We start from the raw sequence: 56,592 nt of genomic DNA, 5'->3' as shown, positions 1-56,592 counted from the left end.
GCAAGGGCCGGGTGATCTTCATCGGCGCCGATTCGGTGCGCAACGGCCTCGAGGACCATGCGATGTACAACGCGGCCAAGGGTGGCGTGCATGCGGTGGCGGGCAGCCTTTCCCGCGAATTCGGCAAGCACGGTGTCACTTTCAACGTGGTGGCGCCTCCGGCTGTCCGCTCGCCCGAATTCGAGCGGTTCCTGCGGGAGCAGCCCGAACTGACCCAGCGCTTCGTTTCCCAGATCCCGATGGGCCGGCCTGCGGAGATGAGTGAGGTCGCGGCTCTCGTCGAGTTTCTCGCCGGCGACGAGGCGGGATTCATCAACGGCCAGGTGGTCGGTGTGAATGGGGGGTCGACGCTCGCATGACTGGCAACGGATACAAGGATCTGGTCGTCGAAACCCCGGGTGTAGATTTCCGGGTACATCGGTCGGTCTTCACCGACGAGGAACATCTGAAACGCGAACAGAAGACCATCTTCACCAATAAGTGGCTGTACGTGGGTCACGCCACCGAGGTGGCTCGCCCGGGTGACTTCGTCGCGCGGACGGTGGTCGGAGAACGGCTGATCATGTGCCGGGACAACAGCGGTGAGCTTCGGGTCTTCTTCAACACCTGCCGTCACCGTGGTGCGCTGGTCTGTCGCGAGCCCAAGGGAAATGCCGAGCGATTCCGCTGCCTGTATCACGCATGGACGTATAAGAACTCGGGAGAGTTGATCGGTGTCGCCGAGCGCGCATCGTTCCCACCCAGTTTCGATCCCGCGAACTTCAGCCTGGATTCGCCCAGATTCGAGGTGTACCGGGACTTTGTCTTTGCCACGTTCAACCGTGACGCCCAGCCGCTGCGCGACTACCTCGCTCCGGTGCTGCCATACCTGGATGCCGTCATCGACCAATCACTGACCGGACAGATGGAAGTGGTTGAGGGAACACATATCTACCGGATGGGCGGCAACTGGAAGCTCATCGTCGAAAACAGTCTCGACGGCTACCACGGCATGGCCGTGCACAAGACGTATTTCGCCTACCTCAACAGCCGGGGTTACGATCTCGGCGGAGGCTTGGACGGAGTGGGTCTGAGCCTTGGCAACGGACACGTAATGATGCGCTACAAGGCGCCTTTCGGCCGGTCGGTCGCCAAACCTGTTGCGGTGATGAGCGACCAGGCCAAGCAGCGGGTCCGCACCATCGCCGCGGAGCTGGTGGACAAGTTCGGCGACGAGACCGCCGAACTCGTGGGGCAGACCTCCAAGAACATTCTGATCTATCCCAACCTTTTGATCATCGACGCCGCATCGCTGCAGTTGCGGGTGCTCGATCCGGTCGCCGTCGACCACACCGATGTCACGGCGTGGTGCTTGGCCCCCGTCGGCGAGGACCCAGAACTGCGCAAACACCGCATCCAAGGGTATCTCGAATTCCTGGGGCCAGGCGGTTTCGCGACTCCGGACGACAACGAAGTCATCGAAGCCTGCCAGGAAGCCTACGGACGCGTGCGCGGCACGGAGTGGAACATCGTCTCCAAGGGAATAGGGAAGGACGTTCCGAGTCTGACCGACGAGGAGCAGATGCGCGGATTCTGGCGCCAGTGGCAGACGGACGTTGCGGCGACGGACGAGGTCGCCATGGCCGGGGCCGAGCAGTCATGACCAAGATGCTGTCTTCCCATCCGGCGACCGTTGACCGCGACACCGTATACGAAGTCGAATCGTTCCTCTATCACGAGGCTGAGTTACTGGACGCATGGAAGCTACCTGAATGGCTGCAGCTGCTGACCGAAGACTGTTCCTACCTCGTTCCGTCTACGGACGCAATCGATTCCACCACTCCCGACAAGACCGTCTTCATCATCGCCGACTCCTACCCACAGATCGTGGGAAGGGTGGAACGCCTGGAAAGTGAGATGGCGTTCGTCGAGCGACCACGCTCACGGACCCGCCGGTTGATCACCAACGTGCGCGTCCACGACAACGGCGCGAACGGTTTCGAGGTGTTGTCGAACTTCGCCGTCTACCGGTACCGGCGCAGCGCGTCACACCTGTTCACCGGTGAGTACCGCCATGTGCTGGTACGGGGCGCGGACGGCGGCTTCCGCATCCGGGAGCGTCGGGCCACGCTGGACTGCGAGGAACTCCGGCCGCAGGGAAAGGTCAGTTTCATTCTGTGAAGACCGAAATCGATCGGCCATTCGGCCGCGGAGGTGAATCCTGGTGCGTGTAGCCAATGTTGGTGGCGGGTTGACGTTGGTGGTCGAGGGCGGTGGCATCGATGTCGAGAAGGCCAGCAACGGTCTGTTTTCGGCCGATCCGGCGGCCGTCTACGACCGGTGGCCGGAGTTTCGGCGCTGGGCGGGCTCGGGGGTTGACTTTCCCGCCGACCCGATCGACGAGCAGAGCCTGGGAGCGCCGTCACCAAGGCCGCGCCAGGTTTTCTCGATCGGTGCGAACTATCCCGACCACGCCGAGGAAGCCGACTTCACCCTGCCCGAGGTGATGGAGGTGTTCTCGAAGTTCCCCTCCTCGATCGCTGGGCCGAACGTCGACGTCCCGCTGCCCAAGAACACGGTGGACTGGGAAGCCGAACTGGTCGTCGTCATGGGGACAGTGGCACATCGCGTGGCGAAGACCGAGGTCTGGGACCACGTCGCCGGAGTGATGGGCGGCCAGGACTATTCCGAGCGGGAGCGGCAGATGGCCGCCAGTCAGTGGGGTTTGGCCAAGTCCTACCCGGCCTTCGGCCCGACCGGGCCGTGGTTAGTGACGCCGGATGAATTTCCCAACCCCGACGACATCGGCATCACCTGTTGGGTCAATGGTGAGCAAGTCCAGCACGCCCGCACGTCAAGGATGATCTATTCGGTGCCCGACATCGTGGCCGAATTGTCCACGTATTGCACGCTTTATCCCGGCGACCTGATCTTCACCGGGACCATGTCCGGCGTCGGCTTCATCCGCAAGCCGCCTCGCTACCTCGCGGTCGGAGACATCGTTGAGACCGAAGTCGAGGGCGTGGGACGACTGCGAAACACGATGGTCGTACCGGGATTTACCCGATGAAGAACAAGGTCATCCACCGCTGGCACGACGAGGAGCAGGCGCGCAGGTACCGCCAAGCCGGCATCTGGGGCGACCAAACACTGCCTGAGATGTTCGACGAGCATGTGGCCCGCGACCCGCATCGACTAGCGCTGATCGACGACCATGTGCGCTGGACCTACGGAGAGCTCGCGGATCTGACCCGGCGGGCGGCCAATCTGCTGCTGCACCTCGGCGTCAAACCGGGTGACCGGGTTGCTGTGCAGCTGCCGACCTGCGGCCTAATACCGCTGGTCCACCTGGCGGCCAACCGCATCGGCGCTTACATCGTGGCCATGCCCACCCGATGGCGCCGCGCGGAGGTCGGCGCGCTGCTCGACACGATCGGTGCGCAGGTATTGATCGGCGTGGAATCCGATGGTGATATCGACGTCCGGGCGCTGCACGACGACTTGCGGTCGACGCTGCCGGATCTACGCGAGGTGCTCTACGCCCGGACGGGAGCCGCCGACGGGTTCGAAGCGCTGATCCGTGCCACCGAACCGCTGGACGCAGCCACCGCGCACCGACTGCGTGCCGATCCGGATGAGCCGGCGCACGTGATGTGCTCGTCGGGTACCACCGGTGTGCCGAAGGCGTCATTGTGGAGCGGCAACGACATGATCACGCTGCTGGTGCACCAGACCGCCCCGGCGTTGAGCCTTACCCGCGAGGACGTGGCGGCCGCGATCGCACCGGCCGGGCAGGGATCCACCGGTTACATCTTCGCGATCCTGATGCCGCTGCTGATCGGTGCGACGAGCGTGATGCTCGAGCACTGGCGCCCGCAGCCCGCGCTGGAACTGATCGCACGCGAGCGGTGCACCTTCGCAACCGCGATACCGACCCAGATGGTGATGATGCTCGACCTCGATCTGGAGTCGGCCGACCTCTCGGCATTCACGCGGTTCAACAATGCCGGTGCACCCTTGCCGCCCCGCGTCGCCGAGGAGGTCGAACGGCGGATGGGCTGCAAAGTCCAGAACGTCTACGGAACCACCGATGGCGGTGTGCCGACCATGACAACCCTCGACGATCCCGAGTGGGCGCGATGGACCACCGTCGGCCGAGTCTGCGAGGGCGAGGAAGTCCAGTTGCGGGGACCCGACGGCTCCGTGGTGCCTCAGGGCCAGACCGGTGAGGTGTTCTGGCGCGGCGCCAACAACACGTATGGATATTTGAACCAGCCGGATTACGACTTGGCCAACTGGGATCCCGACGGCTGGTACCGCTCAGGAGATCTCGGCGAGTTCGACGATGCCGGATACCTCAGAATCGTCGGACGAGCCAAGGACATGATCCTGCGCGGGGGAATGAACATCTTTCCGCTCGAGGTGGAAACGGTTCTGATCAAGCACCATGCCGTGGCGGCGGTAGCGATTGTCTCCGTGCCCGACGCGCGACTGGGCGAACGTGCCTGCGCTGTCGTGGTCGCCAGCGGCCAACCGCCCACGCTGTCGGATCTCACCGAGTTTCTCGACCACCACGGTCTTGCGAAATTCAAGTTCCCCGAACGCCTGCTGATCGTCGACGAACTTCCCATCAATCCCGGCGGGAAGGTCGACAAGATCCGCCTGCAGGCGCTGGCCGCCGACCTTGTACTGCCCTCCCACTGATCCACGACCGAAAGCGAATGCCAATGGCCGACTACGACGACATCACCTACTCGGTGGAAAACGCCACCGCCGTCATCACCATCAATCGACCCGAGCGTTACAACGCCTTTCGTGGCCAGACGGTCGAGGAACTGATCAAAGCCTTTCGTTCGGCCTGGGCCGATAACTCCGTGCGCGCAGTCATCCTGACCGGCGCCGGTGATAAGGCATTCTGCGCGGGTGGTGACGTCAAACAGCGCGCGGAGACCGGTGATTACGGCCCTACCGAGAGCGGGCTGTTCGAAATCGGCTATCTGCACAAGCTGATTCGCGACATCCCGAAACCGGTGATCGCCGCCGTGAACGGGGCCGCAATCGGAGGCGGTCATGTGCTGCATGTCTTGTGTGATCTCAGCATCGCCTCCGGCAACGCCACGTTCGGTCAAGCGGGGCCACGGGTCGGGTCTTTCGACGCGGGTTTCGGCTCAGCCTTCCTGGCACGAGTGGTCGGCGAGAAGCGGGCTCGCGAGATCTGGTTCTTGTGCCGGCAGTACGACGCCGAAACGGCCGAGCGTTGGGGTCTGGTCAACGCGGTGGTCCCAGCCGATCGGCTGCTCGAGGAAGCCAAGTCCTGGGCGGCCGAGATCGCCGCGCTGAGCCCCACGGCCATCCGCTTCCTTAAGCAGTCGTTCAACGCCGACACCGATCATCAGGCGGGGCTGAGCAACCTCGGGTTGTCCGCGGTCGACCTCTTCTACGAGTCGCCCGAAGGGCAGGAAGGTGCCCGGGCGTTCGCCGAGAAACGCAAGCCGGACTTCGCGGCGTACGCCACGAAGGCGCCGGTCGGCGTCGAGGCATGAGGTTGAAGTGGGCGACGCGTCGCGATGGCGGACGTGGCAACAGTGACCGCGCTGCGCGCAGAGCGGTCGGTCTCCGATTTCACCGCCGCACAGTCCCCGGGAATTACGGGAGGAGTTGACATAAGCGTCGGTTATTGTCGGTTACCGTTTGAACTGGACAAATATGGTTTATCAGGACCTCTCCAGGGACGGGCTAGCTCAGTACTTGACAAGGGCGTCAAGTAAGGAGCTAGGATTCCCAAAGACCGTGCCGGCGGGCGCTCGTGCCGATTGCCGATGGCGCCATAAGTGGGGAGCACATGCACAATCCATTCGAGCCTGAGTTGCTGATCGAGGAGCGCGATGCCATTCGCGTGGTCACCCTCAACCGCCCGGAAGCGTTGAACGCGACCAACGAACCTCTGCACATCGCGCTGCAGTCGGTATGGCGCCACCTCGCCGGCGACGCGGACGCGCGCGCGGTGGTGTTGACCGGCGCGGGTCGGGCGTTTAGCGCCGGCGGCGACTTCCAGCACTTCGTCGAACTCTGGGACGACCGGCCCCGGCGCCGTCGTGAGATCGAGGGCGCCAAGCGGCTGTTGACCGAAATGGTCGACTTCCCGCTGCCCGTCGTGGCCGCGGTCAACGGTCCCGCCGTGGGCCTGGGCTGCAACCTGGCCGTGCTCAGCGATGTGGTGCTGATCGCCGAGAGCGCCTACATGGCCGACCCGCACGTGAGCGTCGGTCTGACCGCCGCCGACGGCGGCGCACCGACCTGGCCGCTGCTGATGAGCATGTTACGGGCCAAGGAGTACCTGCTCACCAGTGAGCCCATCCCGGCCGAACAGGCCGTGGCGCTGGGGCTGGCCAACCGGGTGGTGCCCGACGCGGACCTGCTCGATCAGGCGCTGGCCGTGGCGCAACGCATCGCCAAACTGCCTCCGCAAGCGGTGCAAAGCACCAAGCGGGCGCTGAACATGCACATCAAGCGCGCGGTTGCCGGGGTGCTGGAGTACGCGCTGTCTGAGGAGTACGACTCGTTCGAGACCCCCGAGCACCAGGCGTTGGTCAACCGCTTCCTGGAACGGTCCGCGGCCAGGGCGGCGGAAGCGAAGTCGTCATAGTGACCTCGAGCAGCGTTGCAATGCGGACGGAGCTGACCGCCGACGTCTCCGCCTATCGGCGCGCCGTGCGTGAGTACGTCGGGCAGGACCCGAGTCTGCAGCGGTGGCGCAATTCCTGCTACCCCTCGACCGAGACGCACATGGCCGAGCATGCGGCGCTGATGGCGCGGCTGTTCGAGGGTGGATGGAATCGGTACGGCTGGCCCGTCGATGCGGGCGGCTGCGGCGGCGACGAGCGGCATCGCGCCGTGCTGTATGACGAACTGAGCGCGGCGGGTGTGGATGTACCCGAGCAGCAGATGCTGCTGGAGACCCTGGGGCCGGCGGTACTCCGGTTCGCGCCGGCGCTGGGCGCGCAGTTCCTGCCCGCCTATCTCGCCGGTGAGGAATGGTGGGCCCAGTCGTTCTCTGAGCCCGACGCCGGTAGCGATCTGGCCGGGCTGCGGTGCCGGGCCCGCCGGCAGGGTGATCATTATGTGCTGTCCGGCCAGAAGATCTGGACCAGCCATGGGGCTACCGCCCGGCGTCTGATCTGCCTGGTGCGTACCGGGTCGTTGGAGAGCCGGCACCGCGGGCTGACGATGGTGATGGTCGATACCGACACTCCCGGCGTCGAGATCCGTCCGATCGCGATGGCCAGTGGACAGAACGAACTGTCGGAGGTGTTCTTCGATGACGCCGAGGTGCCCGCATCTCGCCTGCTGGGCGATGAGGGACAAGGCTGGCAGGTCGCGATGTTTCTGCTGCAGTTCGAACGGGCGATGTATGCCTGGTTGAGTGCCACTGTCGCTGGTCGCAAGCTGCGAGAGTTGCGTGACGCTGTCGACGGACTGCCCGATGGCGGCGTGCGCCGGCTCGGTGAGTGCTACACCGACATCGCCACGCTCAAAGCGCGCAGCGCCAACACGGTGCGCCGGCTCGCCGCCGGGGAAAGCGTCGGTCCGGAGGCCAGCGTGGACAAGATTCTGCTGGCAACGGTTGAGACCGGCCTGCACGACGCCGCCCGCGACCTTTTGCCCAGTGAATTCCTCTTCGGCGAGGGTCCTCTGGCGGCGCGATGGCGGGACGACTGGTGGTATAGCCGGGCCTCGACGATCATGGGCGGGTCCGCCGAAGTGCAACGCGGCATCATCGCCGACCGAGTGTTGAACCTGCCCAAGGAACGAACCACGTGAGCGCCGTACAGACATCGGGATTCGACGCCGCCACCCGCGAGGAGATTGCCGCGTCGCTGCGTGAGCTCTTCGAAAAGCGGACCGGGGCCCAGGACATCGCGCCGCTGCTCGCCGAGCTGGGCTGGGCCGAGGTTCTGGCCGAGGATCCCGCCACCGCCGTCACGCTGCTTTTCACCGAACACGGTCGGGCACTGGCATCCTCGCGCGCGTTGGACGACGTCATGCTGGCAGAGCTGTCCGAGGTATTGCCGACCGGCCGGCGTCGGGCGGTCATTTATCCGCATCCACCGCAGGGATCGGTGGCGCTGCGCTGCGACGAGCCGATCGTCGGGCTGAGCCTCGGGTCGCTCACCGACATCGACGAGGCCGTGATCGCCGCGACGCTGCCCGGTGGAGCAGTGGGACTCATTGCGCTGACAGCCGCCGACTTGTGCGTGTCGGCCGAGTCCCTGGGGGGCTTCGACTTCGACAGCGGCTGGCGTATCGTGACCGCCGTCGTGCCGAAGGACGTTGAGGCCATCTGCGCGGCAGCGCAGTGGGATCGCGCCGTGGCGGCAGGACGGCGCGCCTTGGCGGCTGAGATCCTCGGGGTTTGTGACACCGCACTTAACCTGGTGACCTCGCACGCCGCGGCCCGGGTCCAGTTCGGACGTCCGATCGGCTCCTTTCAGGCTGTCCGCCACCGGCTTTCGGAGGCCTACGTAGCCATGGCCGGTGCCCGAGCGGTGCTCGACAACGCCTACGCGGTCGCGGGAAGCGACGCAGAGGTGTGGGCGGCGCTGATCGCCAAGATCCGCGCCGGGCACGCGCAAGCGGTGCTGATGCGCCACGCGGTGCAGGTGTTCGGTGCGATCGGCCTGACAAGGGAAAGCGACATTCACCGATACGTCGAGCGCGCCGCCGCGTTGGACGCACTTCTCGGTGGTCACCAAGCGCTCACCGAAGTCGTCGGCAGCGCATTTTTGGATGGCGATGAGGTGGACGCCGCATTCGAGATGCTGTGACCGGCGCCGGTACGCGCCGCCGCTACTGACCGGTGAATACCGCCTTTTCGCGGGCCAGGTTGGCGGCGATGCCGATCTTGCTGTCGTTGGTGGCCCACAGCTTCTGCTGTTGACCGAGCTCACGCTCCAGCACCACGCGAACACGGTTCGCTAGTGGGGCCCGCAGCGTTTCCCGGATCGACTGCACGGCAAGGGGAGCGGCCGCCGCGATCTCGGCTGCCCAGTTCAGCGCTTCGGTCCGCAGTTCCGCGTCCGGCACCAGCCGGTCGACCAGTCCGATCTCAAAGGCATGCTGACCATCGATGCGTCGACTGGTGTAGAGCAGGTCCATCGCATGTTGGGCGCCCACGATGGTGGGCAACGTCTCGGAGAGCCCGAAACCCTGGTGGAAGCCCAACATCGAGAAGTTCGCGTGGAACCGGCTCGATGGGGTGGCCACCCTGAAGTCGGCTGCGCAGGCCAACCCCAAGCCTCCGCCGACGGCGGAGCCCTGCACCGCCGCGATGATTGGCACCTTCGCGTCGAACAACCGAATCGCCTCGCGGTAGAGCAGCCCCGAAGAACGGGACCGATCGCCCTCCATCTCGCCATCGGCGAAGTTCGCCCCGGCGCAGAAATGCTTGCCTTCTGAGCACAGGACGATCGCCCGTGTGCCATGGGCGTGCAGTTCGCCTGTCGCATCTACGATCTCGCAGATGAGCTGACGGTCGAAATAGTTGGCCGGAGGCCGGTTGATCTCGATCACCGCGACATGGTCGTCGGTACTCACAGTGATGTTGCGGGTCATTTTAAACTCCGATCGTGGAACCGGCGGATGTCACGGCAGAGGTCAATCCGCCCCGTTCAGTTATGGCCGCGCCAAGGCGCAGGTTCATCGTCGTCTCGTCGCCGAAGTCACCACGCCAGGTGTGCAGGCGCCGTGAAAACAGTTGTAGGGAGTACTCCTGCGTCATCCCGATCGCGCCGTGCGCCTGGTGGGCGGCCCTTGTCACCAGGCCGGCATGGCGGTTGGCCAGCGACTTCGTCGCGACGATCTCAAACGACCCTGGCCCCCGAAGGGCGGCGGCCCCGGCCCGGTCGACAGACAGTGCTGTCAGCGCCGACGCCTGGGCAAGTTCCACGACGTGCGCCTGGACGGCTTGGAAGATACCGATCGGTTTGCCGAACTGGACCCGCTGTCCAACGTAGGTTTTGGTCAGTTCGAACACCGCAGTGATCGCACCGGCCATCTGTGCTGCGCGCAGCAGCGCTCCGCGCAGCAGGACATCGTCGACACCCGTCTCGGCGGGGTAGCAGTTGACCGCGACGTCGAGGGCCCGGATCGTGTCGCGCGGCATCCCGGCCAGGTCGGCTCCCGCGGTGACATCGAGGTGCTCGGGGTTGATCGAGACCACCTGTACCCGGGCCGATTCATCGGGCACCACCGCCACGATGCGGGTGGCGCCACGCACCCAGGGAACATGGGCTGCTGTTCCGGTCAGTCGCCCGCCGGCAAGGGCGAGTTCACCCGGATCGGGTACGACGGCAAGCGGTCCGGCAGGTAACTCGGCCCCCGCCCGCGCCAACAGGTAGGCAGCGAGGCTGGTTTCGGCCAGCGGCAGGGGCACCGCATAGCGACCGGCACCCTCCATCACCGCGAGCAGGTCTAGCAGTGATCCACCAGAGCCGCCGCTGTCCTCGTCGATGCCGACGAGGGGCAAACCGAGTTCTTCGACGGAGCGCCAAAGCTGTGGTGAGGGACCGTCACGTTCGACGCCGGCGATGACCTCGGGGGTGAAGGTCTTGGAGAAATAATCCCGGACCAGCCCAACGAGGTCGGAATCGCGATGGACGGTTTGGCTCATGGTTTGACCAACGCTTTCGCAATGATGTTGCGCAGGATCTCGGTGGTGCCGCCTCGGATGGTGAACGCCGGCCCGGTGAGGACAGCCCTGGCGAGCAGCGACTCATACGGGTCGGAGGACGTCAGTTCGGGTGTGCGCCCGAAATGCCGCAGCACGATCTCGATGCATTCCTGCTCGAATCGGGTGGCCATCTCCTTGGCCAGGGCAGCCTCCACGGTGGGAGACTCGCCTCGGTCCACCGCCCGGGCGATCGACAGCGACAATCCGTGAAATCCCCAGCAGCGTGCGGTAACCGAACCCAATTCGGCCCGTGCCCACCCGGGCACCGCGCCGTACAGGTTTTCCGCCCAGTGCTGCAGCACCGGCATCACCGACATCCACCGGTCGACGCCGCCGCGTTCCAGCACGAGCTCGGCGGTGTTCTGGCCCCAGCCGGCGCCCACCTCGCCCAATCGCATTGAATCGGGAACGAACACGTCCTCGAAGGACACCTCACAGAAGTGGCGGGTGCCATCGATGAACGGGATCGGCGAGGCGGTCAGGCCCTCGGCGTTGCGATCGACGATGAGCTGAGTCAGCCCGCGGTAGCGGTCCTCGGATGTGCGGAACAACCCCAATAGATGGGTGGCCTCGGCGGCGCCCGAGGTCCAGATCTTCGTCCCGTTGAGCATCCACCCACCGCCGACCTGGACGGCCTTGGTGCGCACCGAAGCGAGATCCGATCCCGCGTCGGGTTCGCTCATCCCGATCGCGAAGGAGAAGTCACCACTGGCAATGCGCGGCAGGAAGTAGCGCTTCTGCTCATCGGTGCCGTTGGCGGCGATGTTGGGTCCCGATTGGCGGTCCGCGACCCAGTGCCAGCCGACGGGCGCTCCCACCGCGAGTAACTCCTCGACCACGATGAGCCGCTCGACGGCGGTGCGCCCACCGCCGCCGTACTCGCGGGGCAGCGCCATGCCCAGCCATCCCCGCGAACCCAGGTCAGCCGAGAATGCCGGGTCGCTGGCGGCGGCGAAGCCGAGGCCGATGTCGTAGCTGCCGGCGGGAAGTCGCTGCGCCAGAAAGGCGCGGACTTCGTCGCGAAGCCGTAGTTCCTCGACGCTGAGGTCGGTTGCTTCCAGCCTCATTGCCCGCTCACCGGACCATCACCAGGCCGCCATCGATGGCGAGCACCTGACCGGTCATGTAATCGGTCTCGTCGGAGGCGAGGAATACGTAGGTGCCGGCGATCTCTTCGGGATCGGCCCACCGCTTCAACGGAATCCGTTGCAGGTAATTGTCATTGAGTTTCTCGTTGCTCCGCAGATTCTCGGTCATCGGAGTCGCCGCCGCGGGAGCCACCGCGTTGACGACGATGTTGTAGGCGGCGAGCTCGCGGGCGGCCGACCGCGTCATGCCCAGCAGTGCGGCTTTGGCCGAGGCGTAGTTGATCTGCCCGATTGTCCCGTTGATGCCCGCCGAGGAGGTCGTGAAGATGATGTGGCCCTTCTTGGCTTCCTGCATGCCCGGGACGACGGCCTGCAGCCAGTAGAACGAACCGTTGAGGTGGATGTCGAGCACCGTGGACCACTGCTCGTCGGTCATTTTCCACAACATCGCCGGGCGCGTCAGCCCTGCATTGCTGACCAGCACTGTGATCGTTCCCAGCTCGGCGGCGATGCGCGCCGCGGCGTCGTTGACGACGCGGCGCTGCGACACATCACAGGGTATGGCGATCGCCGTACCGCCGCTGGCGGTGATCTCGTCGGCTACACCCTGCGCCGTCGACTCGTTGATGTCAACGACGGCCACCCGGGCGCCCTCGGCGGCGTAACGGATCGCGATCGCGCGGCCCAACCCTTGACCCGCACCGGTTACCACGGCGACTCGGTCAGCGAGCCGCACAGGGTTTGACATGTATTCCTCCTTGATGGCTTCGGTGTCGGTGGTGCAGGAGCACTCAGAAGTACAGGCGGGTGATCGACTCTGCGACGCAGACCGGTTTGTCACCACCCTGACGTTCCACGGTGGCCTGCCACACGACCTGAACACCGTCGGGCACGTCCTCGACAGCGGCGATGCCGAGCCGAACCCGGACCAGGGAATCAACGGGCAGCGGGGCCGGGAATCGGACTTTATTGAGTCCGTAGTTCACGCCCATCCGTTTGTTGGTCACCTCGAAGATGTTGTTCATCAACGGGGGAAGCAATGCCAGAGTCAGGTAACCGTGGGCGATCGTTGTGCCGAACGGCCCTTCGGCGGCCTTCGCCGGATCGACGTGGATCCACTGGTGGTCGTCGGTGGCGTCGGCGAACAGGTTGATCCGGTCTTGATCGACGGCCAACCAGTCACTGACGCCGAGCTCTTGGCCCACCAGGGACCGCAGTTCGTCGGGGCCTTCTATTGTGCGCACGGCACACCTTTCGTCGAATTGCGTTGATCGGTCATAGCTGTCGCCCTTGCAGGTCGGTCCAGCGCCCGCGGGCACTCATCCGATGAGTCCTTGCACCACGTCGTAGTCTGCGGCGAGCACCAGGTCGGTTAGGCGCGCGAGTTCCTGGTCGGGGTTGCCCAATAGGTGCTGCGACGCGGTGGCCCGCTTCACGTAGAGCCCTATCTCATGTTCCCAGGTCAGGGCGAGGCCGCCGTGTATCTGCATGGCGGTACGCACCGCCTGCCAGTACGCCTCGAGCGCGGTGATCTCGGCAACGGCTGCCGGCACCGGCACCGACGACCGCGGCTGGTCGAGCCCCTCGAAGGCCGCTTCCACGGCCGCGGTGGCGGCCTGCACCGCCACGTATAGATCGGCGCAGCGGTGCTTGATGGCCTGGAACGCGCCGATCGGACGGCCGAACTGGATCCGAGTCTTGGCGTAGTCGACCGATATGTCGAGCAGGTGCTGGGCGCCACCGACGGCGTCGGCCGCCACGGCCAAGCGTGTGAGGTCCTGCAGCCGGTTCAGCAGTGGCCCCGCCGGCGCGCTATTGCCCATCGGCCCCAGCGGAACGGCGAGCGCCTGTCGCCAGCTCACGGCCGCCACCGGCCGGGTCACATCGAGGGAGCCGAGATTGGTGACCTCAACCCCGGAGTCGGCGCGGTCGACGACGAAGATCCCGACACCGGTGTCGGTGTGGGCGGCAACGATGAACCAGTCGGCCACGTCGGCCTCGAGCACTGTCGGCTCGTCCCCGGTCAGCCGCCACACATCGCCCTCCCGGGTGACCCGCGGCGATGCGTCATCAAGCGGCCCTACCCTGAGTGCCACCCGCACCGCACCCTCGGCGATGCCGGCCAGCAACTCGGCGAACTGTGTCTCGGCCTGGGCCCATCGGATCGCAGCGGGAGCGAGCACGGCACTGCTTAGATACGGCACCGGCAACAGGCAGCGCCCCGCCTCGATCAGAAACGCGGCCAACCCCGACGCCCCGGCATCGACGCCGCCGTACTGTTCGGGAACTGCGAATCCGAAGATGCCCAGCTCCGCGAGGCTCTTGACCAGGTCAGGGTCGGCACGTCGCCCGCACTCGGCAAGACTGCGGGTCTGCGGCAGCGGAGCCAGTCGCTGCAGGCCATCGCGAACCCAGAGCCGGAACTCGATCCGGTCGTCGTCGGTAAGCACGGCCACCGGTTCCTCCTCGTGCGACGTCGGCCCGCGATAGGGCGAATATAGTCTAATGTATAGATGATTATTGGACGGGATGCTTTGGGGTATCGATGACTCAGGAACGGCCGGGCGAAACCGCTGGCTTCCGTAATGAGGTCCGCGCCTTTCTCCACGACAACCTGCCAGCGGATTGGGCCGGGGTCGGCGCCCTCCCGGCACCGCAGCGGCGCGAGTTCGTCAGCCGCTGGCGGCGGCTCATCGGGCAAGCCAGACTGATCGGCGTCACCTGGCCGGTCGAATACGGCGGGCGCGGCCTGACCAAAATCGACCACCTCGTGGTTGTCGAGGAGTTCTCCCGGGCAGGGGTCCCTGTCGGGACGCCGGGGGATACCGTGTCGGTCAAGCTCATCGGAAACACGCTGGCCGCGTGGGGAACTCACGATCAGAAGTCCCGCTTCCTGCCACGAATCATCAGCGGCGAGGATGTGTGGTGCCAAGGGTACTCCGAGCCCGAGGCGGGTTCGGATCTCGCCAGCCTGCGCACCCGCGCCACGCTGGACGGGGACGAATGGCACATCGATGGCCAGAAGATCTGGACGTCAAACGCGAGCAATGCAAACTGGATGTTCCTGCTGGCGCGCACCCAGCCGGATGCGCCGAAGACCAAAGGCATCTCCATGTTGCTCATGCCGATGGATCAGCCGGGTGTCGATGTTCGACCGATCACCATGCTCAACGGCGCCAAGGAGTTCTGCGAGGTCTTCTTCAACGACGCGCGCACCGCGGCGGATCTGGTTGTGGGCGAAGTCAACGACGGTTGGCGGGTGGCCAATTCCCTCCTGAGCCACGAGCGGGGCGAGGAAGCGGCGGTCAACCCGATCCTGTTCGCCCACGAGCTGGGGCGGGTATTTGAGATGGCCAAGCAGCGCGGCGCCGACCAACAGCCCGGTACCCGCGAGCGCCTCGGGCGCGCCTATCTCGGGGTTGCGGTGATGAAGGCGATGGGGGACAAGATCCTTGCCTCCTACATGCGCGACGGAACCCTGGGCCCCGAGGCATCGGTATCGAAACTGTATTGGAGCGAATACCACCAGACCACGACGCGGTTGGCGGTCGACATACTCGGCCGTGACGCTCTGTATTGGGAGGGTGACATTCCGATGCGCTTCTACCGCGCCGACGACGCCGGTGCGCCTAACGATTCCAGCTCGTGGCTATCTGTTCACCTGTGCAATGCGATGGCGGGCACCATCTATGCCGGAACTTCAGAGATCCAGCGCAACATCATCGCGGAGCGCATTCTCGGGCTGCCGCGCGAGACACGTGCGACGTAGCACCACCCCCCTAGGGGCGCAACGCCTCAGCCAGCACAATGGGATTGTGGAACTCAGTCCACGACCGGATCATGCCATCATCGAATTCGAACACGGCGATGTAAGAGTTCCGGTACGGCTTCCCGGTCTTCCGCGCCACGAAATCGCCGTGATATCTGGCGATCACGGTCTTGCCGTCTGTTGCCGAAAGGAGTTCGTCGATGTACAGCGGATGGGGGTCGAACAGACCGCCCACCCCGGCGAAAAGCTGCCGAACCTTGTCTTTACCACCGGCATGTGACCAAAACCCGGTGCGTTCATCCTGGAATGGCAGCCGCACTTCGATGTCCTCGCAGAACAGGGCGATGGCTTGGTCGAAGTCGCCCGCCGAGAAGTGGCTCAACAGCCGCCTCACCATGTCGGTGTGTTGCGAATCAGCGGTGATGTCAACCACTTCCAGCTCCCTTCAGGGTCCTCGGATTCACACCGCGACTTGCGGCGACGCGGGGGTCGGGAAACCGTCGAGCAGCCAGCACGCTACAAGCAACATGGCGCAAACGCCAGCTGCATTCCGCCGAATGTGCCGACCTCCATCCGATGTGCTCGCACGCGATATATCTCACGGCAGTAGGAACTGTGGACCAACAACACGGCGATAGCGAACCGGGTGCGCGGGATCACCGCACAGCGCACAACATTCCCGCGGGCACCAGTCCCGCCCGGCCTGCAACCCCACGGGTGAGACCGCGTCGTCTCGTAGCTGAGGCGGGGATGACGATGGGCGACATCGTCGCCGACAACGCCGAGCGGTTCCCCGATGTTGCCGCCTACCGGCTCGGCTCGCGTGCGGTCACCCACCGCGAGTTACGCCAACGAAGTCTTCAACTGATATCGGCGATGGTGGACCTTGGTGTTCGACGCCAGGACCGGATTGCCGTGCTTGGACGCAACAGTATCGAATTCGGCGAGTTGCTGGCCGCGACTCAGCTCAGCGGTATCACGCTGGCAACGGTCAGCTTTCGGTTCTCCAAGTCAGAAGTACTCGATGCCCTGCGCCGGGTGACGCCGTCGATCGTGTTCTGCGATGAGGAATTCGCCCCGCTTGTCAACGACTGCGCTGCCCAATTGAGCGGACTTCGCCAGGTCGTTTCCATCGGTGGGCAGCCCGCGTCGGGAATGGTGGGGTACGAGGATTTCATCGCCCAAGGTGTCGCATCGGATCCGCCGTTGGTGGCGGGGCCCGACGACATCGCGTGCCTGCTTTTCACCAGTGGGACCACCGGACCGTCGAAGTGTTGCATGCTCGGGCAGAAGGAGCTGTGCCGAATCGCCTTCGCGGCCAACGCTGAGATGCGCACCGGCTGCGACGACCGCGCGCTCATCAACATGCCGATGTTTCACTTCGGCGCGATCGCGATCATCGGTGCGCTGCACGCCCGCGGGGGATCGGTGGTGCTGCAACGGCAGTTTGATCCGCGTGAAGCGATCGGGTTGGCCAAGACCGAACGCATCACCCTGCTGCACCTGGCCCCGGTCATGCTGCAGACGCTGTTGGACGAACGCGGCGCCCAGGCCGGACTCGAAAACGTGCGCACGGTGCTCTATTCGGCCGCGCCGATGCCTGCGCCAACGCTGCGTCAAGCGATACAGACCATGCCAGACGCCGGATTTCTCAACCTCTACGGCCAAACCGAATGCATCGTGTCGAGTCTGCCGCGTGAATTACATTCGCCGGACACGCCGGCAGGCGTACGCCGGTTGGGATCGGTCGGGTTTCCGTTTCCGGGTATCTCGGTGCGCATCCTCGGTGAGGACGGATCCGACGTGACGCAGGGTGAGCCCGGGGAAATCGTCGTGCGGGCCGATACGGTGTTTCGTGGTTACTGGAATGATCAACCGGCCACCCTCGCGACGCTGCGGGACGGGTGGTGCCACACCGGTGATATCGGACGGTTCGACGAGCACGGACTGCTGTACTTGGTTGACCGGAAAAAGGATGTCATCATCACCGGCGGTGAGAACGTCTACTCGCCCGAGGTCGAGGACGTATTGTCTGGCCTCGACGAGGTGGTGAGCTGCGCCGTGGTCGGAACGCCGGATCCGCGCTGGGGAGAAGCGGTCACCGCTGTCGTCGTGCTCCGGCCCGGCGCTGGGCTCAGCCTCGTCCGGGCCCAGGAAGTCGTCCGCGAGAACCTGGCGTCCTACAAGGTGCCGCGCCGGCTCGTCATCGTCGACGAACTGCCCGTGCTACCTAGCGGCAAGATTGACAAGAAGCGCATCCGTACCGAGGTCAGCGACGGTTAGCCGATCGGCGGGCGCGGTCAGGCCGAGCGGACCGGACCGCGTGTCGGCCTCAGCGCACGGCGAAACCGGCATCGAGTGGCCAGGCTGTACCCGTAATGAACTTGGCCTCATCGGAGACCAGGAATGCCACCGCATTTGCGATGTCCTCGGGCGCAAGCACCGGAATGGGCAGCACGTTCTGCATGGCGGCCAGACCGGGATCGCCAGACTCGAACATCTTCTGCATCGTCTCGTTCATCACCATCCCGGTGGCCACGCCGGTGGGGTGAATGGTGTTGACGCGGATGGAATGCTTGCCCAGGTCGTTTGCCCACACCTGCATCATGCCGACAAGGCCACGTTTTGCGGCGGTATAGGCAAGCGCGCCGGTCACGTCCGTTCCGGTGCCTTTTAGGCCGGCACTGGAACTGGTGATGACGATGGAACCCCCACGGCCACCGTCGATTAGCGCCGGAATCGCCGCGTGCACCGTGTTCCACGCGCCGATCAGGTCGACATCGATGACGTCCCGGAACACCTGGCGGTCGTCTCCCCCCGACGTTAGGCGGATGATGCCGGCATTGGCGATCACGATGTCAAGGCGACCGAATTCCGCGAGTCCGGCGGCGATAACGGCATTGACGGCATCATGATCGCGCACGTCGCCCTGATGAGCGACGATCCTGCGGCCGGTGTTCTCGACGAGTTTGACTGTCTCCTCCAGATCCGACGGCCGAGCGTTCGGGTAGTCGATCGTGTCGATGTCGGCACAGATGTCCAGCGCGATGATGTCGCAACCGTCGCCGGCCAGCCGTACGGCATGTGCGCGACCCTGACCCCGCGCGGCTCCGGTGATGAACGCGACCCGATCGTCCAGTCGACCCATATTTCTGCTCTCACTTTCTCCGCACCCAACACCGGATTCACCAGGCACCGCTGGGTGAACCAGCACACCGGCTGCGGTGTTACCGCAGCACTGCGAAATGTCGGTCCGGATCCCATCAGGACTGTCGCGCTCAAAGTATGACAGTCGCATGTCATACGTCAATAGACCAGCAGCGGCCTAACCAACTATAGAAGATAACGTTTCACGTGCAATGGCAGTTAACTGCCAGAAAAATGGGCAATGACGGACGAGGTACACGTCGAGACCGAGGGATTTGTTCGTCGTGCTGCACCGCTCGGCATCGGTTACCGGTCCTGGCGACCGTAGCTACCCGACGTTCGCGGCGGCGAAGCGAACCGCGGCAGCGTCGTAGTCAGATCGCCGCCGGCGGCCGACCAGAAAACTCGGTGGCGACAGGAAAGCGGTGTCGGGCAACGCGGTGCGGGACTTCAGCATCTCGCGGGCCTGGCCGGTGTCGCCGCAGACCGCGATCGCCCAGAGCATGTCATCGGTGACGTGCTCGGCGATCGTGTCCGGACGGCCGCTGCGGAACGCGCCGCGGATCGCGGCGACCTGGTCGTGCCATCCGTGCAATTCGACCAGCGAGTCGTAGGTGCGGACGGTGAGATAAAACGCGATCTGCAGCCGGGCTTCGCGGGTGGCCCGCTGCGGGTCGCTGTCGTCGATCGCGGTTATCAGCCAGCCCCATCGCTGCAGGGCGGCGGCGTCCCGCCCCGACGACGCCGCACCGCGGGCAAGCTCAGGGTCGACGACTTCGTCCCACCAGCGGTCGGTGAAGATGCCGTGACCGAGCACGCCGTCGGCGGTGCGGCCCGCGGTGCGCAACATGATCTTGTTGAAGGCCCCGATCAGGATTGGCACGTCGAGCCGGCCGAGGACCGGCGCGCGGATGTCGGCCTCGATGTTGTAGTACTGGCCGCAGTAGTGGATCGTCTCGCCGTTCTCGGCCTCCAGGAATGCCCGGATCACCTCGACGAGTTCGGCCATCCGAGGTGCTGGGTGGTCGGCCTGTACACCGAACCAATCCCGGTTCATCCGCGATGTTCCCGAGCCGAGGCCCAAGAACACCCTTCCGGGGGCGATTTTGGACAGATGGCGGACGGCGGAGGCGTGCACAAACGGTGAGCGGGCGAACGCGTAGGCGATACCGGGACCGACCACCGCCTCAGTTGTCGCCAGCGCCATTTCGGCCGAAGTGACGTAGGCGTTGAGGTCGCTGAATTCACCCGCGCAGAATGCGCCGGCTCCGGCGGTCTCCGCCTCAGCGGCACGCTGCGGGCCCGGCCAGGGCAATCCCCACTTCAATCTTCTCGGTTCTCAATCCATCGGCGCTGACTAACCTAGTAAGCTACGTGAGCATAGTACCGGTGATCGCCAGGACCACAACGGGCGTCCATCGCCCCCATCCCGCGGCGACGGTTGCGGACCGACCCGCTGCGCACCGGCTTCTTGAGTCTCACAACCGGGTAGCCGCTTACTCGCAGTGTCGTCAACTTCCCGTCGCGCCCGACGTCTCGACCGATACCCGAGTCTCGGGCCACTCGAAATCAGCACTGGCGCAGGGGCACAATTCCGTATGATGCAGTGATCGCGCGTACATCACCAGACGAGGTGCGCCAAGGCCAAACGTCGTGAGGTGGCCGGGATTTGATCATCAAGGGCAAGGTATTTGTCGTGACCGGGGCCGGGAGCGGCATTGGTCGCGATGTGGTCTTCGCGTTGGCAGACAAGGGCGCACGAGTCGCCGCCGTCGACAACAACGCAACTGCGCTGCAGGAGACGGCCGCGCTCGGCCGCAATCACTCTGACCGGATCTCCACCCACATCCTGGATGTCACCGATCGGATGGCGGTGTCGTCGCTGCCCGATTCCGTGGCCCAGGAGCACGGCGTCGTCGACGGTCTCGTCAACGTCGCCGGCGTCATCCATCGCTTTGCGCGCGTCAACGACCTGGAGTTCACCGAGATCGAACGGATCATGGACATCAACTTCTACGGCATTCTGAACATGACGAAGGCATTCTTGCCTGTGTTGTTAAAGCGTCCCGAGGCTCACATCACGGCGGTGTCGAGCATGGGTTCATTCGTGCCGGTACCGGGGCAAACGATCTACGGCGCCTCGAAGGCCGCAGTGAAGCTACTGATGGAAGGACTCAACTCCGAACTGCGCGACACCAACGTTGGCGTCAGCGTGGTCTTCCCGGGAGCCATCGCCACCAGCATTGCGGTCAATTCGGGTGCGATGACGGCGGCGGAGAACGCGGCGACGGCGGCAACGATGAGGATGACCCCATCGCCGGTCGCGGCGGCCAAGATCGTCCGCGGCATCGAAAAGTGTTCCTACCACGTGTTCATCGGTGCCGATTCGGTCCTACTGGACAAACTCTCCCGGCTCATGCCCGCCCGATCAGCGAAGATCGTCTACTCGCAGATGCGCGATCTGCTCGCGGGCCAGCCTGACCACGACTGAAAAGCCTGAAGCGTCACAGCGACACCGCGCGGCCGCCGAGGGATGTCGCGGCCGGCTAGTGGCGGGCCCACTCCGCGACGAGGTCGTTGACCGTCGTAAGCCGTGCCAGCAGGCTGATAGTGTTCTCCAGTACCTGTTCGGCGTAGCCGGTCGGGGTTCCGCCGACAGCATCACGCGGGACGACGAGGTTGAATCCGGCCTGGCTGGCATGCCCCGCGGTGATGGGTAACGCCAAATTGAGCGATACACCGGTCAGGACGATCGTACCGACACCGAGATCCCGCAGCAGGGGTAGCAGTTCGGTGCCCAGGGTGGGAAACAGACCGTGGTGGCGGGGCAGCACGAAATCGCTTGCTGCCAGCAATTCGGGAATGACGTGTGACTCTGGGCTATCGGGCGTCCACCCAGAGGTGGCCGGTCCCAATGCCCGCCATATCCGCGCGGTCCCGGTGGGGGAGCTTCCCGGCAACGGGCCTACGTAGGTGGCGTGAACGACGTGCACGCCTGCGCCGCGGGCGGCGTCGAGCAGTCGGCCCAGAGCCGGAACGAGTCCGCCGATGTCGGCCGCCAAAGCCGGCAAGACCGACTGTGGTCCGAGAACGCCTTGCTGGCATTCGATGCACACTACTGCGACAGTCGCGGGATCGTCAGGCGTGAGCGGCGATGGTGACATTGAGATCCTCAGGTGTATTTGGAGTTGCTAGGGCTGGGGTCGAAGTTAGTCGACTGCGCCGCAATCGAGTACGCGCTCTCTGACCATGCGAGTTCGGCATCAGATACGGGGGCTGCGCTAGCGGCGGACGTCCATGCCGGCGTGGACCTTCAGCACGCTGCCAGTGAACCAGCGCCCCGCGTCCGAGATCAAGGACAGGATCGCGTTGCTGACGTCGCGCGGTTCGATCATCGGCAGGTCTGATAGGGCTGTCTGCATCTCATTGGCAAGGTGGGGGTTGTCTTCGATCATCTTGAACAGTGCCGGGTTTTCGGTGATCATCGGTGTTGCGCAGTCGGTTGGTGCCACCGCGTTGACGCGGATGCCTTCGGGTGCAAGGAGTTTGGCGTAGGCACGCACCAGGCCGGTGATCGCCAGCTTGGACATCAGGTAGGCGTCTGAGCCGCCACGGCCGTCGGTGAGGTCCAGCAGAGCCGCCGTCGAGCTGGTCGCCACGAGATTGCCGCCAAGGCCGCGTGCCCGGAGATGGGGGATCGCCACCTGGAAGGTGTTCCAGACACCGATCAACATGATGTCGATTCCGAGCCGCAGCGATTCGGCAGCGTCACGCTCGTCTGGGTTGGTCAGGATCACACCGGCATTGGCGATCACCGTATCGATGTGGCCGAAACGGGCCACCCCGGCGTCGAAGGCTTGCTGTAGCGCTTCCTTATCGCGCACGTCCGTTGTCCCGACTAGCATAGTCTGGCCGGTCTTTTCGACCAGGTGTGCTGTCTCGTCAAGCTCGTCGGCAGTTCCCAACGTGTAGGGCACCGCGTCAAGGTCACGGCAGATGTCCACCCCGACGATGTTCGCGCCTTGTTCGGCGCACATGACCGCGTGCGAGCGGCCCTGTCCCCGTGCGGCACCCGTGATGAAAACGACCCGGCCATCGAGTACGGCCATGACCTGCTCCTCTTGTCGCCTGCTGGTGATCGAGGTACGCGGCTCGAGGGTGCGGTTCTGTGATCAGCCGGCTCAGATCTACCTGGGGGATGTTACCCCCGGCGGGTTGAATCATACAACTATTTTGTTATTTCCTTGGGGTGACCTTGCCACTGCAGTGATAGGAGATCGACATGCCGGACAACAGTGATACCGCCGCTCCGCGTCCGCCGCACGGGGATTGGCTCGGGACTCCGTATCTCTCGTTCAAGCGGGAAGGACCAGTTGCCGTATGCACCCTGGACCGGCCGCAAGCCCGCAACGCCATGACTCCGGCGATGTACTTCGGGATCCGGTATGCCGTCAGCAGAGTCAACGCTGATCCCGGGCTGGCTGGTCTGATCATCACCGGGACCGGTGATGTGTTCGCGCCTGGGGGTGACTTGGGTCAGGGCGGCGTGGATGATTGGATGGACTTCGCGGCGAACCTGGGCATGGATGTGACGCCGTTTGACAGTCTTCGCACGTCGTCGAAACCGGTTGTGGCAGCGGTCAACGGCCTGTGTCAGGGGGGCGGTCTGCAGATCGCGATGTGCAGCGACGTGGCCGTGGTCAGCGAGCGCGCGACGTTCCGGGTACCCGAGCTGTTCCGCGGTATCGCCGACACTTACTACAGCCAGATGTTGGCGCGCATCATCGGGCCCGTCCGGACTCGGGACCTGATGCTGACTGGGCGGACACTGACCGCCCAGGAGGCGCTCGACTGGGGAATCGTCACTCGTGTGGTTCCCCATGACGACGTGCTGCAGGTCGCCCACGACCTACTGGCCCAGTGCTGTCGTACTGCACCGCGCGCGCGCAGCGTGATCAAGGCAAGCCTGGACGAGTACATGGGACTCTTCGACCGCATCGGGATGCAGACCAGCCTGGCCGGTGAGGAAGCGCGGGAAGGGTTCTGTGCGTTCAAAGAGAAGCGGTCACCCAATTGGGTGCCTCCCGACCTGCGCGTCGCCGGCCGTCTGTAGGAGTCGACACCGGGCCAGCGCAACCGAATGCACTGCAGCGCAGCCAGGTCGGCGCTCGTTCGCCGACCTGGCTGCGTGTGCCGGTATCTACTTCGGTTGGAAACGCTGGGCGCCGTCGAGGCGCAGCACCTCGCCGTTGACATAGCCGTTGGTGAGCAGGAACACCGCCGCGTCGGCATATTCGCTGGGAGCACCTAGTCGCCTGGGGAAGGGCACATTGGAAGCGAACTTGGCGATCGCCTCCTCACCGACCGACTCCATGATCGGCGTCTTCATCGTTCCCGGGGCAATGGTGTTGACCCGGATACCCACTGAACCAAGATCACGGGCCGCGGCCAGCGTTAGCCCGATGACACCGGCCTTGGCCGCGGCGTAAGCGGTCTGCCCGATCTGGCCTTCGTAGCCGGCGATCGACGCCGTCAGCACCAGCGCGCCACGCTCTCCGTCCGCACGCGGTTCGGCCGTCGCGACCGAGGCAGCGACCAGACGAGCGATGTTGTAGGTACCGTTGAGGTAGAGGTCGATCGTCTTGGTGAAGCCACCGAAATCCGCTGGGCTGCCATCCCTTTGGACGATTCGCTGCGCGACTCCAAAACCCCCGTGTGCCACGACCCCGTAACGCAGCTGACCGAGTTGATTAGCCTGCTCGATAGCGGCCAGGATGCTGTCCTCGCTGGTGACATCGGTGCGGACGAACACCGCGCGGTCGCCCAGCTCATCAGCCAGCGCCTTACCCCTGTCGTCGGCGAGATCGGCAATCACCACGCCCAGGCCGTCGTTATGCAGACGTCGCACGGTCGCCTCGCCCAAACCTCCCGCGCCGCCACTGACTATGGCCGACGCGCCGTCGAATAGCTGTAGGTTCAACAGTCCTCCTTGATAACAGAACTTTTCATTGGGTTAAGTTGCCGTGCTGGCGGTTCCGCGTGCAGGCCGCAGCCCGCACGCGGCCTTTAGAGAGCCGGCCGCGGTGTCGACGGCAGGTAGAAGTTAGGGGTCAGGTCTTCCTCGCGTGCGGCAAGACGGTACTGGGCCAGATCCTCGATACCCTCCTCGCGCAACACCTCTTCGTCGGTGTAGAAGTGACCGCTGCAGTTCGCGGCGGGACGGGTTACCAGCGCATGCACCGCGTCGGCCATGATGCGTGGACTGCGCGCCTGCGCCCGCACGACATCCTCGCCCATCGCCGCCATCATCCCGGTGCTGGCGACGGTGGTGGCCGGCCACAACGAATTGACGGCAATCGGAATCGACGCGAATTCCGCGGCCCAGCCCAGGGTCAGCAAGCTTTCGGCGTACTTGGCGACCGTGTGGCCGAGATGCGCGCCGACCCATGCCGGCGCCAGGTCCAGCGGCGGGGACACGTTGACGATGTGCGCGTTGTCCGAGGCTCGCAGATGCGGAAAAGCCGCCTGCACCACAGCAAACGGACCCTCCACGTTCACCGCGAGCAGACGGTCGAACATCTCTAGCGGTAGCGCGGGGGTGCGACGCAGATCGAGCGCACCCGCATTGTTCACCACGATGTCGATGGCGCCGAAGGTCTCGGCGGCCTGTGCGACAACACCGGCGACGGCCTCGGCGTCGCGCACGTCGCACATCAGGGGCAGCGCCCGACCGCCCGCCTCCTGCACCGCCTCGGCGGTTTCGGCCAGGGTGCCCGCTATCTTGGGATTCGGGGTCTCCGTTTTAGCCAGTAAGACCACACTGGCCCCATCGGCAGCCGCGCGGACTGCGATCTCGCGGCCGATACCCCGGCTGGCCCCGGTGATCACCACAACACGATCCTTCAAGGTGCGCGAGCCGCCGTCGGCCACGATGCCGTCTCCTTCTACCCAATTCAACCTTGCCTGGAATGCTATAACTATATAGCTTATTAACGGGGCGCCAATGCGGCCGCCCCGCCGGATCGAAGCGAGGCACGATGACCCATGTCATCTCGATCGGCACCTATCTGCCGCCATGGCGGGTCGGTGACCGCCGCGTCAAAGGGCCCGACGAGGATGCGCTGACCATGGCGGTGGCGGCTGGCCGGGTCGCCGATCCCGACGCCTCGGCGCACCGGGTGATCCTCGTGTCGCGCAACTTCCCGCTGCTGGAGGGCGGCAACGGTGCGGTGCTGCTGGCCGGCCTCTCGCTGCCGGCCGACACCCCGGTGGCCGAGGTCCTCGGCGGGGCGCCGGCGCTGCTGGACCAACTCGTCAGCGCCCCGGACGACACACTGGTGATCGCAGCCGACGACAACGAGGCCGCCGCGGGGGCGTCGGGGGTGCTGACCGGCCCGGCCGGCACCACGCTGGCCGCCGCGGCTCGTCAGACCCGCAGCCTGCCCATGCTGGCGCGCGCCGATGACGGTTCCCGCCACGCGTACGTTGATCCCCGGCTGCAGCGCGAGGTCGGGGTGCGAGCCACGGTCGCACGCCTGGGCCTGGCCGGCTCGCCCGTAGTGGCCGCGGTCGCCGGGGGAAAGGCCGGACAGCTCGGCGCAGGCTTCGACACGTCCGCCGCGCGCGACGATGCAACGGTGTCGGCCGCCGCGGTCATCCGGTTGTTGGCCGACGCGATCGACAACCGCACCGCCGGCCTGTTGTTCGCCATCGAGCAATCCTCTGTCAGTGTCGGCGAGCTGACGCTCGCCGACACCCCACCGCGGATCGTTCGCGACGAGGTGCCCGCCCGCGACCTGCCCGCTACGCGGATCGCCGACGGAGTGGGCATCCCGATCTCGCTACCGGCCTATGCGCGTGCGTTCGAGCCGAAAATTCGTTGGGAAGCAGCGGTTTTCGATGAGCGCCCCGGCATCGACGCGGCCCCGCAGTTCCCGCCACGGGTCCGGGTCGACGAGTCCGGCGCACTGTCTGACCACTACCGCCTCGAGCCGCTGCCGCGCACCGGCACCGTCTACACCCATACCACGATCCGGATTCCGGTCCCCGACCTGCCCAGCCCCTACTCGCTGGCGGTGGTCCAGCTCGACGACAGCCCGGTTCGCGTCCTGCTGAAGGTCACCGGTGTGCCGGCCGGGGAGGCCACCATCGGGCAAGCGGGATCTGTGGTACTGCGGAGAATCGCGACCCGCACGGGCATCCCCGACTACGGGTACGCCTTCTGGCCGGGGCGCGCCGAACGGCACACGGAACAAGGAGCCCGGGCATGAGGAACGTCGCAATCGTCGGTGCCGGGATGACCCCGTTCGCCGAACACTTCGACCTGGGGATCAAAGACCTCGTGCCCATGGCCTACGCCGAAGCGGTGGCCCACGTCGACAAGGGCATCACAAAGTCCGAAATCGAGGCCGCCTGGTTCGGGGAGCTGTCCACCACCGATGGATTCCCGTCCGGAATCCTCGCCGACACCCTCGATCTCACCGACATCCCCGTCACCCGTGTCGAAAATGCCTGTGCGACAGGTAATGACGCTATCCGAAACGGCACCCTGGCCATCGCCTCCGGGCTCTACGACGTCGTGCTGGTGCTCGGCGCCGACAAGGTCCGCGAGACGGCGACGAACGCGACGTTCTGGGAGTGGGCAGCGATGACCCGCGACAACGCGTGGGACTATCCACTGGGCCTGGTCGCACCAGCCAACTTCGCCTTGCACGTCACCCGTTATCTGCACGAGTCGCCAGCGACCCGGGAGCACATGGCCATGGTGGCGGTCAAGAACCACTTCCACGCTCTGAACAACCCCAAAGCCCAGCTGCGCTACGAAATCACCGTCGAGCAGGCACTCGCCGCACCCATCGTGGCCGAGCCGTTCGGACTCTATGACTGCACCCCGCAGTCCGACGGCGCCGCCGCGGTGATCCTGGCCGCCGAGGACGTCGTCGACCGCTATACCGACAGGCCGGTGTGGGTACGCGGCGTCGGCCTCGGCATGGACCGGGTTATGCACCAGCACAAGAACGACATGACAACCTTTCCCCCGACGGTGCGGGCCGCGAAGGCGGCACTGAAGATGGCCGGTCTCACGCCCCGCGACATCGATGTCGCCGAGGTGCACGATTGCTTCACCGGTGTCGAACTGATCAGCTACGAAGACCTCGGCTTCGCTGAGCGCTTCGAGGCGTACAAGATCGTCGAGGGACGTGAGAACTACGTTGGCGGCGCGATCCCGATCAACCCCAGCGGGGGACTGAAGGCCAAGGGCCACCCGCCGGGCGCTACTGGGGTCGCCCAGTGCTACGAGCTGTTCAACCAGTTGCGTGGGGAGGCCGAGAATCAGGTCGACGGTGCGCGAATCGCGTTGGCGCACAACATCGGCGGTCCGACAGCCGTCTCCGCGGTGACGATCCTTTCCCGCGACCGGGCCTGAGCCGCCCGAGGCGATACCTGCCTGGCCGCTCAGCGGTAGGCGGTCAGCCGCGCGGTGATCGCCACCTTGTCATCGTCGCCGATCGCCCGGGCATCGCTGACCGCGGAGGTGCGGCCGATGCGCAGTGGCGTTCCGACGTACCGAGAATTGTGGCCGGCGATGAACGGGCGCAAGAAGTTCACCCGTAACGACGCGGTTCGCAGCGGATCACCCGGTTGGTCGGCGTTGATTGCCGCCGAAGCGGTCAGCTCCAGGCCGGCCGCGGCGACACCACCGTGCACGATGCCGATCTCGTTGTTCAGGCAGGGGTCGACACGCTGCCTCAGTACCGAGGTGCCGTCGCCGCATCTGTCAACATCGACCGCCATCAGATCCGACAACTGTCGCGTCGACCCCCGGTATGAGTCCGCGGGACGTTCGATCCGCCGACCTTCTGCCGGGATGAAGTACGAACGAACCGCGCCGGCGCCGATGACGGTTCCACCCGAGCTCAGCGTGCACAGTGAAAGGGTCGTGCCCCCGACGGGGCCCAGCGGGCGTGCACGGGCGAGCACTGGCTTCTCGACGTCGGCCCATTCGGCTGGGCTGAGCTCCAGTGTCAGTTCCGTTGTCACCGTCCACTGATCGGTACCACGACGGTAATGGTTGGACATGCCGCCGGCGGCGTCGACCAGGATGGCCAGCAAACCCACCGCCGGCGCGCCGGTAAAGGGGTTGCGCAGGCCCGCCATCGGCATCGACATGGCGATAGCCGCATCGGCGAGATTGGCCTCGAGGAATTCGATTCCGAACCGCACCCGGATGGTGTCGGGTGTCTCGATGTCGCGCTGAACCTCTTCCTCGGTTATGCGGTTCATTCGAGAAGGTCGACGACGGTTGACAACTTGGATCCGGCGAACAGAAACTCCTCTGCCTTCATCAGATGGCGTTGCCAGAGCTCACCGGCCTTGTCCGCCTCGCCGGACTTGATCAGTTCCAGGACCATGCGATGCGTCGTGGCCGAACGGCGCAGCGCCTGCTCTGCGGCTGCGCCCTCGGTCGGCTGCAACGAGCGGTTGGCCTTTTCGATGATGTGATGCAGCATGGCGCTGACGATCTGCTGCGTCTTGTTACCCGACAAGCGCGCGATAGCGGCGTGGAAGTCGGTCATCTTGTCGATCGACTCGATACCGGGCTGCAGTCGGGATTCGTGTTCGACGATCCGCTCGAGCTCGGCGATGGCGTCGGGGTCGGCCTCATTGGCCAACGCCACCACCATGGGTGTTTCCAGGTTGGCCCGGGCATCATAAACGTCTTTCAACGTCACGCCCTCGTACTCCAAGATCAGCCCGGCGTATCGGGCCAGCGTCTCGCGACGTGGACGCGTCACCCGTGCGCCGCCATGCACGCCCCGATGCACCTCGATCAAGGACTCGGACTCCAGCACCCGAAACGCCTCGCGCAGCGTGGGGCGCGACACCCCGAACCGCTCCATCAACTCCGATTCCGGGGGCAACATCGAGCCCTCGGCGATCTCGCCGCGGATGAACATCCTGCGCAGCACGGTGGCCACGCGATCGGCCATCTTCGGTTCCCGAAGGTTGGTGACCTCCATAATCGCCCTCCACCTCGCTGAATCAACTGACTATTGGTCCGGATCAACCGACGAGTGCGGAACCTGACCAGCGCTAGTAGCCCATCGACCGGCCCATCAGATCCTTCATGATCTCGGTGGTTCCGCCGTAGAGGCGCTGCACCCGGGAATCGCGCCAGAGTCGGGCCACCTCGTATTCGTTGATGTAGCCGTAGCCCCCGTGCAATTGCAGGCAACGGTCGATGATCTCCCACTGCACCTCGGTGGTCCACCACTTCAGGCCCGCGGCGTCCTCAGCCGTCAGCTCGCCCTCGTTCAGCGCCAAGACACACTGGTCAAGGTAGGTCTGCGCGGCGTCCAGCTTGGTCTGCATCTCGGCCAAGAAGTGGCGGTTCACCTGGAACTTGCCGACGGGCTGACCGAACGCGGTGCGCTCGAGTGCGTAGGCCTTCGTCAGCTCCAACGCGCGCCGGGCCATCGGCAGGCCATAGCAGGCGATGCCCAGCCGCTCACTCGGGAGGTGCGAAAGCAGGTGGTAGAAGCCGCGGTTGACTTCGCCGACCAGGTTCTCCTTGGGAACCCGGACGTTGTCGAAGAACAGCTCCGCAGTATCGGCCGACCATTGGCCGATCTTGTCGAGCTTGCGGCCGCGGGTAAAACCCTCCATGCCGTCCTCGATCATCAGCAGACTGATGCCTTTGCGGCCCGCCGACGGCTCGGTCTTGACGGCGGTCAGCACAAGCTTGGACAGCAGCCCATTGCTGATGAACGTCTTCTGGCCGTTGACCACCCAGTGGTCGCCAGCATCCGTCGCGGTCGTCTTGATGCCCGCCAGGTCGGAGCCGGCGGCCGGCTCCGACATCGCGATCGAGCCGATGTACTCACCGGAGATGAACTTGGGCAGCCAGCGCTGTTTCTGCTCCTCTGTGGTGAGGTCGTCGAGATAGGGCACCAGGATGTCGTTTTGCACACCCAGACCGATGCCCACCGAACCGGTGGCCATCATCTCCTCGGAGAGAATCTGGTTGAAGCGGTAATCCGTGAGTCCCATGCCGCCGAAGCGCTCCGGGAGTGCCCAGCCGATCAAGCCATGCTCACCGGCGGCCCGCCATGCCTCGCGGCTGACCTTGCCCTCGCGCTCCCACTTCTCGCTGTAGGGCGCGCATTCACGTTCGAAGAACGCGCGGGCGGTGGCGCGAAATTCGTTGTGGACCTCGTCGAAAATGTTGCGGCGCATGTGTTTTCTTTCTCCTCAGCTGCAGGCGAAGATCGCAGGCAAGCGTCGGGCCGGGGGGCGCATCTCGACTAGTCGCTCGTCGGGCAGGGATTCCAGCTGAAGGTGGGATCCGCACAGGGCGTCAACCGGTAGCCTTCCCGCGACGTAACGGTTCAGATCGTGCTCGGCGGTCAGGCCGATCGCCCCGCACCCCTGCAGCGCCGCGTCGCTGACGGCGCGATGCGCCCGCCCGGCCGCAGCCTTGGCGGCCTGCGCTGACGACCGCCTACCGAAGCGCCACGAGGTGCCCAGAAAGTCGTCCGACCTGTAATCAGGGTGACGGCTGGCCGGCACAGTCGCGCCGATAGGGGCGGTCAACCGGGACCCCCTTCTGACGTTGCGGACAAACCGGGCGGCGAATCCGCTAAACAATTATCTATAAATGAGTACAATAACTCACGTCGACAGTCCAGCGAGAGGAAGCTCTTATGACGGCTTCACCGGTCGCCGCAACCGCCGTCCAGTTCAACCCCGAATCGCGCCTGTACATCGATGGTCGTCTGCGCGAATCCTCGACGGGTAAGACCGTCGAGAACCTCAATCCCGCCACCGAAGAGCTGCTTGGCGTGGCAACAGACGCCAGCGCCCAGGACATGGAGGAGGCGATCGCGGCGGCCCGCCGGGCCTTCGACACCACGAAATGGTCCACCGACCGCGCCTTCCGACAGCACTGCCTGATGCAGCTCCACCAGGCGTTGCAGGAGGAGAAAGAGGACATGCGCGCCGAGCTGATCGCCGAGGCGGGCGCGACGGTCGCGATGACCTACATCGCCCAGCTGGATTGGCCGCTGGCCGATGCCGTGCGCTGGCCGGCACAGCACATTTCGGACTTCCAGTGGGAGCGGATGCTGGCCCAGGACGCAAAAATGGGTGTGCCCTACGACCGGGTGGTCGTCAAGGAGCCGATGGGTGTGGTCGCTGCGATCACACCGTGGAACTTCCCCTTCGAGATCATCAGCAACAAGATGGGCCAGATCCTGGCCACCGGTAACACGATGGTCCTCAAGCCCGCGATGGAAACGCCGTGGAGCGCATTGCGGTGGGGCCGCATTATCGCCGATAAGACCGACATCCCGCCGGGCGTGGTGAACATCGTGCCGGCCTCGGACAACAATATCGCCCAACTGCTGCTCACCGACCCGCGGATCGACATGATCTCGTTCACCGGATCGACGGCCGTTGGACAACTCATTCAGCGGCTGTCTGCCGACACCATGAAGCGCAATCTGCTTGAGCTGGGCGGCAAGTCGGCCTACATCGTGCTCGATGATGCCGACATGGACGCGGCGCTGCCCGGCTGCATGGCGGCGCTGATGCACTCCGGGCAGGGTTGTGCGCTGAACACCCGGATGTTGGTACCGCGGTCACACTATGACCAGGCCGTCGAGGTCGCCACCGCCACCTTCGCCGCGATCGGCTGCGGCGACCCGACCGACCCGGCCAACTTCTGCGGCCCGCTGGTGTCGGCCAAGCAGCGCGAACGGGTGCTGAACTACATCGAGATCGGCAAGCAGCAAGGCGGCCGGGTTACCGTCGGCGGCGGTGTGCCAGAGGGCCTCGATCGTGGGTACTTCGTGGCGCCAACGGTCTTCGCCGACGTCACCCCGGACATGCGGATCTACCAGGAGGAGATCTTCGGTCCGGTCATCACGATCAGCCCCTATGACGGCGGGGATGACGGCGCCGTCGAGCTTGCCAACCACTCAACATATGGGCTGGCCGGGTCGGTGATGGGCTCCAAAGAGCGTGCCATGGCGGTCGCCCGGCGCATCCGCACCGGCTCGATGAACGTCAACGCCGGCATCTTCTACGGCGCCGATGCGCCGTTCGGCGGCTACAAGATGAGCGGAATCGGCAGGCAGAACGGTATCGAAGGGTTCGAACAACACCTGCAGACGAAGCTCATCGCATACTCGCTCGACTGACCACGAACTGCGAAGTCATCGGCTATCGCCTCGATCGAGGCTCATCTCGGAAGGAACACATGACCGACATCCTCAGCGGAATCCGAGTGGTCGAACTTGCCGCGTGGACGTTCGTGCCGGCGGCCGGAGCCGTGCTGGCCGACTGGGGCGCCGATGTCATCAAGATCGAGCATCCCGAGACCGGCGACCCCCAGCGCGGCCTGGTCAGTTCGGGCATCGTCACCGGCGCCGGGGGAGTCAACCACTTCATCGAGCAGCCCAACCGAGGCAAACGCAGCATCGGGCTGGACACCTCGAGTCCCGAGGGCCTGGAGTTGCTGATGAAGCTGCTCGAGACCGCCGACGTCTTCATCACCAACCTGTTGCCGGATTCGCGGCGGCGGATGGGCGTCGACGTCGAGGCGGTGCGGGCACGCAATCCCAAGATCATCTACGCGCGCGGTCACGGCTACGGGACCAGGGGAGATCTGGCGTCCCAGGGCGGTTTTGATCTGGCCGCCTATTGGGCGCGAGGCGGAATCGGCGAGGCGTACGCGGCCGGTGACGGCTCCTACCCGCCGATCCAACGGCCCGCATTCGGCGACTCGTACGGGGGTCTGGCCATCGCCGCGGGCGTCGCCGCCGCACTGGTCAAACGCGAACGCACCGGCGAGCCTTCGGTCGTCGACGTGTCGTTGCTCAATGCCGCGATCTGGCAACTCGGGCCGGATATCGTCGGCGCCGGGGTGACCGGACAGGACATTCCGAAATTCAATCTCGACGAAATGCCCAACCCGCTGGCCAGCATTTACAAGACCCGCGACGGCCGGTTCATCGCCTTCGTGCTGCTGCAGGCGGACCGGTTCTGGGCCGATTTCTGCAACCGCCTGGGCCGGTCGGACTTGATCGACGATGAACGCTTCGCCACTGCGGCGGTGCGCTTTCGCAACCGCACCGACTGCATCGCCGAACTGCGCGCGACGTTCGAGTCCCAGGACCTGGTGCACTGGGAGAAGGCGTTCGCCGGCTTCGACGGGGTTTGGGACGTCATGCGCACCGCCCACGAGATCCACGCTGACCCCCAGGCAATCGCCAACGGTTACCTGCCCCGCACCACCGATGCCAACGGCAACGAGTTCGCCCTGGCCTCCAGCCCGGTTCAGTTCGACGAGGCCCCGCTCGACCTGACCTGCGCGCCCGGGCACGGCGAGCACACAGATGCGCTGCTGACCGAATTGGGGTTCAGCGACGACGAGATCATCGATTTGAAGATCAAATCGGTGGTGCTCTAGGCATGCCGACGTCAGACGACCTGGCGCGGCGGTTCCTGCACGTCAATCTCAACAGCGCCTCGCTGGACGTCACCGAGGCGCTCTACGCCCAACAGCTGGGCCTGTCCGCGCGGATGCGGACCGACCCCGAAGCGCCCACCGACGGCAGAATCCTCGGACTCGACGGCGAAAGCTACTGCGCCACTTCGTTTCTATATGACGCCCGCGGCGGCCGCCGCGGCTGCGCCCTGGAAGTCATCGAGTGGCACTCGCCGACCCTGAAACGCGACCCGCGCACCGACCCGCTTCGCCCGGGCATCCGGTCGGCGCTGATGACGGTCAGCGACCTGGCCGGCACGGTGACGACTCTGCGTGAGCGCGGTGTCCCGGTCGGCGACCCGGTCGCCGGCCTGATCTCCGGCAGCAAGTCGGCGCTCGTGCTCGACCCCGACGGCGTGGTGATCGAGCTGGCCGAGGCCATCGGTGACCCCGCCCCGTCGGCGGGGGCGCTGTTCAGCGGGATACGCATCGCGGCCATCGACGCGGGCAAGACCGCGGAGTTCTTGACCTCGATCGGCTTCGCCGTGGTCGAGGCCCCGAACGGCAGGACCATCACCGGGGACCAGCTTGCACCCGGCGGGCCATCAGAACCCGTCGAGTGCGTCCTGGCCCGGTTCGTCCTGCCCGAAGACGACCAGCAATTCAGCCTCACGGTGGTCGAGCACCCCGGCAGCGCCGATCAGCCCCCGGTGCCCTGGGGCGGCAACCATCAAGGCCTCTACCGGTGCGCGCTGCGGGTGGAGAACGTCGAAAAGGCACTGGCGGCGCTGCCAGATTCCATTGAGCCACAAGGCAACCCGGTGTGGTGTCCGCTGCCCGGCACCAAGATCGGGGGCCTCTACATTGCGTTTTTGAGATCACCCGATGGGGTGGTGTTCGAGTTCGTCGAGCGCCCGCTGAAGTACTTCCAACGCTAGTTCGCCGGTTCAGGCTCCGAACAACTCGCCGATGAGCTTGCGCCGCCGCGCCCAATCGGTGCCGCGCAGATCGGCATGGCCCGACTCGGTGACGATCACGTCGACGTCATAGGCCGGCGTCGATACCGGGCGGCTGAGCCGTTCCACCAACGGTGAGCGGCCGCGGAAGCTGGATGGCACCGCGATGATCGACAATCCATGACGACTCATCGCGGCTGCGGCACAGTAGTCCGGATGCCCACCAATGCCGCCCACCACGTTGTCGCCGATGCCTTCGACATTCACCTGCCCGACCGGATCGATTTCGATGGCCGTGTTGACCGCGATCAGCGGTGCGCCGTCGCGCAGCCGGGTGAAGTCATGGGTATAGGAGATGCCGTGCAGGATCGGTCGACCATCAGCCCAGTCGAACAGCCGGTCACCTCCGAGCAGATAGGTGGCGGACGGCGTCCCGACCAGCAGACCGCGGTTGTCGAGGTCGACGACGGCGTCGGTGAGCAGACCGGTGTCGATCCGCAACGGCATCGACGCTCGCCGAAGCAGGGCCGTGCCCAGCTGGCCGGGGCCGTATTGCAGGCGGGCGCCCTCGGGAACGAAGCGCAGTACGGCCTCGGCGAGCTGGTCATGCACCGGGTCGGGCTCCTTGTGCGGGAACCGGATTGGGCCGTCGTCGCTGCGGGCGACCACCGTTACCGTTTCCCGGCTCAGCGGCGGACCGGCGTCGGCCTTCGGCGCGTTGCTGTCAAGGATCGCCAGCACCGGAACCCCCGAATCCACCAGTTCGCGCTGCCAGGACACCTCGGTGCCGAAGTGCAACGCACCGCCGCGCTCGACGAGCCTGGTGACGAGCACATCGGGTCGTAACGTACCGGCCAGCAGCGCGGGAACGGCGGCCAGCCGGGTTGGCGCGAACCGCGCGTTGGGGGCGCCCAGTACCCGGCGCATGCCCCAGCCCGGCATCAGTGCAACGATCTCACCGAACGCGTCGGGCTCTAGACCCTCGAGCGGTGTCGGCAGCCATGACAACACCAGCCCAAGATCGCCGATATCGCGGGCCACCTTTGACAGCACGGTGCCAATCGCGTCACCGGACTCCAGCGTGCGAACCTGCCCGACGCCGTCCCCGAGCACCACGCGGCTTCCGGCCCGTAGTACCGACCGTAGCGCCGATTCGAGACCTTTCGGGCCGACTGTGCTGCGCACCGGGCTTTCGGGAGGAGGTGGAGTCATTTCCCGTCCAGATAGGCGTCGTACTCACCGCAGAGGGATTCCATGGCGTTGAGACGCCGGGCCAGCAACATGATCTCCGGGTCGTTGGCGGGATCGTCGGAGTGCAGCTGATCCAGTCGGCGCCGGGTGCGCTCGATCTCCGATACCAATCGCCCTCTGGCCTCGTCCTTGGTGAGCAGGTCCTGGTCGGCCCAGTCGTCGACCCCCAGCTGCTTGATGCGCTCGAAATCTCCCATGCTGATCACCCTTTCGCGGCGACCCAGGGGTGGGTACGCGGACCCGCCCGGTGGCCGGGACCCGTGGTCCCGGTGCCGTCGACGATCAAGCCGCCTTGGGGAAGTTGTAGAAGCCCCGGGCGTTGAGTTCCACGATCTTGTGGGCTTCGTCGTCGGGCACATCCTCCAACGCCTGGGCGGCACGTTCACGGCTCTGCGGCCAGAACGAATCCGAGTGCGGGTAATCACACTCCCAGGTGATCTGGTCGATGCCGATCTTGTCGCGGACCTCCATACCAAAGTCATCCTCGATGAAGCAGCCATGGAAGTGCTTCTTCCACAAGTAGCTTGGCGGATGGTCTTGATTGACGTTGTTGTAGAAGCGGTGCTTGCGCCACACACTGTCGGCGCGCTCCAAGATGTAGGGAATCCAGCCGACGCCGCCCTCACTCAAGCCGATCTTCAGCTTGGGGTGACGGTACAGGGTGTGGCTGAACAACCAGTCGGTCAGCGCGGTCATCGACATGGTGCCCATCAAGGTGACGAACACCGCGAACGGGGCGTCCGGCGCGATCGGCGGCGGGAAGCCGCCGGAACCAAAGTGCTGGGCTAGCACCATGCCGGTCTCCTCCATCGCCGACAGCAGCGGATCCCAATGATCGGAATGCACCGAGGGCAGACCCAGCTTGTCGGGCAGATCCGGGAAGGTGACGCACTTGGCGCCCCTAGCGGCGACGCGGTGGACTTCCTTGACACTGGCCTCGATATCCCAGAACGGCAGCATCGCGACGGGGATGAATCGGTCGGGCGCGGTGGCGGCCCACTCATCGAGGTGAAAATCGTTCCACGCCTTGGAGCACAACACCGCCAGTTCCTTGTCCTCGCCCTCGGCGAAGACCGCACCGGCGAATCGCGGGAACGACGGGAAACACGTCATCGCCTGCACGCCGTCGATGTCCATGTCGGCGACCCGGGCCTTGGGGTCGTAGCAGCCGGGGATCATGTCATCGTAGCGCACCGGCTCGATGCCGTACTGCTCGGGCTTCTTGCCCGCCACCGCGTTGAGCCCGATGTAGGGGTATATACGCCCCTCGTAATCCCAGACCTGACACATCTGTCCGGTGTCGGGGCGTTCCCATTCGATGATCTTCGGCCCGGCCTCCAAGTGCTTGGTGGGGAGTCGGTCGCTCCAGACCTTCGGGTGTTCGATCAGGTGATCGTCGACGGAGATCAACTCCATCCAGGGCTGCAACGGCATCAATGTCTCCTTGGGCGGGTGACGTCACACAGCCGTGAAACGTCAAAACATTTAGTTATTTAGCTGTGATGGTAGTCACCGCATCGCCTGCCAGCAAGCAAATCGGGCTATCGCGGCGGGCAGCCGGTTCGGTCAGGCCCGTGGTGCGCAATTTGTCGTGCCAGTTCGGCTTTGGCCACCTTGCCCAGGCCGGTCAGCGGGAAATCATCGACGATTACCAGAAGCTCGGGCCACTTCTGCCTCATCAGGCCGCGCTCGTCGAGGAAGATGCACAATTCGTCGAGCGTCGGATCCCGGTGCCGCGGTGATCGGCGCACCACGGCGCAGACCAGCTCGCCGCGCAGCTCGTCGGGCACCCCGACCACGGCGACCTCATCGACCATAGGATGGCGCAGCAGTTCACTCTCGATCTCGGCAGGCGCGATGTTCTCGCCTTTGCGGATGATGAGTTCCTTGGTGCGGCCGGTAACGACGATACGGTCGTCGGGCCGCAGCAGCCCGCGGTCGCCGGTGCGGAACCACCCGTCGTCGGTGAGCGCCTCGGCCCACTGCAACTCGTCGCGGTAGCCCACGGTCATATTGGCCCCGCACAGCTCGATTTCACCTTCGGTGTCCGCCGGTAGCACGGTCCGGGTGCCGTCGGGTTCATAGCGCACGATGCGGATTCGGGAGCCGGGGATCGCCGAGCCGCTGGTCTGGATCTGCTGCTCGGTGGTGTCGTCGGCGCGGCTGACACAGATCATCGCCGCCTCGGTCATGCCGTAGGCGTGGACGACGGGAATACCGAGGTGTTCGCGGACCCGCCGGTGCAACTCGGGTGGGCACGGGGCGCCACCGCCGATCAACATACGCAGGCTGGGCATGAGCGGTTCGGCAGCGCCGCTGTCGATCTGCGCCGATACCAACATCTGGTAGACGACACTGCCTCCGCCGGCCACGGTGACGTTGTGCTCGGCGAGCAGTGCGGGCAGCTGCTCAGGTGCGAACTTGGGGACCATCAGCAATGGGTATCCCGCCAGAAGGGCACACGACAGGTACACCATCCCACCGATGTGCGCGATCGGAAAACAGATGATGCCGGTCTCCGCCGGGTGGCCGCCCAGGCCAAGGTACTCGGTGAAACCCTTTGCGGCCGAGAGCAATGTCGCGTCGGTGTGCAGCACACCCTTTGGGCTGCCGGTGGTGCCGGAGGTGAAGTAGATCCACTGCGGCTCGGCCGCGTCGCGGTCGGCTGGTGCAAGCTCCGGGTGCGCGGTGCGTTGTAGGCCGCGGAGTATGGCGACGAAATCGTCGGGGACGTTGATGGAGTGCACGCCGGCAGGGGCGTTGGCGGCAGTAGAGCCGTCGACGATGAGCACATCGGCGTCGCCGACCTCTACTGCCTGCGCCACCTCGCGGCCGCGGTAGATGTGAATGATGGGCGCTTGGGTGACGGCGGACCGAGCCAGCGCCAGCATCAGTAGTGCGGCCGGGACGGTCGAAGGCAGCTGCCAGGCCACCGTCATGCCCGGCCGCACGCCCTGATCGTGCAGCCACCAGGTCGCGGCCAGCGACAGCCGCGCGACCTCGCCGACGGTGAGAACGTCGCCGTCGACATCGCGCAGCAGGGGCTGGCCGGGTCGGGCCGCTGCCGTCTCATCGAGCAGGCCGGCGATCGTCTCGGCGCTCACCCACGCCCGCCCGGGTTCACCGGCTGCACTAGGGCCTCCTGACGAGATCGGTTACCGCGCGGGCCAATTCGTCGGGTTGATCCAACATGACGTAGGTCGAGCTGTCGTCGATGGTGCGCAGTTCGCCGTTCGGGAAGGCCTCGGCCAACCGCATACCATGTGCCACCGGAAACATCTTGTCGCAGGTGCCCCACGCCATCAGCGCCGGCTTGGTCCACTCGGTGATCGCGCCGGACGCGGCGAGTGTGTAGCGCGAATTAAGGCTGGCGCTGAACCGGACCGCTTCCCGGCGGACCGTCGATGAGGTCATGAACCCACCGAAGATGGCGGGCTGGCGGTCGGTGGGGATGCCGTGCCGAGTGACCGCCGAGGCGAAAAACGATCGACCCGGGCCGGTGGCCAGCGCCCGCATCACCACGGCGCCGACGCGGGCACTCGACCCGCACAACTTCACGATCGGCGCGAACGATTTCGGCGGAAAGTGTTCATAGCTGTCACAATTGGTGAACACCAGCCGAGACACTCGGCCGAAGTCCAGTGCCGGGTCGCCCAGCGCTGCCAGCACGATGCCCCCGCCGGTGTCATTGGCGATCAACGTGACGTCGCGCAGGTCGAGCACCTCCAGCAGGCCGACGATCCGTCGTCCCGCGGCCACCACACCCAGGTCCGCGGCGCCGGCGGGCGTCGACTGCGCGCCGAACGGCCAGGTCGGCGCGATGCAGTGGAAGCCGGAGGACAGCCGAGCGATCACGTCCTCCCACAGCGAGCCGGTCACATAGGCGCCGTGGACAAAAACCAGCGTCGGACCGGAGCCGCATTCGGTGTAGTGGATCTTGACGTCGCCGACGCTGACCGAACCATCTTCCGGCATCCCGGCCCGCGCCTACTTACTCAGGATGGCGACTGCGGCCGTGCCAGGTGCCCCGTACAGCTGGGCCAGGGCCACCTGCGGGTCGTTGGGCGCCTGACGTTCGCCGGCGGTCCCGCGCAATTGGTGCACGAGTTCGTACACTTGCCGCAGACCCGACGCGCCGACAGGCTCGCCGTTGGCGATCAGCCCGCCATCGGTGTTGATCGGGAGCCGGCCACCGATCTGAGTGGCGCCATCGGCCAGCAGCGCCTCTTGTTCGCCATCCTTGCAGAGCATGGTTTCGGCCATGTGGATGATCTCCGAACCGGAATCGGTGTCCTGCAGTTGCGCGACGTCGATGTCCTCGGGACCGATACCGGCTTGCTCGTAGGCGGCCTTGGCCGCCTCGGCGGTCGTCCCCGGCACGATCGGCAACTCGATAGAGGTGCGCAGCAGCTCATAAGCACCCTCGCGGCGGCTGCGCAGGGCCGAGGCCCGAAGGTAGATCGGGGTGTCGGTGTACTGCTTGGCCTTGTCGGCGCGACAGACCACCACGGCGGCCGCGCCCTCGTTCGGGTTGCAGTACATGTACTGGCGCAGCGGGGCGTTGACGATCGGGGAGTCCAGGATGGCTTCTACGCTCATCGCCTTGCGGCGCCACGCGTGCGGCGTCAGCGCACCGTTGGCGAGATTCTTGGCCGCAACCAGGGCCAGCGTCTGCTCGCTGATCTCATGGTCGTGCATGTAGCGCATGATCTTCGTGCCGAAGTAATGCGTGGTCAAGAACATGCCCTGGTCGCCGTACCACTGCGGAAGGCCGGATACCGACGGGTCGGCGCCGAACGCGCCGCGGGGGTGTTTGTCCAGCCCCACGCCAACGGCGATCTCGGCCTCGTCAGCCAACACATCGCGCGCGGCCAGCGTCAACAAGGAATTGCCCGTGGCGCATCCGCTCAGCGTCGCGCGCGCGGGTAGCCCGGTCATCCCGACGAGACCGGTGACAGCCTCGGGATTGGCGACTTCAAGGCTGCCGGCGTAGAGGCTGTCGACGTCTGTCCAGTCGATGCCGGCGTCCTTGACAGCCCGGTTGATCGCAACCGCGCCCAGCTCCAGCGCCGACCGGTCTGCATACCGGCCGAAGGGATGGAGTCCGACGCCGATGATGGCGATGTCAGGCCTGGTCATGGGGCTCCTTCGGTGTTCTGCGAACGTGGCCATGCCGACTGGCAGCTGTGAGCGCTGGTCCCGCTGTAAGTCTATAACTATATATCGGATTAAAGGATACCGGTGGCTACATCCAGCGACCTGCGGTGGCCGCGCGGTCACAGTGGTAGCGGCATTCGCCCGCATCGACTGCATCGCCTTCGCCGGCTGCGAAGCCGTCCAGGTGCGCCCCCATGGGCGGCCGAGCGCTGCTGTCGGCGCCGACCGGAGACAGAAGGGCCCGAGCTGGTGCCCGGGCCGTTCTCGGCTCGACCGTCAGGCGCTGGTGGCTTCCAGCACCGGGGGATTGACGGCGTCGGGATCAGGGTTGCGGATCGGCAGGCCCAGGAACCGGCGGGCGTTGTCACCCATGAAGTCATACGTGCGCCGCTTGTCCATGCCTTCGGCGTACTTGAAGTAGCCCCTGGCGGTCGCCAGTCCTTCGGGATGCGGCCAGTCCGAGCCGAACAGCACCCTATCCCAGCCGACGGTATTCACGACGTCGGCCACCCGGCCCTCCCAGAACGGGCTGACCCAGATGTTGCGGCGGAACACGTCGTGCGGATGCTCGGCGAAGTTCTGCGGCATCTTGTTGTACGTCGACTGAAGATCGTCGAACAGCGGCTTGATCCAGGAGCTGCCGTTCTCGACGCTGGCGATGCGCAGCTTCGGGAATCGGGTCAGCGTGCCGTGGCAGATCAGGCTGGTCAGCATGTCGGCGATCTCCCGGTGTCCGAGCGCCGTCCACTTGAACGCCGACATCTCGAACGCGCTGACTGTCTCTGGCGGCTCCCACATGCTGATGTAGTCCTGCAGCGGCGGCTGGCTGGCGTGCAGGACGATCGGCAGTCCGGCGGACTCAACGTCGCTCCAGAATGGGTCAAACTCGGGCAGCGCCGGCGATCGCCAACCTTTGTAGCCGTTGACCGGCGCCGGCTTGATGAGTGCGACCTTGGCCCCGTGGGCCAGGATGTACTCCAGTTCGCGGCGCGCGTTGTCGACAATTCCCAAGGTGAGCACCGGCGTCGAGTAGATGCGGTCGGCGTAGACATAGCTCCAGTGCTCCAGCATCCACTGGTTGAGCGCGTGGATGATCGCCGCGGTCAGATCGGGATCCTCGGCGGCCGAATGTTCGACCAGGTTGGCCAGGGTGGGGTAGTTCAGACATGCCTCCACCCCCTGACGGTCCATCTCGGCGATGCGGTCCTCGGGGTTGCGCGATCCGGCCGGCGCCTCGATACCCCGGCCAGACATCTCCCGCATCGAGAGTCCCTCGGGATTTTGTCCGGAGTAGAACTTCTCGTGCGCGCCCGGCGCCGCGACCCGCTCGAACGTCGGATTCGGCATGTAGTCGGTGATCTTGTTGAGGATCGCGATTCGGGTGTGCCTGCCGATCTGGACGAACTGCACCTTCGACCGATACTTCTCAGGCAGGTATTTGGTGAGCGCGTCGGACGTTTCATACATGTGCTGATCGGCATCGAAGATCGGTGCCTCGGTGAACTGTGTCATCGCTTGCTTCTTCCTCCTCCTCGGTGTGCTGCCGAGCTTGAACTAACTTGACAATAGTGTCAAGTCGGGCCGGTGTAAATACCAGAGCAAGCGCGCTGCAGTGCAGCGATTGCTAGTTGACGTTCTTGTCGTATACGGTTTGGCCATGACCGTAACTTCGGGTTCAAAGCCCGCTGAGGCGCTCGACGCCGGCCGCGGCGTGCGCACGAGGACCGCGATTCTCCAGGCCAGCCGCCAGCTGTTCCTCGAGCGTGGCTATGCCGGCACACCGATCAACGCAATCACCGAATCGTGCGGCATCTCGCGGGCCGGGTTCTACACCTACTTTAAGGACAAGCGCGAGGTCTTCAACGTTCTCGGTGAGACCGCCTATCACGATGTGCTCGCCGTACTTTCGGTACTGGAGGGTTTCGGCGGCACCCTGGCGCTCGAGGACCTTCGCAGCTGGGTCGGCGACTACTTCGCTTACCTCGATCGCCACGGTGCGTTCGTGATGGCGTCGGCTCACTCTGCCCCGGATGATGAGGCGTTTCGTCGCTCCCGCAACCGTATGCTCACCCGTGCCTCCTGGAAGCTAGGTCAGGCCATCGGCGGTACCGGGACGCACTCGCCGGAGGTGATAGGTGTCGCCGTGATGGGTCTGCTCGACCGCTCGTGGTATGCGGTGCAGACGCAGACCGTCGCGGTGGACCGCGACGAGATGATCGCGGTGGTGGCCGAGATGATCTATGCCATGACCCGCCTCTGACTGCTGGCTATCCCACGCTCGCCTGCTCGTTGGCCGAAAGCCACACCATCTGGCGACCCGCGCGTGGCCCGGCAATGTCAGGCCGGGCGGAACGCATAGGTCAAAAACGATTGCCCGTCCGCGGTTTCCAGCGTCGTCACGGTCGACACCATCGACTGGCCGATGCGTAACGCGTCGGGGGAGGCACCCACGATCAGGGTCTCCACCAGCAGACCCTCGGCCAATTGGACGAAACCCACCACATAGGGCCGGAAAGTCTCGGGTGTGCGGGGACCTTTATAGGGCAGTGGTGGTGCGAATTCCTGGGTCGTGTAGGTGTAAAGCGTTCCCTCGGTGGACAATTCGATCGACTCGATATCGTCTGTGCCGTCGAACAATTCCGGACGCTCGGCCGGGAACCTCACGACACCGGTGGAGCGTCGGCGTGAACCGAACAGCACCGAACGGTCGCCGTCGACCCGGAACAGCCCCTCTGCGATCAACGCGCTCATCTCAAACCACCTCGATAACCATTGCTGCACCCATGCCACCGCCGGCACACATCGACAACACGCCGATGCCGCCGCCGCGGCGGCGGAGTTCATAGATCGCCGAGGTCACCATCCGCGCACCGGTGGCCGCGATCGGGTGGCCGAGGCTGATGCCCGAGCCGTAGACGTTGACGATCTCCTCGTCGAGTTTCAGTTCCCGCGCGCAGGCGACGGCCTGCGCGGCGAAGGCCTCGTTGATCTCGAACAGTGCGACGTCATCGAGCGTGCACCCGGCCAGCTCAAGTGCTTTGGGAATCGCCGTGATCGGCCCACTGCCCGTGCGGTTGGGGGCCACACCGACCGAGGCCCACGAGAGCACGTTGGCCAGCGAAGCGGCCTGCGAGCCGGGGGCTGTCAGAGCGACTACGGCGGCGGCGTCGTTGATGCCCGAGGAGTTGCCCGCGGTGACGGTGAAGCCGTCGATCTCCGGGTGTAGCACCTTCAGCTCTGCCAGCACCTCGAGTGTGGTGCCCCGCCGGGGGTGCTCGTCCTCGGCGAACGTGACCGTCGAGCCGTCGGCCTGGAGGACTTCGATGGGCACGATCTCGTCGACGAACGAGCCTGCGTCGATCGCCTTGATCGCGCGCTGATGTGAGCGCAGCGCCCACTCGTCCTGATCCTGCCGGGTGATGCCGTACTGCACCGCGCAGTTGTGTGCCACGGTGATCGACATGTCGAGTGCGGGGGCATCGTCGGTGGGCGGGTGCGAGAACGGCATCCAAGGATCCTGGTAGTCCTCGGCGGACTTGCCGGTGGTGAAGGGCTTTCGCTTACGCAAAAGCGGCGTGGTGGAACAGGATTCCATCCCGCCCGCCAACACGGCACGGCTCATCCCCGAGGCGATCTGACCCGCGCCCACGGCGATCGCAGTCAGGCTGGAAGCGCACTGCCGATTGACGGCCATGCCGGGAATCTCGGTGAGCCCCACATCGACCGCGATATACCGGGCGCTGTCCCCGCCACCCTGCAAGCTCTCGGCGATCACCAGGTCCTCGAACTCCGAGGCGGGTAACCCGGATCGATCGATGACCGCAGCGACAACCGGCTTCGCGAGATCTTTGGCGTCCATATTGGCCAGGGTGCCCTTGCGCGCGGTGCCGATCGCCGTGCGGGCGGCGGCGACGATTACTGCCCGGGGTGGTGCTGTCCCCATGTCTCTCCCTGGGTCGTAGGACGGCAAACGGCACGGTGACCCGGCCGGCCGAGTTAGTCTATACCGTTAAATAGATATCGGTATATCGGGTCAGCGGGCGAACCGGTCCGAGGCCCTCGGACAGCAACTCAGTCTCATCACCGACCGGACCGCCGCCGCGCGGTCCGGCTAGTCGCTTTCCCAGGAGCGGCATCGTTCGATCAGGATGTGTGCCAATACTTCTGGATCGCTGACCATCAGTTCGTGGCACGCGGCCACCGGGATCTCGTGGTGCACGCCGCCCAGGGCGTTGATGCTGTTGCGCTGCGACTGCACCGACAGGGCCCGGTCGCGAGTCGTCAGGATCCAGGTACGCGTCACGTCCTCGGGCAGGCCGCTGCGGTCGACGGGCTCGGCCGGAATCCGCGCTGATTCCGGGCATAGCCGTGACAGGGCGAACATCCGTTGTTCGCGGGTCATGCCGTTGCAGAATGCGTATCGGGCGGCGAGCTTGGGAACCTTGGTCGGCTTGCCGGTGCTGGCGGCCCGGCGTGCGAAATATGCCAGCGGGCCGCTGAGAGTGTCCACGATCGCCGTCCCCTGCGGCGGGACGAACGCGGTCGCCAGGATCATCTCCCGAACCCGTGTCGAACCGAGTTTGGTGACGACGACCGGCACGGTCACGCCGGCCATCGAGTGCCCGGCGATGACAATGTCGCCGAGGCCGGCGTCTTCGATGTCGGCGACGACCGAGTCCGCCCATTCACCGATCGTGGCAGTCGCGAGATCACCCGGCTTCCGTCCGTGGCCGGGGAGATCCACCGCCAGGATTCGCAGCCGCGGTTCGCGCCTGCACAGCTCGGCGACCGTCAGATCCCAACAGTCTCCGGCATGTTCGCCGCCGTGGACGAGGACCAGATCAGGCAGGGTCATGCGTGCGGTCCTCGGTCGATGGCGGCGATCGGGACGCTATTCTGGCATGGGTGTCACTTCGGTGACAAGACCGTCGACAGCTGAGCGGTTGAGACGGTGCGGTGATCCGTCAGCGCCCGCCGGGGTGGTCTCAGTGTGGTTTAGGGTTCTGACGGTGATGTCTACTGCAGGAGGTCGCGATGGATCTGCGCGTCGGTGGCAAGGGCTATGTCGTCGTCGGCGGCACTGCGGGGATGGGGCTTGCCGGAGCGCGCGCGCTCGCCGCCGAGGGTGCCGCGGTCGTCGTGGTGGGACGCAACGATGACAAGGCCAAAGCAGCCGCGGCCACGTTGGTCGGCGACGGCGCGGCGGCCGCGTACGGGTTGGCCGCGGATGTCAGCCAGGCCGGTGTGGCGATCGCGGTAGTCGAGCAGGCGGTGGGGCTCCTGGGGCGCCTGGATGGCATCGCCGTCACGATGGGCACTGCGGGGATGATGCCGATCGACTCCGATGACGACGCCTGGGAGAACGCATTTCGCGATGTTCTTCTGGCGACGACCCGGTGTGTCCAGGCTGCGCTGCCTCACCTGATCGCCAGCAGGGGAGCGATCGTGACCACCGCGGCCTATTCGGCGCGGGCTCCGCATGAGCCGCGGCTGCCCTACGCCAGCCTCAAGGCCGCGGTCGCGGCCTTCACCCGTGGGATCGCCCGCACCCATGGAAAATCCGGCGTGCGCGCCAACTGCGTCGCCCCCGGTGCGGTGGAAACCGACGCGTTGCACGCGCTGCGCGGAGCGATCGCCAAGAGCAAGGGTTATCCCTACCACGAGGCACTGGAGCGGGCGCTCGTCGAGGACTTCGGTTTCGACGCCGCGCTGCAGCGCCCGGGACAGCCCGAGGAGATCGGGGCGCTGATCGCATTTCTGCTCTCCGATGTCTGTGGTTTCGTGACCGGGCAGACCATCTACGCCGATGGCGGTGCCCCATGAGGGGTGACCGGTGTAGGCACCTCATCCCAGCAAAGCGCGAGCGACGACGTCACGCTGGACCTCGGTCGCGCCTTCGCCGAGCCGTTTGACGCGCAGATCGCGAAACCAGCGCTCCAGCGGCAGTTCGCCGGAAAGTCCCAGCGCGCCGTGAATCTGCATGCAGCGGTCCAGGACCTGGTAGGCGGATTCGGTGGCGCACAGCTTCGCCGCTGAGGCATCCACGGCGACGTTTCGGCCCAGGTCGGCGTTGCACGCCGCCTGGTAGGTCAGTAGCCGGGCGGCGCGCAGCTGGACCTCGCTGTCGGCCAGCATCCACCGGATCCCCTGCTTATCGGCGAGCTTGCCGCCGAAAACGTCGCGGTCTTTGGCCCACCGGCACGCCATGTCCAGCGCGGTCTGGGCGATGCCGATCGGGCCGGCGGCGTAGATGATACGGCCGTGGACGAGGAAATCGGTGGCCAGTGAAAGCCCTTGCCCCTCTTCGCCGATCATCTGGGCGGCCGGGATCCGGACGTCGTCGAAATGCAGCTCGCAGGGGGCAAAGGACGCCAGCACCGGGATGCGGCTGAAGGTGACACCGGGGGTGTCCCTCTCGACGATGAACGCCGAGATGCCGTTACGACCCGCCCCGGTTCGGGCGTAGACCACGCCCCAGTCGGCGCCGGGCGCGTGCGATATCCACATCTTCGACCCGTTGAGCACGTATTCCGACCCGGCGCGAACGGCTTTGAGCCGAATGGCGCGTGCGGGGTCCGATCCGCCCGATGCTTCGGTGATCGCGGTGTAGGCCTTGCTCATGGTGCCCTCGATGATCGGGCGTGCGTACTTTTCGAACTGCTCGGGTGAGGCCTTGAACATGACGTTCGGTGGGTTGCCGCCGAACGCACCGAGCGCCGGAAAGAATGCCCCCATCCTGCATTTCGCCGCTTCCTCGGCCACCACCACCTGGCCCAGCGCGCTGAGGCCGGCGCCGCCGAATTCCTCAGGTGTTTGCAGCGCCCACAGCCCGATCTCACGCGCCTTGGTCTGTAATTCGACGAGCTGTTCGCGCGGTAGACCGTTGGCGTCGTGTTCGAGCCCGTCCTCGAGTGGATGCACGTGGGTGTGCATAAACCGCCGGACCGTGTCACGCAGCATCACCAGTTCGTCGGGCAACTCCCAGGCCCCCCTGGAGCCGGCCGCAATTGTGGACACGTCAGATCCGGATGGCGACGGGGGCAAATCGGAGCGTCATGCGTGTATCTCCTTGGTGGAGAGCAGTGTCGGCTACCTCAGCCGAGCGTGAATGGGTCACGGGTAGCACCGGACAACTCCACCCACACCGCCTTGGTCTCGGTGAAGTCCTTCACGGCGTCGATGCCGTTCTCCCGGCCGATGCCGCTGTAGCCCATACCGCCGAACGGAACATGCGGGCCTACAACGCGATACGCGTTGACCCATACGGTTCCCGCCCGCAGTTTGGCCGCTACCCGGTGTGCCCGGTGGATGTTTTCGGTCCACACGGAGCCGGCCAGGCCGAACTCGGTGGCGTTCGCTGCGGCCACGGCCTCATCTTCGTCGCGGAAGGTCATCACCGTCAGCACGGGCCCGAAGATCTCTTCGGTCACCGCTCGCATCGATCGGTTGACGCCGGTGAGCACGGTCGGCTTGACGAACAACCCGCCGAGGTCGTCTGCCGGTTCACCGCCGTACCTGATCGTCGCGCCCTCCTCCCGGGCGGCGGCGAAGTGCGACAACACCTTTCGGTACTGCGGTTCGTTGGATATGGGCCCCATTTCGGTCGCCGGATCCTTCGGGTCACCAAGCTTGATGGTGGCCGCACGGGCGACAATCCTGTCCACCAGCGCATCGGCGACGTCTTCGTGCACCAACAGCCGTGATCCTGCCAGACACGTCTGACCGGTGGCCGCGAAGACGCCGGCGATCACACCATTGGCCGCCGCATCGAGGTCTGCGTCGGGAAACACCACCTGAGCTGACTTCCCGCCGAGTTCCAGGCTGAACCGGGTCATGTTCGCGATCGCGGCCCTGCCCACCTGGATTCCGGTTGAAGTCGAGCCGGTGAAAGCGACCTTGTCGACCCCCGGATGCGACGCCAGTGCGGCGCCGGTCCGGGGCCCCCAGCCGGTGACGACGTTGATCACGCCGGGCGGGAAACCGGCCTCGGCGAACAGTTTTGCGAACGCCAGCGTCGACGTCGGGGTGTGGTCGCTGGGTTTGACCACGAACGTGCAGCCCGCGGCGAGTCCGGCGGCCAACTTCCAGGTCAGCAGCAGCAGCGGCGAATTCCAGGGCGTGATCGCCCCGACCACCCCGATTGGCTCGTGGCGGGTGTAGACAAAGAAGTTCGGCTTGTCGGTGGACACCACCGCACCCTGCAGCTTGTCCGCCATCCCGGCGTAGTAGAAGTAATAGTCGGGCAGCGAGCGCATCTGACCGACCATCTCTCGCAGCAGCTTTCCGCCGTCCCGCACTTCCAGGTCCGCCAGGGTCTCGGCTTCGCGTGCGATGACCTCGCCGAGCCGGTAGATGAGTCTGCCGCGAGCAGTGGCGGTCAGCTGCCCCCACGACCCCTCGAGAGCGGCCCTGGCGGCTGTTACCGCGAGGTCGACGTCGACGGCCTCACCGTCGGGTACCCGGGCCCAGGCCTTCCCGGTGAACGGGTCCACGCTGTCGTAGGTCGCACCCGAGACGGCCGCCACCTGCTCGCCGCCGATGAGCAGCTTGAACTCGGTCAACCTATCGATCGCCGCTTCAGTCATGGGTCCTCCCGCTCAGCGAAATCAGGTCACCGAAAGCGTGGCGTGCGCTTGTTGGTCCGTGAGTCGGTTCGCTCGTCGCCCCTGGGGTTGCCAATCTGGGTGTAGGACAGGCCGTGCCGCTGGCGCAGGCTCGGCGATAGGTCTCGCGCCTCCCACATCGCGCGCACGGTGCCCTGGATGGCCAGGGGTCGCCGAGCCGCAATCTCGCGGGCCAATTCGGCTGCACGAGGCCGCAATTGGTCGTCAGTAACGATTTCGGTGACCAAACCAATCCGCTGCGCGGTCTGTGCGGTCAGCCGTTCCTCGCTGCCCAGCAGCGCCCAGCGCATCACCTCGCCGTAGGGCACACCGAGGGACAACATTCCCATCGGCTCCAGCGCCGACACCGCGCCCGAATTGACATGCGGATCGAAGAACGTCGCGCTCTCCGAGCAGATCGCGAAGTCGCATTCATTGACGAAGTACATCGCGCCGCCGGCCACCATGCCGTGCAGCGCCGCAATCACCGGCTTCCACACCAGGTTTGCCTTCGGCCCCAGGTGGGCGCCGGGATCTTCCTGATTGAAGATCGGCAGGTGATACCACCACGCGCCCTTGGACACGTCGATACCGGTACAGAACGCCCGCTCGCCATTTGCGCGTAGCACCGCGACAAAAATGTCGTCGTCTTCGCGGATCCGCCGCCAGGCAGTGGTGAGCTCGGTGGCCATCTGCTCGTTGAAGCTGTTCAGCTGGTCGGGACGGTTCAGCGTCACCGTCGCTATGTGATCGGTGACCTCGAACTCGATGGTGGTCGGGTTATCCAGATCGGTCACGGCCGCTCCTTGCTCGGTGCCGATGTCATGGACAGTCTCCCGTCCCTACCGCTGAATTCGATTACCTGGTTAGCTATCTCTCGCTTCAGGATCTTGCCTGCCGGTCCGAGCGGAAACTCGTCGCGAAATTCGAAGCGGCGCGGTTGCTTGTAGCCGGCCAGTTCGGCCCGGCACAGCACCGTCAGTTCCGCCGTCAGACCTTCCAGGTCGACGGCGGTGCCCTTGCTTTTTCTGGGGATCACCACTGCGACGGGCGACTCACCCCACTCGGGATCGGGCACACCGACCACCGCGACCAGTTCAACGCCGTCGTGGCGGGCGATCACCCGCTCGATCTCGGCGGGGTAGACGTTGAACCCGCCCGAGATGATCATGTCCGATTTCCGGCCGGTGATGTGCAGATAGTTCTCGGTGTCGAGGTAACCGAGATCCCCGGTCCGCAAGCCGTCGGGTCGGAATGCTTCGGCCGTCTGTTCGGGGCGGTTCCAGTACCCGATTGCATTCGCCGGACTCTGGATCACGATCTCGCCGATCTCCCCGGCCGGCAGGGCGGCGCCGTCACCGTCGACGATCCGAATCGAGCACATCGGAGTCTCCTGCCCGCAGGAGGTGGCTATCGATGTCTTGCCGGCGACGATATCGCGGTGGTCTTGCGGGGTCAGGATGGTGGCCTGGCCTCCGCACTCGGTCAGCCCGTAGCGCTGCTGCAGATCGCAACCCAGCAGATCCATCGCCTTTTGCGCCAGTCCCGGCGGTACCGGGGCCGAGCCGTAGGAGATCCGGCGCAGGCTCGACATGTCGCGGGGCGGCCCGCTCTCGATGATTGCCAGCGTCCGTTGCAGCATGGTCGGGATGAACGTCGTGAAGGTAATTGCGCTGCGTTCGATCTCGTCGATCACGGCCTGCGGATCGAACCGCTGGTGAATCACCATCGTCTGGCCGAGATAAAGCCACGACACGGTGCGGACCATGCCGCCGGCGGTGAAGAACGGTGTGGTCGCCAGCATCACGTCGGACCGGTTCGCCTCCGTCACCAGATTCGTGTCGGCGGCCTGATAGAGCAGTCCCCGGTGGGTGTTCATCACGCCCTTGGCGCGGCCGGTGGTGCCGCTGGTGTAGAGGATGACCGCGATGTCATCGGGGGAGATGGCTAGTCGCGGCGGGTCCGGATCGGCTGCCGCCAGGGCGGTCTCGTAATCCGGCCCGATGGTGAAGACGATCACGTCGTTGAGCTCGAGAGCGAACTTGTCGTGCTGGTCGGCGTGCACGATCGCGGCACGCGCACCCGAATCGTCCAGAATGTGGGCCACTTCGTCCGGTGCCAACCGGATGTTCACCGGCACCGCGATCAGTCCGGCCTTGGCCAGCCCGAACGAAATCTCGGGCCATTCGATGCAATTGCGCGCAATCACCGGCACTCGGTCGCCGGGCAACAGGCCGCGGCCGAGGAGCAGGCTGGCCAGCCGCCGCGCCCGGTCATCGACCTGCGTCCAGGTGTGCACCCGGTCGCCATCCACCAGCGCTCGCTTCTGCGGGTACCGGCGGGCATTGTTGGCCGAGATATCGCCTACCAGCACGTGGTTCTCATATCAGGAAGGCCAATGTGTCGATCGGGCCGCCGGCGTCGATGAGATTGACGACCTTGCGAAGCAGCCACAGCTCGCCCGGTTTGCCGGTGCGGCGGACAGTGTGACTGACCCGGCCGGCCCAGAATCGTTGCCGGTAACGGTATTCGAACAACGCGAAATTGGACTCGACGGTCACGGTATCCGGCGTGGTGTCGGACACCTCGCTATTGGACAGTACCCGGCGCATCACCGAGGGCGGGATCTGCGAATGGCGGTTGCCGGTATTGAGCTGGGCCACACGGCTTTTGATGCGCCTACGATTGTCGTTAACGTAGGCCAGCGTGGTGCGGGGGTCGTCGTCGGGGTGCATGGGAACGCGGTACAGGACGTTCTCGTCATCGGCCCACAAGGCCTCCCACTCCGAGTAGCGGCCCTCGTCGGCCAGCCGCGCCTCCAGGTGCAAGAAGGACAGGATCTCGGGATCCGGCAGAGGGCGCACCGCCGCGGAGATGATCGCAGACCGCTGAGCAATGTCTGTCTCGATGGTCATGGCGGTCAGGCCTTTCCACCGACGACGGCCGCCCACTGGGCATAGAAACCACGCTGGGGCGTCTCGGCGCTCTTGTCGGTGTTTACGATGCCGGTGTCATCAGTGACGTCGCTGTCGACACCGCGGGACAGAACCAGCCACTCAGGCTCTTCGGCGGCCAGGCCCGCCTGGTTGCGCATACCGATCTCACCGTCGTCGGCGATCAGGAAGCCCGCAGGCCCCATCGCGCCCTCGGCACGACGCAGCGTGCGCTCGTTGAGCTTGTCGTGACCCGGGATGAGGACCGCTGTGGTGTAGGCGACCGTGCGGTCAGGGGCCTGCGGTTCGACAAACATCACGTTCATCTCGGCCAGAAACAGGTTGGGCCAGATCAGCGTGTGCGGCGGGCCGACCACCAACGCGTCGTGCGCCTGCTCGGGGCCATAGGCGCCCTCGAGCGCGGCGACATACTCGGCGAGCTTGGTCCGCGGAATGCGGCCGTACCAGACGAATTCCTCGTCGAGCTTGCGGTATTCGTTGCTGTAATCGATCTCGGAGTGCCCGCCGCCGATATCGCGGACCAGCACGTCGACCTTGGTAGGCACGTGCGAAACCTTGGCGGGGCGAATCGCGTCGTACACCGACGCGTGGGTGAACAGCGCGTGATAGCCGTCGACATTGTTCTCCACCACCATCTTCCAATTGGCGTGATGCAGATGCTTCATCCAGTTGGCGCGCAGGTCGATCGAGCGCGTCGGCGACAGGTTGAGCAGTCGGTCGATCGCGTGCGTCGCCTTGCCCAGATGTTCGGCCAGCGTGACACCCGCGGGCGACAGCGACGCGAAGATGAACCCGCCATAGCTATCCACCCGCGGTGCTTCGGCCAGGCCCAGGCCGGAGCGCACCTGGTCAAACACCTCACCGTAGGCTTCACGCATCGGAACACCGGACAGCGCACCGGTATTGGCGAAGGTCCAGCCGTGGTAGGGGCAGCGGAACGAGTTGGCGTTGCCTTTCTCGGCATTGCACAGCTTGTTAGCGCGATGCGTGCAGCGGTTCAGCAGCACCCGCACCACACCGTCCTTCCCGCGTGCCACCACCACGGGATCGCGGCCGATCATCCGCGTCAGGTAGTCGCCGCGTTCGCTGACCTCGCTCTCGTGGGCGACGTACACCCACCCCTTCTTGAAGATGGTGTCCATCTCGCGGGCGAAGATCTCCGGTGACGTGTAGACCGAGCCGTGCACACGGTCGCGCCGCACGACTGTCGAGACGTCGAAACCATCTGCGGCGGTGAGTTGTTCGAGGGTTGTCACGCAAGTTCCCCTAGTTCGGAGTCGGCGGAGTTTGTCACGGCGGGTATATGGACCATGCCGAGCTGTCGGAAGGCCACCTGTACCGCGGTACCGATCGCGGGGGCGTCCTGGCCCGGATGCAATGTGGTCATGATCAGCCGGTGGCCGCTGACGAGTTCGACGTCGACTACGGGGTACGGAGCGTCGGTCAGGACCAGACCCGGCTCGCGTCGGTGCATGACGGTCGAGGAGTGCACGACGCCCTCGGGGACTACCACCCGCCAGTCCCGTTGCTGACCACCGCATCCGTCGCACACGTGTTGCTCGAGCTCGAGCGTGAGCTTGCACGACGCGCAGAACGGCAGCGCAAGTTCGCCGCGCGCGGCCGCGTCGTAGAGCGGACGCAGCGGATCGTCCTGCACGTTGGGCGCCAGCTCGGCGCTCAGCAGCCAGTCGGACACAACGTTCATGGTGCTCACGCCGCCCGCTCCAGCACCAATGCGGCATGGTGGTCCATCCGGCCGCCGAGGCCGCCGACCAGCGCAGTGCTGGCGCCGGAGACCTGACGGGCTCCGCCGTCCCCTCGCAGCTGAACCACGGCCTCGGCCAGCGGCGTCATGCCCTGCAGGTAAAAGCCGGACAGTTGGCCGCCGCCGGTGTTGGTCGGTAGTGCACCGTCCGGGCCGAGCTGGCCGGCCCGGACGAACTCTCCCACGGGGGCCTCGCCGGTCAACTGGTACTCGTCGAGCAGGATCAGTGTCACGATGGTGAACGGGTCGTACAGTTGCACGACATCGAGGTCGTCGCGGCTCATCCCGGCCTGGGCCAGCGCATCGTCGACGGCGCGGCGGCCTCCTCCGAACCACGACTCCGCGCCGGCGCGACGACGCCGCACCGGGTGCTCGCGTCCGGTGCCGCGTACCCGCAGGCGCGACGTGCCGATCGCCGGTCGGCCGGTGACCACGATCGCTACCGCCCCGTTCACCGGCCGTGCACAGTCCAGCCGCCGCAGCGGTTCGGAAATCATTGGGCTGGTTCGGTATCCGTTCTCATCCAGTGGCTCGCGGCTCACCGCGTCAGGGTTGCCTTCGGCCCAACGTCGCGCGGTCGTCGCGACAGCGCATAGTGCGTCGGTGCTGTTGCCGGTGACATGCAGCCAGCGCTGCGCGAGCAGGGCGTAGGTCGGGACCGAGCCGAGCAGGCCCGATGCCCGCTCGAAGCCGCGGGCGCCGGCGTTGCCGCCGCTTTGCGCGTAGGTCGATCCCGACCCTTTGCCGGCCGCCAGCGGGGCGTCGGCGAAGACGCAGATCACTGTCGACGCCTCGCCGGTGGCGATGGCATGCCGCGCCCGCTGGATCATCGCGACGGTCGTCGCGCCCTTGATCTCCACGTGCTCGAGGAGCCGCAGGTCGCCGAATCCGCCCTGCGCCGCGAACCCGACGCCGAGCCGGTCCGGCCGCAACCCCTGTGACGAGCCGACCAACAGACCCTCGACGTCACGGTGTTCGATGCCGGCGTCGGCAAGGGCGGCCCGCGTAGCCTGGCCGGCGAGCTGCACCGGGGTGGCGTCCCCGGACGGGCTGGGGCGCAGCGACATCTGAGTCATTCCCAACCCGACGATGTCCACGTGGGTCATGGTGTCGGTGGCTTTCGTTCGCCCCGGTAGTGGCCGACTCGCAGCCAATCCTCGCGATCCTCGGGTGTAGCAAGGGTGAAGCTGGACAGTTCCAGGGGGTCCAGGAAGACCTCGTCACCGCTTTCCAGATCCTCGACCAACAGGCGGCGGCCGTTGCCGGACCCGTCCAGCCACAGCCGGACCGCGGCGAACTCATTGATCAGGATCGCCAACTCGCGACGCTTCGGCGTGTGATTGTCGGATTCCATGGCGACGGTGGCTCTTCTCTGGTGCTCAAGTTCAGGCGGAGAGACTCACCAAGTATTACCGCATACAACTGTCAGAATCAATCGACCGATTGTTGGGCGGCATTGCGGTAACCGTGCCAGAACATGCACACTGACTGCGTAAAGTCGTCGCTGACGCTGGGCGACACCGATGTCAGAAATGCTGCGAAGGGACCGTATGACCGAGACCGTCACCTCCGGTGCCGTGATCGACACTGAGGACTACCGGAGCATCTGGATGTACCTCAAGGAGCTGGAGTTCCGGCAGGGGTTCATCGACGTTGCGGTGCATGGGTCGCGGGTGCGGACCCGCTATGCCGAAGCGGGCCGGC

General features: G+C 65.5%; 56 protein-coding genes and 1 pseudogene (2 of these 57 running past the window's edge). 21 read left to right on the top strand and 36 right to left on the bottom strand.

All coding sequences use genetic code 11. The features are described 5' to 3' along the window. The 9 genes from KXD96_RS27125 to KXD96_RS27085 form a co-directional block, all read left to right on the top strand. On the top strand, positions 1-359 hold the 3' end of the coding sequence (locus tag KXD96_RS27125; protein WP_225601113.1) for an SDR family NAD(P)-dependent oxidoreductase. Its footprint begins 400 nt before the window's first position; 359 of the gene's 759 nt are visible here — the last part of the coding sequence; the start codon falls outside the window, past its left edge; its stop codon occupies positions 357-359. Then, positions 356-1,642: an aromatic ring-hydroxylating dioxygenase subunit alpha gene (locus tag KXD96_RS27120; protein ID WP_225601112.1), complete on the top strand. Its 1,287-nt coding sequence runs from the start codon at positions 356-358 to the stop codon at positions 1,640-1,642. Before KXD96_RS27125 ends, KXD96_RS27120 begins: the two co-directional genes overlap by 4 nt. Continuing rightward, complete coding sequence (locus KXD96_RS27115; RefSeq protein ID WP_225601111.1) at positions 1,639-2,160, top strand: aromatic-ring-hydroxylating dioxygenase subunit beta; 522 nt, start codon at positions 1,639-1,641, stop codon at positions 2,158-2,160. Before KXD96_RS27120 ends, KXD96_RS27115 begins: the two co-directional genes overlap by 4 nt. 43 nt (positions 2,161-2,203) lie before the next feature. Then, positions 2,204-3,049 carry a fumarylacetoacetate hydrolase family protein gene (locus KXD96_RS27110; RefSeq protein WP_260741981.1) on the top strand — a complete coding sequence of 282 codons (846 nt, stop codon included), beginning with the start codon at positions 2,204-2,206 and terminating at the stop codon, positions 3,047-3,049. Further along, the gene (locus tag KXD96_RS27105) at positions 3,046-4,683 is read left to right on the top strand and encodes an AMP-binding protein (protein WP_225601109.1); all 1,638 of its coding nucleotides are present in this window, start codon (positions 3,046-3,048) and stop codon (positions 4,681-4,683) included. The genes KXD96_RS27110 and KXD96_RS27105 overlap by 4 nt, the downstream gene beginning before the upstream one ends. A gap of 23 nt (positions 4,684-4,706) precedes the next feature. After that, positions 4,707-5,522: an enoyl-CoA hydratase-related protein gene (locus KXD96_RS27100; RefSeq protein WP_085242916.1), complete on the top strand. Its 816-nt coding sequence runs from the start codon at positions 4,707-4,709 to the stop codon at positions 5,520-5,522. A gap of 299 nt (positions 5,523-5,821) precedes the next feature. Beyond that, positions 5,822-6,625: an enoyl-CoA hydratase/isomerase family protein gene (locus KXD96_RS27095; RefSeq protein ID WP_225601108.1), complete on the top strand. Its 804-nt coding sequence runs from the start codon at positions 5,822-5,824 to the stop codon at positions 6,623-6,625. A gap of 20 nt (positions 6,626-6,645) precedes the next feature. Beyond that, positions 6,646-7,800: an acyl-CoA dehydrogenase family protein gene (locus tag KXD96_RS27090; protein WP_225601107.1), complete on the top strand. Its 1,155-nt coding sequence runs from the start codon at positions 6,646-6,648 to the stop codon at positions 7,798-7,800. Then, complete coding sequence (locus tag KXD96_RS27085; protein WP_225601106.1) at positions 7,797-8,804, top strand: acyl-CoA dehydrogenase family protein; 1,008 nt, start codon at positions 7,797-7,799, stop codon at positions 8,802-8,804. The genes KXD96_RS27090 and KXD96_RS27085 overlap by 4 nt, the downstream gene beginning before the upstream one ends. A gap of 22 nt (positions 8,805-8,826) precedes the next feature. Here the strand turns inward: KXD96_RS27085 and KXD96_RS27080 are convergent, their stop codons facing one another. The 6 genes from KXD96_RS27080 to KXD96_RS27055 form a co-directional block, all read right to left on the bottom strand. Next, the gene (locus tag KXD96_RS27080) at positions 8,827-9,591 is read right to left on the bottom strand and encodes an enoyl-CoA hydratase/isomerase family protein (protein WP_225601105.1); all 765 of its coding nucleotides are present in this window, start codon (positions 9,589-9,591) and stop codon (positions 8,827-8,829) included. A gap of 1 nt (position 9,592) precedes the next feature. Continuing rightward, on the bottom strand, positions 9,593-10,648 hold the full coding sequence (locus tag KXD96_RS27075) for an acyl-CoA dehydrogenase (RefSeq protein ID WP_225601104.1): 1,056 nt from the start codon (positions 10,646-10,648) through the stop codon (positions 9,593-9,595). Then, positions 10,645-11,775: an acyl-CoA dehydrogenase family protein gene (locus KXD96_RS27070; RefSeq protein ID WP_225601103.1), complete on the bottom strand. Its 1,131-nt coding sequence runs from the start codon at positions 11,773-11,775 to the stop codon at positions 10,645-10,647. Before KXD96_RS27070 ends, KXD96_RS27075 begins: the two co-directional genes overlap by 4 nt. Positions 11,776-11,782: 7 nt before the next feature. Beyond that, positions 11,783-12,544, bottom strand: a complete 762-nt coding sequence (locus tag KXD96_RS27065) for an SDR family NAD(P)-dependent oxidoreductase (RefSeq protein ID WP_225601102.1) — start codon at positions 12,542-12,544, stop codon at positions 11,783-11,785. A 43-nt stretch (positions 12,545-12,587) separates the two neighbouring features. After that, positions 12,588-13,040 (bottom strand): MaoC family dehydratase, encoded by a 453-nt coding sequence (locus KXD96_RS27060; protein WP_085242909.1) that lies wholly within the window; start codon positions 13,038-13,040, stop codon positions 12,588-12,590. A 75-nt stretch (positions 13,041-13,115) separates the two neighbouring features. Next, entirely contained in the window at positions 13,116-14,252 is a 1,137-nt protein-coding gene (locus KXD96_RS27055; protein WP_225601101.1) for an acyl-CoA dehydrogenase family protein, read from the bottom strand. A gap of 89 nt (positions 14,253-14,341) precedes the next feature. Between KXD96_RS27055 and KXD96_RS27050 the strand changes: the two genes are divergently transcribed. After that, entirely contained in the window at positions 14,342-15,565 is a 1,224-nt protein-coding gene (locus KXD96_RS27050) for an acyl-CoA dehydrogenase family protein (protein WP_225601100.1), read from the top strand. Positions 15,566-15,575: 10 nt separating this feature from the next. On the opposite strand, the gene KXD96_RS27045 is transcribed toward KXD96_RS27050, so the two are convergent. Further along, complete coding sequence (locus KXD96_RS27045) at positions 15,576-15,998, bottom strand: nuclear transport factor 2 family protein (protein ID WP_225601099.1); 423 nt, start codon at positions 15,996-15,998, stop codon at positions 15,576-15,578. Positions 15,999-16,315: 317 nt separating this feature from the next. On the opposite strand from KXD96_RS27045, the gene KXD96_RS27040 reads away from it, so the two are divergent. Beyond that, positions 16,316-17,848, top strand: a complete 1,533-nt coding sequence (locus tag KXD96_RS27040; protein ID WP_225601098.1) for a class I adenylate-forming enzyme family protein — start codon at positions 16,316-16,318, stop codon at positions 17,846-17,848. A gap of 49 nt (positions 17,849-17,897) precedes the next feature. Here KXD96_RS27040 and KXD96_RS27035 read toward each other — a convergent pair whose 3' ends face one another. Then, the gene (locus tag KXD96_RS27035) at positions 17,898-18,713 is read right to left on the bottom strand and encodes a mycofactocin-coupled SDR family oxidoreductase (RefSeq protein ID WP_225601097.1); all 816 of its coding nucleotides are present in this window, start codon (positions 18,711-18,713) and stop codon (positions 17,898-17,900) included. A 327-nt stretch (positions 18,714-19,040) separates the two neighbouring features. Then, positions 19,041-20,039 (bottom strand): LLM class flavin-dependent oxidoreductase, encoded by a 999-nt coding sequence (locus tag KXD96_RS27030; protein ID WP_225601096.1) that lies wholly within the window; start codon positions 20,037-20,039, stop codon positions 19,041-19,043. Between the two features lie 342 nt (positions 20,040-20,381). Between KXD96_RS27030 and KXD96_RS27025 the strand changes: the two genes are divergently transcribed. Next, a complete protein-coding gene (locus KXD96_RS27025) occupies positions 20,382-21,203 on the top strand; it encodes an SDR family oxidoreductase (RefSeq protein ID WP_225601095.1) in 822 nt (273 codons plus the stop codon). Positions 21,204-21,258: 55 nt separating this feature from the next. Here KXD96_RS27025 and KXD96_RS27020 read toward each other — a convergent pair whose 3' ends face one another. Together KXD96_RS27020 and KXD96_RS27015 are read right to left on the bottom strand one after the other, a co-directional pair. After that, the gene (locus tag KXD96_RS27020) at positions 21,259-21,828 is read right to left on the bottom strand and encodes an isochorismatase family protein (protein WP_313901601.1); all 570 of its coding nucleotides are present in this window, start codon (positions 21,826-21,828) and stop codon (positions 21,259-21,261) included. A 165-nt stretch (positions 21,829-21,993) separates the two neighbouring features. Further along, positions 21,994-22,821 (bottom strand): mycofactocin-coupled SDR family oxidoreductase, encoded by an 828-nt coding sequence (locus KXD96_RS27015; RefSeq protein ID WP_225601093.1) that lies wholly within the window; start codon positions 22,819-22,821, stop codon positions 21,994-21,996. 173 nt (positions 22,822-22,994) lie between these two features. Here KXD96_RS27015 and KXD96_RS27010 point away from each other — a divergent pair, with 173 nt between their 5' ends. Then, positions 22,995-23,825 (top strand): enoyl-CoA hydratase/isomerase family protein, encoded by an 831-nt coding sequence (locus KXD96_RS27010; protein WP_225601092.1) that lies wholly within the window; start codon positions 22,995-22,997, stop codon positions 23,823-23,825. Between the two features lie 87 nt (positions 23,826-23,912). On the opposite strand, the gene KXD96_RS27005 is transcribed toward KXD96_RS27010, so the two are convergent. Then, a complete protein-coding gene (locus tag KXD96_RS27005) occupies positions 23,913-24,692 on the bottom strand; it encodes an SDR family oxidoreductase (protein ID WP_225601091.1) in 780 nt (259 codons plus the stop codon). A gap of 86 nt (positions 24,693-24,778) precedes the next feature. After that, positions 24,779-25,642, bottom strand: coding sequence for an SDR family oxidoreductase (locus KXD96_RS27000; RefSeq protein ID WP_225601090.1), 864 nt, complete (start codon positions 25,640-25,642; stop codon positions 24,779-24,781). Between the two features lie 107 nt (positions 25,643-25,749). Here KXD96_RS27000 and KXD96_RS26995 point away from each other — a divergent pair, with 107 nt between their 5' ends. Both KXD96_RS26995 and KXD96_RS26990 read left to right on the top strand, forming a co-directional pair. Further along, positions 25,750-26,982 (top strand): Zn-ribbon domain-containing OB-fold protein, encoded by a 1,233-nt coding sequence (locus KXD96_RS26995; protein ID WP_225601089.1) that lies wholly within the window; start codon positions 25,750-25,752, stop codon positions 26,980-26,982. Then, on the top strand, positions 26,979-28,139 hold the full coding sequence (locus KXD96_RS26990) for a thiolase C-terminal domain-containing protein (RefSeq protein WP_225601088.1): 1,161 nt from the start codon (positions 26,979-26,981) through the stop codon (positions 28,137-28,139). Before KXD96_RS26995 ends, KXD96_RS26990 begins: the two co-directional genes overlap by 4 nt. Positions 28,140-28,168: 29 nt before the next feature. On the opposite strand, the gene KXD96_RS26985 is transcribed toward KXD96_RS26990, so the two are convergent. From KXD96_RS26985 to KXD96_RS26970, 4 genes and pseudogenes are all read right to left on the bottom strand, one after another. Next, a complete protein-coding gene (locus tag KXD96_RS26985) occupies positions 28,169-28,996 on the bottom strand; it encodes a PaaI family thioesterase (protein WP_225601087.1) in 828 nt (275 codons plus the stop codon). Continuing rightward, complete coding sequence (locus KXD96_RS26980; RefSeq protein WP_225601086.1) at positions 28,993-29,733, bottom strand: FadR/GntR family transcriptional regulator; 741 nt, start codon at positions 29,731-29,733, stop codon at positions 28,993-28,995. The genes KXD96_RS26985 and KXD96_RS26980 overlap by 4 nt, the downstream gene beginning before the upstream one ends. Positions 29,734-29,806: 73 nt before the next feature. Then, entirely contained in the window at positions 29,807-30,949 is a 1,143-nt protein-coding gene (locus tag KXD96_RS26975) for an acyl-CoA dehydrogenase family protein (RefSeq protein WP_225601085.1), read from the bottom strand. A gap of 15 nt (positions 30,950-30,964) precedes the next feature. Continuing rightward, positions 30,965-31,240, bottom strand: a pseudogene (locus KXD96_RS26970) (acyl-CoA dehydrogenase); the annotation flags it as partial. Between the two features lie 176 nt (positions 31,241-31,416). On the opposite strand from KXD96_RS26970, the gene KXD96_RS26965 reads away from it, so the two are divergent. From KXD96_RS26965 to KXD96_RS26955, 3 genes are read left to right on the top strand one after another with little or no spacing between them, the layout of a single operon-like run. Then, positions 31,417-32,913, top strand: a complete 1,497-nt coding sequence (locus KXD96_RS26965) for an aldehyde dehydrogenase family protein (RefSeq protein WP_225601084.1) — start codon at positions 31,417-31,419, stop codon at positions 32,911-32,913. Between the two features lie 59 nt (positions 32,914-32,972). Then, complete coding sequence (locus tag KXD96_RS26960; protein WP_225601083.1) at positions 32,973-34,184, top strand: CaiB/BaiF CoA-transferase family protein; 1,212 nt, start codon at positions 32,973-32,975, stop codon at positions 34,182-34,184. A 2-nt stretch (positions 34,185-34,186) separates the two neighbouring features. Next, the gene (locus KXD96_RS26955) at positions 34,187-35,140 is read left to right on the top strand and encodes a VOC family protein (protein WP_225601082.1); all 954 of its coding nucleotides are present in this window, start codon (positions 34,187-34,189) and stop codon (positions 35,138-35,140) included. A 9-nt stretch (positions 35,141-35,149) separates the two neighbouring features. Here the strand turns inward: KXD96_RS26955 and KXD96_RS26950 are convergent, their stop codons facing one another. The 7 genes from KXD96_RS26950 to KXD96_RS26920 form a co-directional block, all read right to left on the bottom strand. Further along, the gene (locus KXD96_RS26950) at positions 35,150-36,370 is read right to left on the bottom strand and encodes an acetyl-CoA hydrolase/transferase C-terminal domain-containing protein (RefSeq protein WP_225601081.1); all 1,221 of its coding nucleotides are present in this window, start codon (positions 36,368-36,370) and stop codon (positions 35,150-35,152) included. Continuing rightward, positions 36,367-36,606: a hypothetical protein gene (locus tag KXD96_RS26945; RefSeq protein ID WP_225601080.1), complete on the bottom strand. Its 240-nt coding sequence runs from the start codon at positions 36,604-36,606 to the stop codon at positions 36,367-36,369. The genes KXD96_RS26950 and KXD96_RS26945 overlap by 4 nt, the downstream gene beginning before the upstream one ends. Before the next feature lie 85 nt (positions 36,607-36,691). Then, positions 36,692-37,843 (bottom strand): amidohydrolase family protein, encoded by a 1,152-nt coding sequence (locus tag KXD96_RS26940; protein WP_225601079.1) that lies wholly within the window; start codon positions 37,841-37,843, stop codon positions 36,692-36,694. A gap of 107 nt (positions 37,844-37,950) precedes the next feature. After that, positions 37,951-39,513: a class I adenylate-forming enzyme family protein gene (locus KXD96_RS26935; RefSeq protein ID WP_260741969.1), complete on the bottom strand. Its 1,563-nt coding sequence runs from the start codon at positions 39,511-39,513 to the stop codon at positions 37,951-37,953. A gap of 28 nt (positions 39,514-39,541) precedes the next feature. After that, positions 39,542-40,384 carry an alpha/beta fold hydrolase gene (locus tag KXD96_RS26930; protein WP_225601077.1) on the bottom strand — a complete coding sequence of 281 codons (843 nt, stop codon included), beginning with the start codon at positions 40,382-40,384 and terminating at the stop codon, positions 39,542-39,544. A 12-nt stretch (positions 40,385-40,396) separates the two neighbouring features. Continuing rightward, positions 40,397-41,548, bottom strand: coding sequence for a thiolase family protein (locus tag KXD96_RS26925; RefSeq protein WP_225601076.1), 1,152 nt, complete (start codon positions 41,546-41,548; stop codon positions 40,397-40,399). Positions 41,549-41,842: 294 nt separating this feature from the next. After that, a complete protein-coding gene (locus tag KXD96_RS26920; protein ID WP_225601075.1) occupies positions 41,843-43,078 on the bottom strand; it encodes an amidohydrolase family protein in 1,236 nt (411 codons plus the stop codon). 145 nt (positions 43,079-43,223) lie between these two features. Between KXD96_RS26920 and KXD96_RS26915 the strand changes: the two genes are divergently transcribed. Further along, a complete protein-coding gene (locus KXD96_RS26915) occupies positions 43,224-43,826 on the top strand; it encodes a TetR/AcrR family transcriptional regulator (RefSeq protein WP_225601074.1) in 603 nt (200 codons plus the stop codon). 77 nt (positions 43,827-43,903) lie between these two features. Here the strand turns inward: KXD96_RS26915 and KXD96_RS26910 are convergent, their stop codons facing one another. From KXD96_RS26910 to KXD96_RS26900, 3 genes are all read right to left on the bottom strand, one after another. Then, a complete protein-coding gene (locus KXD96_RS26910; protein ID WP_225601073.1) occupies positions 43,904-44,317 on the bottom strand; it encodes a Zn-ribbon domain-containing OB-fold protein in 414 nt (137 codons plus the stop codon). Position 44,318: 1 nt separating this feature from the next. Further along, a complete protein-coding gene (locus KXD96_RS26905; RefSeq protein ID WP_225601072.1) occupies positions 44,319-45,509 on the bottom strand; it encodes a thiolase family protein in 1,191 nt (396 codons plus the stop codon). Between the two features lie 168 nt (positions 45,510-45,677). Beyond that, a complete protein-coding gene (locus tag KXD96_RS26900; protein WP_225601071.1) occupies positions 45,678-46,421 on the bottom strand; it encodes an alpha/beta fold hydrolase in 744 nt (247 codons plus the stop codon). A gap of 179 nt (positions 46,422-46,600) precedes the next feature. On the opposite strand from KXD96_RS26900, the gene KXD96_RS26895 reads away from it, so the two are divergent. Next, a complete protein-coding gene (locus KXD96_RS26895; RefSeq protein WP_225601070.1) occupies positions 46,601-47,389 on the top strand; it encodes an SDR family NAD(P)-dependent oxidoreductase in 789 nt (262 codons plus the stop codon). A gap of 21 nt (positions 47,390-47,410) precedes the next feature. Here KXD96_RS26895 and KXD96_RS26890 read toward each other — a convergent pair whose 3' ends face one another. The 9 genes from KXD96_RS26890 to KXD96_RS26850 form a co-directional block, all read right to left on the bottom strand. Next, a complete protein-coding gene (locus KXD96_RS26890; protein WP_225601168.1) occupies positions 47,411-48,526 on the bottom strand; it encodes an acyl-CoA dehydrogenase family protein in 1,116 nt (371 codons plus the stop codon). Between the two features lie 134 nt (positions 48,527-48,660). Next, entirely contained in the window at positions 48,661-50,151 is a 1,491-nt protein-coding gene (locus KXD96_RS26885) for an aldehyde dehydrogenase (protein WP_225601069.1), read from the bottom strand. A 26-nt stretch (positions 50,152-50,177) separates the two neighbouring features. Beyond that, a complete protein-coding gene (locus KXD96_RS26880) occupies positions 50,178-50,966 on the bottom strand; it encodes an enoyl-CoA hydratase/isomerase family protein (RefSeq protein ID WP_225601068.1) in 789 nt (262 codons plus the stop codon). After that, on the bottom strand, positions 50,963-52,543 hold the full coding sequence (locus KXD96_RS26875; RefSeq protein WP_225601067.1) for a class I adenylate-forming enzyme family protein: 1,581 nt from the start codon (positions 52,541-52,543) through the stop codon (positions 50,963-50,965). Before KXD96_RS26875 ends, KXD96_RS26880 begins: the two co-directional genes overlap by 4 nt. A 7-nt stretch (positions 52,544-52,550) precedes the next feature. Continuing rightward, positions 52,551-53,084, bottom strand: a complete 534-nt coding sequence (locus KXD96_RS26870) for an aromatic-ring-hydroxylating dioxygenase subunit beta (RefSeq protein ID WP_225601066.1) — start codon at positions 53,082-53,084, stop codon at positions 52,551-52,553. Between the two features lie 5 nt (positions 53,085-53,089). After that, positions 53,090-54,379, bottom strand: coding sequence for a Rieske 2Fe-2S domain-containing protein (locus tag KXD96_RS26865; RefSeq protein WP_225601065.1), 1,290 nt, complete (start codon positions 54,377-54,379; stop codon positions 53,090-53,092). Next, on the bottom strand, positions 54,376-54,828 hold the full coding sequence (locus tag KXD96_RS26860; protein ID WP_225601167.1) for a Zn-ribbon domain-containing OB-fold protein: 453 nt from the start codon (positions 54,826-54,828) through the stop codon (positions 54,376-54,378). The genes KXD96_RS26865 and KXD96_RS26860 overlap by 4 nt, the downstream gene beginning before the upstream one ends. 5 nt (positions 54,829-54,833) lie before the next feature. Beyond that, entirely contained in the window at positions 54,834-55,994 is a 1,161-nt protein-coding gene (locus tag KXD96_RS26855) for a thiolase family protein (protein WP_225601064.1), read from the bottom strand. Continuing rightward, positions 55,991-56,242: a hypothetical protein gene (locus KXD96_RS26850; RefSeq protein ID WP_225601063.1), complete on the bottom strand. Its 252-nt coding sequence runs from the start codon at positions 56,240-56,242 to the stop codon at positions 55,991-55,993. The genes KXD96_RS26855 and KXD96_RS26850 overlap by 4 nt, the downstream gene beginning before the upstream one ends. A gap of 196 nt (positions 56,243-56,438) precedes the next feature. On the opposite strand from KXD96_RS26850, the gene KXD96_RS26845 reads away from it, so the two are divergent. Next, positions 56,439-56,592, top strand: partial view of an alpha/beta fold hydrolase gene (locus KXD96_RS26845; RefSeq protein WP_225601062.1) — the start only. Its footprint extends 755 nt past the window's final position; the window shows 154 of its 909 coding nt (coding positions 1-154); the start codon lies at positions 56,439-56,441; its stop codon lies off the right edge, out of view.

The sequence above is a fragment of the Mycobacterium sp. SMC-2 genome, from assembly GCF_025263485.1.
GTDB lineage: Bacteria > Actinomycetota > Actinomycetes > Mycobacteriales > Mycobacteriaceae > Mycobacterium.
Note: the sequence above shows the minus strand (reverse complement) of the source record. Positions and strands in the feature narration are given on the sequence as shown.

Excerpts from the sequence above, each read along its gene's own strand:
- KXD96_RS26945 (WP_225601080.1), bottom strand. The coding sequence starts at position 36,606 with ATGGGAGATTTCGAGCGCATCAAGCAGCTGGGGGTCGACGACTGGGCC.
- KXD96_RS26965 (WP_225601084.1), top strand. The coding sequence starts at position 31,417 with ATGACGGCTTCACCGGTCGCCGCAACCGCCGTCCAGTTCAACCCCGAA.
- KXD96_RS26960 (WP_225601083.1), top strand. The coding sequence starts at position 32,973 with ATGACCGACATCCTCAGCGGAATCCGAGTGGTCGAACTTGCCGCGTGG.
- KXD96_RS27065 (WP_225601102.1), bottom strand. The coding sequence starts at position 12,544 with ATGTCAAACCCTGTGCGGCTCGCTGACCGAGTCGCCGTGGTAACCGGT.
- KXD96_RS27040 (WP_225601098.1), top strand. The coding sequence starts at position 16,316 with ATGACGATGGGCGACATCGTCGCCGACAACGCCGAGCGGTTCCCCGAT.
- KXD96_RS26995 (WP_225601089.1), top strand. The coding sequence starts at position 25,750 with ATGACCCATGTCATCTCGATCGGCACCTATCTGCCGCCATGGCGGGTC.
- KXD96_RS26930 (WP_225601077.1), bottom strand. The coding sequence starts at position 40,384 with ATGCCGGAAGATGGTTCGGTCAGCGTCGGCGACGTCAAGATCCACTAC.
- KXD96_RS26895 (WP_225601070.1), top strand. The coding sequence starts at position 46,601 with ATGGATCTGCGCGTCGGTGGCAAGGGCTATGTCGTCGTCGGCGGCACT.
- KXD96_RS27100 (WP_085242916.1), top strand. The coding sequence starts at position 4,707 with ATGGCCGACTACGACGACATCACCTACTCGGTGGAAAACGCCACCGCC.
- KXD96_RS27120 (WP_225601112.1), top strand. The coding sequence starts at position 356 with ATGACTGGCAACGGATACAAGGATCTGGTCGTCGAAACCCCGGGTGTA.
- KXD96_RS26980 (WP_225601086.1), bottom strand. The coding sequence starts at position 29,733 with ATGGAGGTCACCAACCTTCGGGAACCGAAGATGGCCGATCGCGTGGCC.
- KXD96_RS26855 (WP_225601064.1), bottom strand. The coding sequence starts at position 55,994 with ATGACCCACGTGGACATCGTCGGGTTGGGAATGACTCAGATGTCGCTG.
- KXD96_RS27090 (WP_225601107.1), top strand. The coding sequence starts at position 6,646 with ATGCGGACGGAGCTGACCGCCGACGTCTCCGCCTATCGGCGCGCCGTG.
- KXD96_RS27080 (WP_225601105.1), bottom strand. The coding sequence starts at position 9,591 with ATGACCCGCAACATCACTGTGAGTACCGACGACCATGTCGCGGTGATC.
- KXD96_RS27050 (WP_225601100.1), top strand. The coding sequence starts at position 14,342 with ATGACTCAGGAACGGCCGGGCGAAACCGCTGGCTTCCGTAATGAGGTC.
- KXD96_RS26860 (WP_225601167.1), bottom strand. The coding sequence starts at position 54,828 with ATGAACGTTGTGTCCGACTGGCTGCTGAGCGCCGAGCTGGCGCCCAAC.
- KXD96_RS26950 (WP_225601081.1), bottom strand. The coding sequence starts at position 36,370 with ATGACTCCACCTCCTCCCGAAAGCCCGGTGCGCAGCACAGTCGGCCCG.
- KXD96_RS26920 (WP_225601075.1), bottom strand. The coding sequence starts at position 43,078 with ATGACACAGTTCACCGAGGCACCGATCTTCGATGCCGATCAGCACATG.
- KXD96_RS26870 (WP_225601066.1), bottom strand. The coding sequence starts at position 53,084 with ATGACCATCGAGACAGACATTGCTCAGCGGTCTGCGATCATCTCCGCG.
- KXD96_RS26955 (WP_225601082.1), top strand. The coding sequence starts at position 34,187 with ATGCCGACGTCAGACGACCTGGCGCGGCGGTTCCTGCACGTCAATCTC.
- KXD96_RS27115 (WP_225601111.1), top strand. The coding sequence starts at position 1,639 with ATGACCAAGATGCTGTCTTCCCATCCGGCGACCGTTGACCGCGACACC.
- KXD96_RS26850 (WP_225601063.1), bottom strand. The coding sequence starts at position 56,242 with ATGGAATCCGACAATCACACGCCGAAGCGTCGCGAGTTGGCGATCCTG.
- KXD96_RS26905 (WP_225601072.1), bottom strand. The coding sequence starts at position 45,509 with ATGGGGACAGCACCACCCCGGGCAGTAATCGTCGCCGCCGCCCGCACG.
- KXD96_RS27010 (WP_225601092.1), top strand. The coding sequence starts at position 22,995 with ATGCCGGACAACAGTGATACCGCCGCTCCGCGTCCGCCGCACGGGGAT.
- KXD96_RS26990 (WP_225601088.1), top strand. The coding sequence starts at position 26,979 with ATGAGGAACGTCGCAATCGTCGGTGCCGGGATGACCCCGTTCGCCGAA.
- KXD96_RS27015 (WP_225601093.1), bottom strand. The coding sequence starts at position 22,821 with ATGGCCGTACTCGATGGCCGGGTCGTTTTCATCACGGGTGCCGCACGG.
- KXD96_RS26890 (WP_225601168.1), bottom strand. The coding sequence starts at position 48,526 with ATGCTGCGTGACACGGTCCGGCGGTTTATGCACACCCACGTGCATCCA.
- KXD96_RS27075 (WP_225601104.1), bottom strand. The coding sequence starts at position 10,648 with ATGAGCCAAACCGTCCATCGCGATTCCGACCTCGTTGGGCTGGTCCGG.
- KXD96_RS27070 (WP_225601103.1), bottom strand. The coding sequence starts at position 11,775 with ATGAGGCTGGAAGCAACCGACCTCAGCGTCGAGGAACTACGGCTTCGC.
- KXD96_RS26915 (WP_225601074.1), top strand. The coding sequence starts at position 43,224 with ATGACCGTAACTTCGGGTTCAAAGCCCGCTGAGGCGCTCGACGCCGGC.
- KXD96_RS26910 (WP_225601073.1), bottom strand. The coding sequence starts at position 44,317 with ATGAGCGCGTTGATCGCAGAGGGGCTGTTCCGGGTCGACGGCGACCGT.
- KXD96_RS26975 (WP_225601085.1), bottom strand. The coding sequence starts at position 30,949 with ATGCGCCGCAACATTTTCGACGAGGTCCACAACGAATTTCGCGCCACC.
- KXD96_RS26985 (WP_225601087.1), bottom strand. The coding sequence starts at position 28,996 with ATGAACCGCATAACCGAGGAAGAGGTTCAGCGCGACATCGAGACACCC.
- KXD96_RS26885 (WP_225601069.1), bottom strand. The coding sequence starts at position 50,151 with ATGACTGAAGCGGCGATCGATAGGTTGACCGAGTTCAAGCTGCTCATC.
- KXD96_RS26900 (WP_225601071.1), bottom strand. The coding sequence starts at position 46,421 with ATGACCCTGCCTGATCTGGTCCTCGTCCACGGCGGCGAACATGCCGGA.
- KXD96_RS26925 (WP_225601076.1), bottom strand. The coding sequence starts at position 41,548 with ATGACCAGGCCTGACATCGCCATCATCGGCGTCGGACTCCATCCCTTC.
- KXD96_RS27105 (WP_225601109.1), top strand. The coding sequence starts at position 3,046 with ATGAAGAACAAGGTCATCCACCGCTGGCACGACGAGGAGCAGGCGCGC.
- KXD96_RS26940 (WP_225601079.1), bottom strand. The coding sequence starts at position 37,843 with ATGCCGTTGCAGCCCTGGATGGAGTTGATCTCCGTCGACGATCACCTG.
- KXD96_RS27095 (WP_225601108.1), top strand. The coding sequence starts at position 5,822 with ATGCACAATCCATTCGAGCCTGAGTTGCTGATCGAGGAGCGCGATGCC.
- KXD96_RS27035 (WP_225601097.1), bottom strand. The coding sequence starts at position 18,713 with ATGGGTCGACTGGACGATCGGGTCGCGTTCATCACCGGAGCCGCGCGG.